Genomic DNA, 56,581 nt, shown 5'->3' with positions numbered 1-56,581 from the left:
GAGCATACTTTGACCGATAGCGACGGAAGCACATACCTTGAGAGTCCCTTGTGGTCGTTCAAGCATGGTTTCGACAGCGAGTTGTGAGGCCGAGACTTCTTCTTGGATACGGCGACAATACGCATAATATTGCCCACCAATTTCAGTCAAATGCTGGGTACGAGTCGAACGCTCCAGTAATCGAACTCCAAGCTTTTCCTCTAAGCGGGTGACTTTGCGGCTAATGTTGGATTTGGGTAGCCCCATTGACTCTGCGGCCGCCGTAAAGCTTCCTGCTTCAACGACGGTAGCAAAAACCAGCATATCGTTAATGTCTTGCATCCTTTCTGCCCTCTCCATTTTATTATTACCTAATATAGAACAATGTTATATCAATCTGCTCATATATCAATTAATCGCAACATTCTATTATCAATCCATCGCTAACGACTCACACGATGAGCCAAGAAAGAAGGAATAGATTATGGATATGCTGACACTCTCTCAACTGCCTCAAGGTGGATTCGCAGGGCTTAAAGAAAAGCAGCTAGTAAAAGATGAACGCGTTTTTGGTTCACGAAAATCAGCGCAAGCATTTAACGGTATCGGCAGTTTTGTTTACTTGGCGGATGCAAATTTTCAGCCTTACGGCGAAACGGGGATGCACCCACATCATGAAATTGATGTCATTAGTGTCATGGCCAAAGGGCGAATTGAACATGCAGGTTCTTTAGAGCATGGACAGGGCTTAACAGCGGGTACCGTTCAAGTACAACGAGCAGGCGGTGAAGGGTTTTCACACAATGAGATTAACCCAGATGGTGTGCCAAATCAGATGATTCAGTTATGGGTCTTGCCTGAAACACCGGGGCAAGCGGCAGGTTATAAGGTCTACCAGCCACAAAAAGGTAACCGAACACGCGTTTACGGTGGTAACACCGATGATCAAGAAACATTTGCTAGCCGCACCGTCATTGATGTTTTTCAAGCTGGAAGAGGCGAAGCGACATCACACCAAGGTGAAGTTCTGGCTTACCTAAGTGTGGGTAGCGCAACCATGAATGGCACGACTGTTGAGGCTGGCACGTTAGTTCGTACCAACAAGCTGGAGTTTATCGCCAGCAGTGACAGCCAACTCATTCTTATTTACACCGAATAATATATTTCAACATTTTTACTAAACCAAGGTCGCAGTTGCGATGACATCTATTAAGTGAGGGATACACCATGGCAACGAACAAATTTTCTGAATTCTTAACGCCTGAAAACTCAGTGCTGGCGATGATCGACCACCAAACAGGTCTTATGGTGGGGCTAGGTGACGAGCACCCAACTGTGTTGAAGAACAATATTTTGGCATTGACGAGAACAGCGAAAGCGATCAATTTGCCGTCGGTTGTGACAGCTAGCCTACCAGAGGGGCCAAACGGACCAGTAATTCCAGAAATTCCAGAAATACTGGGCGTTGAAGTTATCGAACGTGAAGGGCAGATTAATGCGTGGGACAGTCAAGCGTTCAAGCAAGCGATAGAAAAGACCGGGCGCAAGAAAATCATTATGGCGGGAATTGTTACTGATGTTTGCCTATTGTTCCCTGCGTTATCTGCGGTGCAAGAGGGTTATGATGTGTATGCCGTTATCGATGCTTCGGGGACTTGGAACAAAACGGTTCAAGAGGTCACCATTCAACGCTTAACTCAAGCAGGCGTTAAAGTGACAACTTGGGCCTCAGTACTGGCTGAGTTAATGAACGATTGGCGCAGTGATTACGGTGACGTGTTAGGCCGTGTACTAGCGGACCACACAACCAAATATGGTTATGTGATGAACAGTTATTTTGCTAAAGGCTAATCTGACTTTTATTCAAAGAAAATCACTACTGAGAGAGGGTATAGATATGAGTGGCGGACAAAACAGTTCGCCACCCAATAAACATTGGGTGGCGTTATATACTTTTTTAATATTGCTGCCGTTGGTGTATTGGATTCCACCACTAGTGAGCAGTTATTTCACTGAACAACCGCTTACCGTTACTGTGTTGTCAGTCGCAGCTATTGTTCCTGTAGTCTCGTATGTGGGACTACCATTAGCCATTAAATGTCACATACGTTTCAAGCCGCAGTGGCTGGCTAAATGACTAGAAAGCCAATTACAAGTCATGGCTAGGAGAGAAACGAGAAGCTAGAGAATTGAGACACCTTCTTTTTCTACAACTGATGTGGCATTAGCGCGTTCAATTATTTTAAGTAGTACCGTTTGAATCACTTCGCTCTCTCTTGCGTCGGTATCGCTGTTAAAGCGCTCCTCTTGAACTTCGCCACCTTCTTCGAGGGTAAATTGAACAGAAACTCCAGTCGCACAGTCTGCATTGATGCCAAAATACTCGATGCAGATTTGTGGGTAGCCTTTAAAGCCTTTGTTAACTTGTTTTGCGATTCGCTTTTTTGCCTTGTCTACATTCATATTTCACCCTTGTTATCTTTAAAACTGGAAAAGAGAAAGCACGGTTTACATTGTAAAGTGACTGTCTAGTTAATCAGAGAATAACACGTGATCAACGAATAATCAGTGATAGAAGAAGGAGATATTAATCGAGTAAATAGAAAGCCTACTAGCAACGCTAGCCACTAGTAGGAAGACTATTTTTGAACTAGAGCTTCACAATCAACTTACCTTGATTTTCACCGGTCAGTAGAAGGTTTAAACCTGACATTGCACTCTCTAACCCATCCAGAACATGACTGCGATATTGAACCTTACCTTGCATCACATATGGGGTTAGTTTGCTCAATAACGCGGGAACATCGCCAAAGTGATCGGGCATTGCAAAACCTTGAACGGTGATACGTTTTTTAATGAGATTAATCCAGTTTGGGCCGAGAGCCGGGGTTTCGCTCGTGTAATCAGCGATCATGCCACACACGACGATTCGACCATGGGTATTCATTCGATTGTAAATAGAGTGCTGAATAGGCCCTCCAGTGTTTTCAAAAAACAGGTCAACGCCATCAGGAGTTAACTCAATCAGCTGTTTATCAAGGTCATTTGATTTGTAATTGATTGCACCATCAAAACCTAGCGTATTCACAATCCAATCGGCTTTTTCATCACTGCCTACCACGCCAATAACACGCATTCCATCGGATTTAGCCAGTTGTCCAACGATTGAACCTACAGATCCAGCTGCGCCCGTGACCACCAAAGTTTCTCCGGCTTTAGGCTTACCTATATTAAAAAGACCCTGAGTTGCCGTTAATCCAGGAAGGGCAAATACAGACAATGCCATTTCCGGGTCAATTTCAGATTGTACTTTGTTGATGCCTTGTCCATTAGTCACGGCGTATTCTGTCCAGCCAATCATACCCATAACATTATCGCCAACAGCAAAGTCCGGGTGGTTAGACTCAACAATTTCTCCATAGCCACTTGAGCGCATCACAGAACCAAGATCAACAGGTGGGATGTAGCTATTTGTATCAGGGCTCATCCAACCAAGCATTGCAGGATCCAGTGACATGTGCGTCTGTTTAATCAGAACTTGCCCCGGGCCAGCCGTTGGGATCTCTTTGGTTTGAACCTCAAATAGGTGCGGGCCAATTGGATTGTTGTCAGGACGTTTAGCAAGCAAAATTTCGGTGTAGTGGCTCATGGGTGTTCCTTATTGTTTTCTATTATTGGTACAAAGTTGATGAAACGATTATTACCCATTATTTAAGTGGTATATAGTAGGCGAAAAGCTAATCTCTATTGTCTTTATAACAACAATTGGTGCGTGAAACCCTCACCCAAGAAAAGGAATCGCTGACTGATGGATCAAATTAGAGCATTAAAGTATTTCTCCGCGACGGTGGAGGCGGGGAACTTCACCGTGGCTGCTAAGCGCTTTGATGTGCCTGCGTCATCGGTCTCTAGGCGTATTGCCGATCTGGAAGAGAGTTTGGGCGCTCAACTTCTCACTCGGACGACTCGCTCGGTGGTGTTAACGGAAGTAGGCCAGCAATATCTACAGCAAATAAATGGCATTTTGACTCAGTTAGAACAGTGTGACCAAGCTGTTCGGGATTATCAAACGATACCCACTGGTACATTAAAAATAAGTGCAATGGTTGGGTTTGGAGAGCAGGTATTAACTCCCATCTTGGATGAGTTTTCGACACTCTATCCGGATGTGCTATTAGATGTAGTGTTAAGTGATGAGCTTTCGAAGCTAAACCGTGACGATGTCGACATAGCTATTCGGGGAGGCTTTGCTCCTGACGAGAGAGTGGTTGCTATTCATTTAATGGATAATGGGTTTGTTGCGGCGGCATCGAGAAAATACTTGGAGTTCGCAGGCGTACCTAGCAGCACTCGTGATTTAAAAAATCACAAGGGATTATATTTTAAAACTCCGGCTGGACCCACGCCATGGTTAAGTGAGGTGGAGGGGCAGTGGCAGGATGTATCTGCTCCAAGTGTATTAACAACAAATAATGGCAAGTGGCTGGCGAGAAAAGCGATTGAGGGAGCTGGTATTGTGATGATGCCGCGTTGGGCGTTGCAGCCTTACTTTGACAGAGGTGAACTGGTTGAATTGACATTCCATGAGCCACTAAGTATTACTCAGAATCAAAGCCTTGGAGTCTACATGCTGTACCAGAAACTAAGCTATGCGACACCAAAAGTAAAAGCGGCGGTGGATTTTATAACCGCGAGGGTGAAGGGCTGAAAAATATCACGACATGATCTAAAGGTATCCAATGCGAAATTTCCAGTGTGTCGAAATCGTATCATTATACTGATTTGCAATAAGGCTAATAAGCTTTAGTTCTAAATACGAGTTGGATTGCTGGGTATGATTTGCTTACTCTTAGTATTTATCTACCGATAATAAGCGCTCTCTGTTAGAGTCGCCCTCAACTATACTTATCCCCTGACCCTTTTTTAGGACATCCTGTGACTAACAACGAACTTTTTCGCCGTATCCAACATGCATTAAACCTTAAGAACTCTCAAATTATCAAAGCTTTTGAGCAAGCAGATGTCACTGTGGCTCACGATAAAGTAGCTGACTTTTTGAAAGAAGAGAGTGATAAATCGTTTACTAAAATGAAAGACAAAGATCTCGCTGTATTTTTAAATGGTTTTATCAATCTTAAACGTGGAAAAAAGGACGGTGATCAGCCCAAGCCTGAAGTCGAACTTACAAACAATATGATTTTCATGAAACTGCGTATTGCATTGAACATGAAAGCGGAAGACGTACTTGATGTTTTGGAAGTGGTCGGCATTAGTTTAAGTAAGTATGAGATTGGAGCTTATTTCCGCAAGCCAAATAACAAGAACTACAAAGTGTGTGAAGATCAGTTGCTGTGTTCGTTCTTAAATGGTGTGCAGTTTACTCATCGACCAGATTCTGAAGAGTTTGCGGGTTAAGTAATTGTAACCTTCAAGAACAATAAAACGAGAGCTCACTGTAGCTCTCGTTTTTGTATTAACGTTTAGGCTCTGACTGAATACTGAAACAAGCCAATAGTTGGCACTACTGGCTTAACAAAAACCGTCACCGTATTTTGGGACGAGACATTTCCGCATTAGGCCTGCACGTTATGCGAAACGCTCACCAGTACTTTGGTCATCTTCATCGTACGTGAATCCACCACCGGTTTTCTCGCTTGGATCAAGGTATGCGAAACGCTCGCCTGTACGTTGCTCGTCTTCATCGTAAGTAAAGCCACCGCCAGTTTTCTCACTAGGGTCTGAATACGCCAGAGGCTCTGCTAATACGTGTTTCGCCTCGATGATGTGATTCTGAGTACTTGGTGGTAGGTTCGAATTATTCGCAGGACCAGCCATAGCTGTTGGAATTGAGATTAGCGCTGCGATAAGAGTAAGTCCGATAGTTTTCATAATGATACCTGCTAGAGTTGGTGTACCGTGAGTGAACTTCGGGTCTGAATCACTCTTCGTTGAAAACAATATTACTCGCACGGCTAGGATTCAAAAATAGACAGTGTTGAATCTTAATCATTCAAAAATGAACGATTAAGGGTTTAGCAATAAATTTAACCTTTTGGTTGAGAAAGAGAAGATAAAAACTCTTCAGGATCGTTAAACCGATCGAGAATCATCTCTTTAAATGCGGTAACGCGTGCAGAGGCTAGTTTTCGGTCTGCCCATACCAGATAGGAACTGCCAATAGGGCATTCGACGTCTGGGAGTAACGCAATAAGTTCTCCATTTGCTTTAAATTTATTGAAAGACTCAATCGGAATGAGACAAATGCCGATTCCTGCAAGTGCTGCTTGAATAATCAATCGAACACTAATTACTGAATACCGAGGAGAGGGAGGGATTTTTAACCACTGACCTTCCTGTTTGAACTCCCACTGAGTCATTTTATTGCTAGAAAGCAATTTATGTTCAAGGAGGTGTTCAATGCGTGTTGGTTCACCGTATTGCTCGATATATTTAGGGGAAGCTGCAAGAACCAATTGGCTCTTGAGTAAATTACGTTGAACTAGGTGTTCAGCGCGTGTTGGTGTAGTCACAATTGCAAGGTCAATCTGCTTATCAAAAAAGTGCTCGGTATCTGGAAGAAATTGAATTGATATATTCACATCGGGGTGCAATGACATGAACTCTATCGCAAGCTCTTGCACAAAAAAATCAGCGAAGGGCTCAGGGCAGGAGATACGTATGTCGCCTGTGAGAGTCGGTTGAGTATTGGAAAGCTCTAACCATTGCTCGTCAAGTTGACCAAAAATAGGCGCAAAACGCTGATAGTATTCTTCGCCAGAGGTGGTTAACTGAAACTGTTTGGCGTTCCGGTGAACCAACTTTTCACCAACTTGGTCTTCTAAGTAAGAGACAGCTCTAGACAGTGTCGGAGCTGATACGTTGGTGACAAGGCTCGCCGCTGAAAATCCACCTGACTCAACGGCTTGGCAAAACAGGTACAAGTTAGAGATATCTTTAGATTTCATATTTGTAAGCTTTAAGTTACTAGCAGGTCGAATCTGCAGGGTTACTTGGAGGTTAGGGGATACATGATGGAGAGTCAATTGAGGAAAAACACCTGAATTTATTGTTTAAAAACTCAGGTGTTTTCCATAAGTACTATTTAAAGTGCATTTTCAACGTTAGATGCCACGTCATCTGAAACCCATGTCTTCCATGTGTCAGCGTAGTTTTCTAAGAAGTAGTACATCGCTTCTTCCGCATCCGCTTGGTTGTCTTCCATCCATGCTAATAATTGGCTCATTTGCTTATTGGTGAACCCGCGATTAGCAAAGTACTCGTAAGCAAGTGGCTCATTTTTAGCGAACGCCTCTGTTGTTACCGTATGAACAGGAGCGGGTGGGAACATGGTCACGTTTGGAGATTCACACTCTGGCTGAGTGGTGCAATTTTGGAACTCTTCGAGATCAATACCTGAACCAAAATCGACTTGGACCATGTCGTACTTACCAAGAACAGGAGTAGGCGACCAGTAATAACCAAACCAAGGTTTTTCACGCTCGTACGCTTTTGCGATGGTGGCCGCCAGTGAAGCGCCTGTTCCCGGGTCAACCATGTCAAAGCCATGATCCTCTAGGTTCATTGCATCGAAAAGGTGCCCAGACGTAATCTGGCAAGTCCAACCGGCCGGGCAGCTATAGAAGGCATTCATTTCTTTGTCTTCAGGGTGCTCAAACAGATTTGCATGCTTGATGACACCTTCAATGGTTGCCATTTCAGGGTATTGTTCAACAAGATAAGAAGGAACCCAAAATCCTTCTTGCCCGCCATCGACGAGAGATTTTCCTGCGTAGCGTAGGCGTTTGTCAGCAACCCCTTTATCTAACGCCTCTTTAATGCCGTTAGTCCAAAGTTCAGGCGCAACATCGGGTTGCCCCTTTTCGATCATGGAGGTGCCCGTTGGCACACTGTCGCCCGGTATTAATTCGGCATCACACATATAACCATTGTTGAGAATAAACTGATCAATATGGGCCATTAAGCTTGCGGAGTTCCAGTTCATGTCGGCAATTGTAATATCACCACATTCATCGGCACTCGCATGAGCAGAAAATTGAGACAGCATAAGCGTTGCAAGTATTGAGACTTTTATCTTCATTCGACTGATCTTCTTAGTATTATTCGATATATAAGTCTATATAAAAGAAGTGGAGTATTTCCGTCAATAGTCTTTATCTTCGACGTGTGATTTTAGTCAACTTGCGGTGTCGAAATTTTTAATTGGTGAAGGATTTTTAGATAATCTAGAGATAGTACATAGTCTTGAAATATCGATAACTCTTGAATTTGTTACTTACATATTTGTATGAGGAAAATTTACTTTTGTTTGTTTGTTTGTTTGTTTTTTGTCCTTAAGATTGGGAGTAAAATAGCCATCTTTGATGGAGTCTATTGAGAATAGCGTTGAGTGTTATTTACCGGAGTTTAAAGGCGAGTGATTGTAGGTGTTAATTAACTAAGAGGAAGAGGCATGGCGTCTGTTGGTATTAAGAATGTGGTTTTTGATGTGGGAAATGTCATTGTCAGGTGGTCACCACTTGAAATTATTAGACTAACGTTTGGTACGATTGAACAGCCTGAGCAGTTGGCTATTTCATTATTTCAAAGTGAGACTTGGCTTGATTTGAACAAAGGCTTCATCACCGAATCGGATGCTAAAACTCAGTATCAAATTCAGTATGATTTATCTGTTGAAGATTGTGAGCGGCTTTTCTATTACGTGAAACAATCTCAGATTCTGATTTACGGTAGCGTTGAGTTAATTAAGCGCTTAAAAAGTTCGGGATACCATATTTATGCACTCACGGATAATGTGGTGGAGATTGTTTCTCATTTGCAGGCAACGTATGACTTTTGGGCGTTGTTTGAAGGTGCGATGGTTTCGGCTGAAGTGGGTCTATTAAAGCCTCAACCAGAAATATATGACTCGTTATTATCACAGCACGATATTCTCGCCTCAGAGACAGTCTTTATCGATGACATGCCAAATAATGTGAAAGGCGCGAAGGCGGTCGGTATTTCTGCAATCCAGTTTGAAAACGCGGCACAATGTGAACAAGAACTGAAAGCGTTGGGTGTTTATTTTTAAGCCTTAGATTTGTTTTTCATAATGCTATAAAGGGAGGCGAATACGCTTCCCTTTTTAATTGTTCTCAAGAAACCAAAGCTAAATTAATTCGACTTTTCCGTTTAGGCGTCGATCTCTTTTACTCGGTTTTTCCAATTATCAGCGAGATATAGCACGGCGCTGAATAGTAGAAAAATGACGGACAGAACAAGTAAGGTTGGCATTTTCAATACCCAAGCAAAGGTAGCGCCAACGAAAGCGACGAAGCAGCTTAAACGACTGGATGTCATGATTTGACCGAGTTTAATATTCATAGAGCCTCTACTAAATAGGTATCGAATTTCATCGCGCTGATTATGTCACCAACGACCAAAAAGAAAGCTAAATTAAAATGAATAAAAAGATGAATAAGTGACAAAACCAGGCAAGTGATTGATAAGTTCATATAAATGTAAAGGAACTATCCCATTCACATCCTATGTGGTTTCTCATTTAAAGCTTTGTTGTGCTTAACTGCGTTGCTCTTGTTCATTAGGTGATAATTAAAAAGAGACTTTTTAAATTGAGACAAGTGTAATCTCGTAGAGTTTTCTGTTTGATATACTCTGGGTTCAATCGATACAGAGAGTGATGATATGTCGAAAACCGCAAAGATAATGAATGAAGATAAGTTAGTTAAAAAGGCATTGGAAGTCGGCTCTAAGATGGCAAAACTGCAAGGGTTTGATTTACCAGAGTCATCCGCACCTATTAAAGTGAAAGGGGTCTATTTATTTTTAGTTGGCGTAAATCAAATAACGCCATTGCCTGAGAGTAAGCTAGACGGTGCAAATATTAAAAAACGATTGGCACTGTGGATTCATAACGCGTTACCCGATAACGACCCTCTAAAATAGAACAATTATAGCGGCCACTTTAAACCTAAGGTGGCCTTGCTTTACGTCGACAACCTTTCAAGGCAATTTCAATAAGATGGACTTAGAACTAAGAGAAATCACCCGAGAAAACTTCTATCAAATCTGCCTACTTCAAGTAGCACCAGAGCAAGTTAATCATGTGGATAGCAATTCTATCTCTTTAGCTGAAGCTAACTTTATGGCGTTTCCTTGGTATAGGGGCATATATGTTAATGATGCGCCTGTTGGTTTTATTCTTGTGGATGCAAATACTAAAACTGGCAAGTTTGCGTTGTGGAGATTGATGCTCGATGAGTCACACCAGTCCATGGGATTTGGTCGTAAAGCAATTCAAGTATTAGGTTCTGAACTGAAACAGGAGTTTCGCATTACTACGCTATTTACCAGTGTTGTTCCTGGCAAAGGTAGCCCTCAAAGCTTCTATGAAAACTGTGGTTTTAAAGTAACAGGTGATCTGATTGAAGGGCGAGAAATTGAGCTGTGTCTACATATTGATTGTTAAAAGCAGTGAACTTTAACAACCTAGAACGATAGAACCTGAGTGATTCACTTCTTTGGATGCTTCGTTAATATAAAATGCATAGCATCCATTTGAATTTAAAGTGTAGCCTTTTGGCCAAATGTAAGAGGCTCGGTCTAAGCCGCCGTTGGAGCCTAACGGATAACCTGGCACTTCAACATAACCCGATTTTCCAACGAACATATTGCCTAATATACAAAATTCAGGTTCATCGCAGGGAATCGTTTCCCAATCTCTAGTCCATGATTCAGGAACGGTTATTTGCAATAATGCTCTTAGTGTTCCGGCGCTCGCTGCTGGCATTCTCTCAGTTAAAGAAATGGTTTGGCCAGAGTAGTCGATGCTGGTGTCGGCATTATCTATTTCGATGCGTGCGTTTGCTAGGTCTAGTGCTGACTTTAAAGCGCCTCCCACACCAAGTACAGTCGAAGCGACAGCGTCGCTCTTTAGGTTTAAAAATCTAGGGGCAGCAACAACAGCAAGAATACCTATAATCACGATAGAGACCACTAACTCAATGAGCGTAAAGCCTCTAATAACTCGTCTTCTATCCATGTTTAGATTATAGCCTATTGATTCCACAGTTCTGGTGTGGAAAGTTAACATAAAGTGACCAGACGTACACTTAACATGTGGCATTTTGTAATTGGACCATTTGAGTTAACGTTAAGTGCAAGTAAATTTTAATCGATTATAGGAGGCCGAATGTTTGAAAAGTCTATTGCTATTCGACCAGCAACTCCTGAAGAACTTGAGCAAATATATTCCCTAGTTACCACAAACGGTGAGTGGACTAAGTTTAATGGCCCATACTTTTCTTATTCTCATCCAACCCTAGACGAATTCGCTAAGAGCACATTTAAAAAGCTAGTATTAGGTCTAGATATGCAGCTATTAACGGTAAATCAGATTCCAGTCGGTACGGTCAACTGCTATTGGGAGTGTGAAGAGACTCGTTGGCTAGAAGCGGGTATCGTCCTCTACGATTCTGATTACTGGGGGCAAGGTATTGCTGCTTTGGCTGTACCGCTTTGGGTAACAAACTTATTTATCACTCGAAATATTGAACGAGTAGGTATGACGACTTGGTCGGGAAATCCAAGAATGATGGCGCTGGCAATAAAACTGGGGTTTAAGCAGGAAGCGAGATTACGTAAAGTTCGTTATTACCAAGGCGAGTACTTTGATTCGATAAAGTACGGCGTGCTTCGTAGTGAGTGGGAAGCTGGCTACTAATGCTTAGCCAGCGAAATAGTGGTTTGTAGGTTTGTAGTTAGTACATTAGCTGTTTAGTACTTGAGTAAAGTGGGAAGAGCTCTAAAGTAGAACACTTTTCGTCATCCCTGCTTCATGGTGACCCGCAATATTACAAGAGAACTCAACGTTGTTATCCCCGTGGAAGTGCCATAAAAGCTGCTTTGCTTTACCTGGCTGTACCATCACAGTACTGACGTCGCTATGATCGTGATGCTCGGTCATCATCTTCATCATTTCTCGGTGTTTGATTTGTTCATCCATCGAGCCAATAGAAAACTCGTGCTCGATTTTACCGGTATTCATCACAACAAACTGAACCACATCGTTAGGCTCAATTGTCACATCACTCTTAAAGGTGATTTTCATGTCATCACTTAAAATAACGTGCACTACTTTGTCAGGCTGAGCGCCGGTTGCTGGCATGCCTACGGCTGACATTCCTTCCATATCCATCATTGAACTATTCATATTAGAGTGGTCCATTTTTCCATGGTCCATCGACCCGTGATCCATGTTGCCGTGGTCCATCTTCATTGCAAAAGCAGAGGTTGAGAGTATTGCGATGCTCAGTGCGATCAGTGATTTTTTCATTGTTGTTTCCTTATGTTTATTCTTTAATGTTTGGTTTCTGATTTTTAGCAAGTAATGCGATCCGCTTGCGCACGGCCCGCGTGAATTTGGTTGCTTTTTATTGGCTGCTTGTTGGTGGTAATGGGTTGTTCGTGATTTCTCTGCGTTTCCATAGTTGGAATACGGCAGGAAGTACCAGTAATGTGAGAAGTAACGCCGAGGCCATACCGCCAATCATTGGGGCCGCGATACGCTGCATCACTTCAGAGCCAGTGCCGTCGCCATACATAATTGGGATTAAGCCAATGATGACCGTAAGAACCGTCATCATGACCGGGCGCACACGCAAGCCTGCCCCTTCACCGATGGCGTCGGTAAGGTCTTGTGAAGTCAGTGGTTTACGTTCTTCTTGGGCATCAAGCTTTTTGTAGTGCCACGCTTGGTTGAGGTACACCAACATGATGACGCCTATCTCTACCGCAACACCGGAAAGGGCGATAAAACCAACCCCAACAGCTATTGAGAAGTTGAAGCCAAGGATGTGCATCAACCAAAGTCCGCCAACCATCGCAAGTGGTAAGGTCCCCATGATGATCAGTACCTCACCAACACGTCTGAAACTCAGGTAAAGCAGCAACATGATGATGGCAATCGTGACAGGTACCACCATGGTTAATCGCTCTTTCGCGCGCTCCATGTATTCGTATTGACCAGACCATGCAATGGAGTAGCCTGCCGGAAGATCTAACTGTTCGCTAACCGCTTGTTGAGCTTCTACGACGTAAGAACCAAGATCTCGACCATCGATATCCACAAAGACCCAGCCGTTCGGGCGGGCGTTCTCGGTTTTAATCATTGGAGGACCGTCTTCATAGCGAATATCGGCAACATCGGCGAGTGCGATACGCGCCCCATTTGCTGTCACAAGAGGTAGGTTTTGTAGCTTCACAACAGAGTTACGATAATCTTGCGGGTAGCGGACATTGATAGGGTAGCGCTCTAGCCCTTCAACCGTTTCACCTACTTTCATACCGCCAACTGCCGTTGATACCACTTGCTGAACTTCTTTGATGCTCAAACCATATCGTGCAGCAGCGAGCCGTTTAATGTCGATAGTGACATAGCGGCCACCTGCGACACGTTCGGCGTAGACAGAAGCGGTGCCCGGTAATGCATTTAGAATGGGCTCCAATTCAGCACCAATACCTTCAATTACTTTAAGGTCAGGCCCCGCGATTTTGATACCAATTGGCGTTTTAATCCCCGTTGCCAGCATATCGATGCGAGTTTTTATCGGCATAACCCATGCGTTGGTTAACCCTGGGAACTTCACTAGATTGTCGAACTCAGCGCGCAGTGAGTCGGTGGTGACTCCTTCTCGCCACTCGCTACGCGGTTTTAGCTGAATAACACTCTCAATCATGGTCAGTGGCGCTGGGTCAGTCGCTGTATCTGCACGGCCAATTTTTCCCCAAACGGTTTCCACTTCTGGAACGGTTTTAATCAGCTTATTGGTTTGTTGCAGTAACTCACGCGCTTTACCGATGGAAATGCCTGGATAAGTCGTTGGCATGTACATCAGATCGCCTTCATCCAATGGTGGAATGAACTCACTACCAAGCTGACTGGTTGGGTAATAGGCCGACGCCATTAGACCTAGAGCGGCAACAATGATGAGTTTTGGGTACTTAAGGCTTAGATTCAGTATTGGGCGATAGAGCGCCACAAGCCCCTTGTTCACTGGGTTTTTGTTTTCTGGAAGAATATTACCGCGAACAAAGTAACCCATAAGAACTGGTACTAAAGTGATTGCCAGCCCCGCCGATGCCGCCATTGCATAGGTTTTAGTGAAGGCGAGTGGCGAGAACATCTTGCCCTCTTGTCCTTCTAGTGCGAATACCGGAACAAAACTGAGCGTGATGATAATCAGCGAGAAGAACAACGGCGCTCCGACCTCTTCGGCCGCTTTGCTGATAACCTGCCAACGGTTTTTATCCGTCAGTGGGGTGCGTTCAATGTGCTTATGTACGTTCTCTATCATGACTATCGCCCCATCCACCATGGCACCAATCGCGATGGCGATACCACCGAGTGACATGATGTTGGCGTTGATACCTTGCCAATGCATAACGATGAAGGCGCTAAGGATACCGACAGGCAAGCTGATCGCAATGACCAGTGATGAGCGGATATGGAATAAGAACAGAGCACAGACAACAGCAACAACAATGAACTCTTCAATGAGTTTCTGCCATAGGTTTTCGACAGCAGCATCGATGAGCGTAGATCGGTCATAGGTCGCGACTATTTCTACACCTTCTGGCAAGCCTTGTTGAAGCTCGTTCAATTTACTCTTAACGTTGTCGATGACTTCACTGGCGTTCTCACCAAAGCGCATCACGATGACGCCGCCTACGGCTTCACCTTCACCATTAAGCTCAGATATGCCGCGACGCATCTGTGGGCCTGTATTGATTTCGGCAATGTCACCTAACAACAGAGGTGTGCCTTTGTCGGTGACCTTAAGCGGTAGCGATTTAATATCTTCAATACTGCTTAAATAGCCAGTCGTGCGAACCATATGTTCGGCTTCGGCCACTTCAACAACCGATGCGCCAGTCTCTTGGTTTCCGTCTTGGATAGCCATGTTGACTTGCTGCAAGGTAAGGTCGTAAGCACGGAGCTTGGCTGGATCAATTTGCACTTGGTACTGTTTGACCATGCCTCCTACCGTGGCAACTTCTGATACGCCCTCTACGGTTTGCAGTTCGTATTTTAAGAACCAATCTTGCAGGCTACGAAGCTCTGCCAAGTCGTGTTGACCTGTTTTGTCTTGTAATACGTAACTGTATACCCAGCCTACACCGGTAGCATCTGGCCCTAGTGTTGGCTTGGCGTTAGCTGGAAGGTTAGGGGCTACTTGGCTTAGGTACTCCAATACCCTAGAGCGAGCCCAGTACATGTCGGTATCGTCGTTAAAAATGATGTAAACATAAGAGTCGCCAAAGAAGGAGTAACCGCGAACGGTTTCTGCGCCCGGCACTGCAAGCATGGCAGTGGTCAGTGGATAGGTGACTTGGTCTTCCACCACTTGAGGTGCTTGCCCTGGGTAGCTGGTTTTAATGATGACCTGCACATCAGAGAGATCAGGCAGCGCGTCAACCGGTGTGTTTTTAACGCTATAAAGCCCTGCCAATGTGAGGAAAATACTGGCAATTAAAACCAAGAATCGATTATTGATCGACCATCGAATAATGGCGGTAATCATTGGTTATCCCCTATGTCGTGAGTATCAATTTCGATTAAAGAGACATCAGCGCCGTCTTTGCTTACTAGAAATCGCACCGACTGGCCTTCAACCAAACCAGATAAATCGACATCGTCCCCAACCGAAAAGTTCATTTCGCCAGCTGTCCAGCTCCACTCAGGCGCCTCGGCGTGTTTGAGAGTGATCATGCCAAAGTCAGCCATCAGCATAGAGATCTCACCATCTACCCATAACTCACTGGCAATAACCGTGTCGTCGACGTTAAGGGTGACAACATCGTACTGCCCTGATTCGCTTTTTTGCATTTCAAATGCGATTATCTGGCCTTTGCTCAGTTGAGACATGTCAACGCCTTCGGCAATGTTAAAATTCATCACCATTCCCGGCCAATTCCACTCAGGTACTGGCTGGTGGTTGATGGTCAGCATGCGATGGCCTTCCATCACATCGGTGATTTCACCCTTCGCCCATGCGGTCTCAGCCGCTGGCTCTACACCATTGATGCGAGAAAGATCGGCCGATTGGCTCGACTCTGAATCAATCATGAAGTGAGCGGAAGTCACTATGCGATCGCTCTCGTTGAGACCTTGAATGACTTCGACTTTTTCACCGGCTTCGCGTCCAACTTCAATTCGAGCTGAGCGGTATTTACCGTCGCCTTGAGCGAGCACCACTCGTGTCATCCCACCCGAGCGAATAACCGATGATCTTGGAATCGTTAGAACACTCTCACTGGACTCAGGTTGAAGGGCGATATTGGCAAACATGTTTGGTTTTAGCTCACCTTCTGGGTTAGAAAATTTCAGTCGCACTCGAAGAGTACGAGTTTTCGGGTCTAGGATTGGGTAAACGTAATCCACGACGCCTTGCCACTCTTGCCCCGGTATCGCATCAAGTGTCATGCTGGCTTGGCTGCCTGTGGTGATCCAATGCGATTGACGTTCAAAGACCTCTGCATCTACCCAGACTTCATTAAGTGGGCCTGCACTGATTACGGTTTGAGCAGGAGAGAGGTAGCCCCCTTCGCGAATATTCAAACTGGCAATGACGCCATCAGCTATCGCTTTGATATCGATTGTTTGAGAAGCTCGGTTCGCTTTGACGATTCGTTTGATTTGCTCTTTATCAACGCCTAATGAAGTTAAACGATCGGTGGCACCGCGAATCAGACCTTTGTGACCGGCACGGTAGGCGTTCAGTAGTTCTTCTTGTGCTTTCACTAACTCAGGGGAGTAAAGCGTAAACAGTACGTCACCCTTACTTACCTGCTCACCGATAGCATTGACGTTGAGCTTTTCAACCCAACCTGCGATACGAACGTTGGTTTGCCAAACTAGGCTGTCATCAAACGCCACGTAGCCGACGGTTTCAATACGAGGCGATAGCTTTTCCTGCGTCACTGAGGCCGTCTTGACCCCAAGGTTATTTTCTACAGCAGGGTTGATAGTGACCGTGCCTGCTTCTTCATTTTCTCCTGCAAGATCTGTCGCGTAGACAGGGACAAGGTCCATCCCCATTGGTGATTTACCAGGTTGATCACGGCGATAGTTCGCATCCATTGGAGCAACCCAATAGAGAGGCTCGTCTGCCCCTTTTGCGTCAGAAGAGGCCATAGCACTCATATCGTGGCCTGTTGGCATGATGAAGTGGCCAGTACCTAAACTAATAGCTCCGCCAAAACCGATAGCTCCGCCAATAAGAAGAGCAAGCGTTGCAATTTGCATTGTTTTCATAATCTATTCCTAATTCTTACGTCTTACTGCTGAGTGTCTGTGAGTGAACTCTCTGCACCAGATTGGTTTTGATGAGCACCTTGTTCGTTACTGTTTAAATTTGGCAGTTCAACATTGAAATCGAACCCACCGAGCAGCGAAGCTAGGTTGCTGTTGACGAGGTTTAAATCGGTGAGAAGACGTTGCTGCTCAAGCTGCAGTGCCAGTTCGTCTCGGCTGGCAGTAATGACAGTATTAAATTGTGCCGTATTGTTTTGATAGCCTCTTTCCACGGCTTCAGAGCGAGATTTTGCTTGGGGAAGTAGCGAAGATTGATAGCGATCCAGACGCTGTTCAAGGTTACTCTTGTCGATAAGTAGCGTATTTACCTTGGCGTTCATTTGGCTAAGTAGGGTGTCTTTTTGAGACTTAGCAGCCCCAACTTGGTATTGCGCCGCCGAATGCTGTCTGTCTTGGCGGTTACCAGTAAACAGAGGCACATCCATTGTGACGTAAGCACTGACGAGATCAGAAGCAGGGTCACCCATCATTCCATTGGCCTGTCTATAGGCGTACATGACCTCGACACCGAACTGAGGAGTATAAGATTGCTCAGCAATCTCGACTTGAGTTTGATTGGTAGAAATAGCGACATCGGCCATTTGAACCATTGGGTGCTGGTTAAGCTGCTGGTAGTGTTTGGTCGAGTCTGTAGAGTTAGCTAAACGCTGCTCAAGTAACCCCCAATCTAGTTGATTACTGGCTTGTAATGAGTCGGTGCGATATAGCCAATCCGATCCTAGCCACTCAGACAGTTGAGAAATCAAACGATGCTGCATTTGCGTGTTCGCTTGTAGCTTTTCTTCAATCTGGCTGACTTGCAGTTGTGCATTCAACAGATCTTGCGCTTCGCTTTTACCAATGGAGTAGTTGGTTTGAATAAAGCTTTCCATCTCTTGCATGAGTCGATGGTTCTCAAGCAGCACTTTATGCGCCTGTTGCTGGTAGCCAAGCTCTAGCCACAGTTGAGTCATGCTGTTGGCGACGTCGAGTTCTCGAGCGGCTATTTGCAGTGTCATGCCATCGGCCTGTTGATTGGCTTGGCGCTGTTGAAGATCAAGTGTAGAGCCACGGCTAAATTGCTGCATCAACCCAACCGAGATGTTGGTCATCGGATCTTCGTCGAACTTAAAGCTATCGACAGGTAGGCCACCAAACCCCACTTTGAGTTTTGGGTCAGCGAGAGTGGCACTGGCAATGCCCGTTTCACGTATCGCATGCGATTGAGCTTGAAATTGCTTGCGGCCGTTATCAGTATTAAGCGCAATATCGATTAATTGAGCTAATGATATCTGAGTGCTAGTGGTTTTATTGTTAGCGGTAGTCATGGTATTAGCATTAGCCTGCTCTGATGTTACTGCAGAGGCATATACAGGCGCAGCAATACCAACTACAGCACTGATTGTCAGTACTAAAAATGTAGGTTTGATATTCACTTTGGTATCCATATCCATGCGCAGATCCTGCGCGTGAAAAACTCTTTACGCTCTTAGGTCAGTGAGACTAAGAGATCGTAATACGAATAAATAAGAGTTGGATTAAGCGATTGGGGGGCGATAGAGCGACTGAGGTCGCAACACTCGATTCCCTTGTGAGAGTGAGGAAAAGAGTGATTTTTTATGATCAAACAGAAGTGGCGTTGTGACGTTCGGAGTAAATACTACAACGGTTGCGCAAGTGGCACTACAGCAGGTGTGTGCTGATTCATTGTTACTTTCACAATGGGGGGATGAACTCATCGTGTCAGACAGTGTCTGCATTGAGTTGCGCTTGGAAAGTGAGTGCTGCTGGTGCCGTGAGTCATCGGCAGATATTTGGCTGTGACACGGTGAAATATTACTTTGTAGCTGCTGGTCGTGATCGAGCATTTTGAAGGTCATCATCGGTGCGCTCGAGGCAACACTCGTCGTCAGCATTACAATAATGCTAACAAACGTGATCCAAATTATGCGTATAGAAGATAACCGCATGACAAGCCTTCAAAAGTAAATTCAATGCGATGATAGAGGTTGCCCCTAGGGTAAGGTCAAGACTCTTTTGCTAACCTTCTACTTTGTAATAGGTTTCTTTAATAAGTATCACTCAGTGTTAAATGTCACATCAGCTTTAAGGGTGAGATACTCCATCATCTTAGATTGGCTTACGGGTTTGGCTTTTAAAAAACCTTGAATGTAGTTACAGCCAAATTTTTGAAGTGAGGCCAACTGCATCTCAGTTTCCACGCCCTCCGCCACGACACCCAATGAAATAGTATGACACATGGAAATGATAGCTTGGCACAGCTTTGCTGACTTATGATTTGGGTTCCCGATATATTGAACAAAGCTTCGGTCAATTTTTATAATATCGACTGGGTACTCGCTAAGAACTGAAAGGGATGAATAACCCGTACCAAAATCATCGAGATAAATAGTGGCCCCGAGTCGCTTTATCTCATTAAGTGCGTCGACGGTACATGATGAATTACTCAACAATAGAGACTCTGTTATTTCAACACCTAGCAAGTTCGTTGGAAACTTATACCTGCTTAACGCGTGCTGCAGCGTATGAACGATATGATCGGACTCAAACTGTTTAGCGGAAACGTTGATGTTGATTCTTGGCAGTTTAGCGTATGCGTTACCTATATAGAGCTGCTCTAATAGTTGGCACACTTGCTTAACTATCCAATCGCCTATTTTTATGATTAGCCCAGTCTCTTCAGCAATTGGGATAAATTCCGCTGGGGATATAGAGCCTTTTTCTGGGTGATCCCAGCGAAGCAGTGCTTCAAAGCCGGAAACTTGATCGGTCTGCTGACAATAAATAGGTTGATAGGCCAAAGAGAGCTGCTCTTCCTTTACTGCGGTAGTAAGCTCTTGCTCCAGCACAAAACGATGCTTAACTTGAGTGAACATCTTCTCATCAAAAAATATCACCTTTTCAGTACCAGAATTTTTGGCCTTGTACATCGCTGTGTCGGCCTCACGTAAAATACTGGCTATGGGCTGAGATGCCGAAGTGACAACAGAAACACCTATACTTGCGCCAATATGGCAAGTTTGTCCTTTGATGATATAAGGCTTCGCAATCAGCTTTGAAAAACGTGAGCAGAGATCTTGTAAAATCCGTTCATCAACCTGATTGGGTAGACATACGACAAATTCATCCCCGCCAAAGCGGAAGCAACTGTCATCTCGGCGTGCGTTTTTTTTCAGGCGCGTGGCAACTTGCTGTAATAATAGATCGCCAATGATATGCCCCATTGAATCGTTGATGATCTTAAATCGATCCAAATCGATAAACAGAATTGAAAAGCCATCACTCGCTTGTTTTTTAATTTGTGTGAGCTGATTTTCAAGCGTTTCACTGAGTGCCTGACGATTAAATAAGCCAGTTAACTCATCTTGCGTGGCTTGAATCTCAAGGCTTCGGGTTTTTTCTTTTACGAGTTGATCAGAAATTTTGAGTCGATGAGCGTAGAAGCCAAAGCCCCATGATACTGATGCTGTCAGAAGCAGTATTAATACGACAGCGGTTGAACCATAGATCAGCATGCCAATGCCGTCATCAATGGTAGAGATTGATATTTTCCATTGCTGGTTGATGCTAAGCAGCCTCACTTTCTGTGAGTAGGTGATCTCTCGTTGGTAGTATCGGGTTTTGCTTAACTCAAGATTAAGATGGGATTGGAAGAGAATAGTGTGAAATTGCTGGTTCGGGTTTAGGTTAACCACTGAGATATTAAGCTCGTTCGAATTGATTTCGCCTTGCCATGTTACACCCAGAAATTCATGAAATAGAATACTGACGACGACAAACCCTTGCAGTGTACCCTTATCACTTACTACGGGTAGAAACAGTTTGATACCGTGATTGCCACCTTCATTAAAAGGGCTGGTCGCAATAGTCTGTTGAGAGAGTGCCTGTTTCATTGCGGCCGCATCATCACAATGAGTATCAAGCCTCTCGCCCAAATAATCACTTGCTTCAAATTGGGGTGAGATGTAGTAAACCGGTAGCGTTGCATTATCTAACCATTTTGCACACGACGATACTCGTTCCACATTAGGCAAGAGTTGAAAGCCGAGCAACCCATTGCTCTGAGCGCTCTGTTCGAACGGTTTTACATCATCAAGGGCGATCAGTGGTAGCCAAAATAGAGAATGGATTCCAGAGCCAATTCCTGTTCGATCTTTAAGAAAGTGCTGAAACTGAGCCTGTGTAGGGTTATTCCCATTTTGAATGAACTTTTGGCTTGAGTAGATAAGCTCAGACAGAGAGTTCATTGATTGCTCTAGTGACTTAACCTTGCTGTTAAATCGTATTTCAAGCTGATCGTTTAACCGCCTAGACTCATAAAACTCAACGACTAGAAAACTTGAAATTGCAATGGCGATGCCTATCGTCCAGATCGTGAGAAAGGATTTGTGGGTAAACGAGAACGTCAATGTAGGGGCTCTAACAGCGAATATTATCAATAGAGATTATCATATTCAAACCATGAATGGTAATAAGTCTTATTTAGATTTATTGTGCCGATCAGCATTAAAACTAATCAGGGTATATTAATAATGACAACTAAAACGATTGTGTTAGCAGTGGCGCGGCGGCTGGCGCAGCATTGAGGAGTCAAGTTGGTGGAGGACCTGCTAAAACAGCCGTGACAGCTACTGTCGCTAGTGTGATGACGGGGTAATAGCTAGATATAGAGCGAGCAGAGAGCCAGATAGAGTTTAAAAATAGGTAGTGGTTAGGGGGAGGAATTGGTGAACTTAATTACACATCCCTGTGTAATGTATTCTGAATATCAGTTGGCTTTAAAGCGCTTCATAAATTGACCAAAGCGTGGAATCAGGCTTTGTATAGTTGGCGCATCGGGGATGTCATTTACAAAACTAATAAAGCGTAGCGCCTTATTTTTATCTCCTTGAGCAGTCCCTGCTAATATCGCTTGAGCTAAAACCACATGCTCAGCGGTAACGTCCTTATTCGAAAATTCGTGAATCAACATAGAAAATCCTAATAAGTATAAATACGGGTGTGATAATACAATATTTTGATGGTTGTATCGATAGCTTATGGCATTCATCAATGTCAGATTCTTGTGAAATCAAGACGCTACTGGTAGCAAAATATTCAGCTTCATCTTAGTTGTTATTAAATAGTTCAGATTTACTTCCTATCAGCACACAATTGGTTCAACTCCGACTCTCCTAAAAACAGTAATATATTACAGTGGCTTAACTTCTTTTTGTTGACCACAACACTCCTCGCGAAGGAGTTGTTATATCAACTGGCCGATTAGCCACTATTTAGTGGTAAAGTCGAATCTAAAATCTACTATTAAATATATTTCATATCAACAGGTTAACTGATAACCCACTAGGGTAAGGTGTACTGGTTGCCCCGTTGTCGAAATCGGTAAGAAAAAACGGCGCTTAGTTGTTTGGGTCGTTGAGAGTTTTGCTTTCTGGACGGCGAGGTGTATGAATGTTTGCCAGTAGTGGCTATCAACTAAAAACAAACTCAGATGGCGCGCCTATAAAAATCATGTCAGATATTCCAAGCGTTTTATCAAATTTAATACCAACTCTAAAGTTACGTTTCCCCAGTTCCTGCCTTAAATATGAAACGGTACCCTGTAGCTTTCTAGGCCCTAGCTTGATTTCAATTTTTTCTCCCATCTCAAACTTACTGCGGCACTCGATTCCTAACCCACCTTTAGAGAGATCGATGATTTCCATCGGTGTATAAGTTGAAAGTAGTGTTCGCCGTCTAATGTAGGCTTTAGTCCCTTTCATGTGCATTCTAGGGTAAGCGCGAAGCTCTTGTTTAGATCTGTTTTTTAGATCGTCAGGCGTTTTTTGTACTTGCTTTTTTGGCGTGAAAATAGTCATTTATAATTCTAATAATGGTGAAACGTGCACCAAAAGTCGTACACATTGAGTGAGTAATGATTTAACAAGTAACCGAGATATTTGCATACCGAACGCATGACGAAATCGTTATAAATTAGATCTTGGTATGGCGTATTGATTATATGGAAGCGGTTAATATGAGGTCAAATAACAATTAAGTATGTATATCTTGTTGTTATTTATGTCACTAATTCAATTACACTGTTCACAGTAGCCTTGTCGTTCATTCTTAACGTTAACTATTTGAAATTTATTAACCATTTCAATGGAATATGAGAACGGCTCGAAATAGGGTTTTGTTGTCGGAATTCTAAATGCGAATAAAAAGCAGCAAATATTGATTACAGTAATCATTGATCTACTTCACAGAGCATAAATGCGCTAAAATGCACGCCACTATTTTAGCCTAGAGCCCTATTACCGAATGACTACAGCTTCTACTCCGACCAATAAGCCAAACAGCTTTACTGAACTTGCCCTTATTCAACCTTTGTTAGCCCGTCTAACTGAGCTTGAATATCAACAACCTACACCAATTCAAGCGCAAGTTATTCCAAGTGTGTTAGCTGGCCGCGACTTAATTGCTGGGGCGAATACGGGATCGGGTAAAACTGCGGCATTCGCATTGCCTCTGTTACAAGACATTTTTGGTCAAAAAGAATCTGGTAAAAATCATAGTGGTAAAGGTAACTATGTTTCAGGGCTAATTTTGGTACCCACACGTGAGTTGGCGAAACAAGTTGCTGACAGCATTAAGTCGTATGCCGTGCATTTTAACGGTGCGATTAAAACCGTTTCTGTGTTTGGTGGTGTTTCAGCCAATACGCAAATGCTTGCGCTACGTGGTGGTACAGACATTCTTGTTGCAACACCGGGTCGATTACTTGACCTAATTTCAAGCAATGCCATTAAGCTAGATCGTGTGAAGACCTTAGTACTTGATGAAGCAGACCGAATGTTAAGCCTTGGCTTTACTGAAGAGCTATCTGAGTTGCTGGCTCTACTGCCAAAGCAAAAACAGACACTCTTGTTCTCAGCTACTTTCCCTGAGCAAGTACAGACTCTTACTCAAGAACTGCTTAATGACCCTGTTGAAATTCAATTGCAAAGCGAGGATGCGAGCACATTAGTACAGCGCGCGTTTACCGTGAATAAAGGTGAAAAAACAGCGGTGTTAGCACACTTAATTAAGCAGAATGATTGGCGACAAGCTCTCGTGTTCGTTAACGCCAAAAATAGTTGTGAGCATTTGGCCGATAAACTGTATAAACGTGGCATTGAAGCTGAAGTGTTCCACGGTGATAAAGGTCAGGGTTCTCGTACTCGTATATTAGAAGCGTTTAAATCGGGTGAAATCGAAGTATTAATCGCAACCGATATTGCGGCTCGTGGTCTCGATATTGAAAAGCTTCCAGTGGTTATTAACTTTGATTTGCCGAGAAGCCCATCAGATTATATGCACCGTATTGGTCGAAGTGGTCGTGCTGGTGAAGTGGGGTTAGCTCTGTCTCTGCTTGATTATGAAGATTATCATCACTTCAAAGTTATCGAGAAGAAAAACAAAATCCGCCTTGAACGTGAAGAAGTTGCTGGATTTGAAGTGGATGATGTTGTTACTGAAGAAATGTTAGCAGCGAATAAACCGACTGCGAAACCTGCCGGTTTAGGTAAGAAAAAACGTAAGAAAAAAGACAATGGCAATTCTGACATTTGGTTAAGAAATTCGTAATTCGTTTGCTCTGATTGATGAGTGCTCGTCGATATTGACTGGCGCTCATTGTCGTAATCGAAATGACAGTAATAGTAGAAAAATATTAAGGTAAAGAGAATGAGCGGAACTCAAAGAACAAATATTCGTCCGGGATTGGCAGTGCAGATTGTGCTTAAAAAAGATCAGCGTAGTGGTGTACTCACATCAGGCATAGTGAAAGATCTTTTAACTAAGTCACCAAACCACCCTCATGGCATTAAGGTACGACTAGAGAGTGGCGACGTCGGCCGTGTCAAAGTGATTGGTTAGTCTTTTTTCTCGATCGTGACTTCAATATTTTTACTATCGCCAGCAAACCACTTCTGAACATACAATGAGCCAACAATAGGTGCGGTTCCTTCTTCTGGAACTTCTTTATAGCGCACACTGTTTTTGGTCTCTTTTTCGTATTCAAACTGAACGACTTTCTTCGACATTTCTTACTCCATTGAACATGACTTTTCGATTGATTTTGGCATATTGGCTTACAAACCAGCTTCATTTCAACCGTTTTGTTGTCAGTTTTTGGATGGGGTAGGTCTTATAATACTCAGCAGTTTAAAATCAGCGATGAAAAAGGGCTGGCAACAGTGTTGTTATACACTTTACCAACCCTTCGTTAAGATTCGTTATGTTTGACTATTACTCATAATCTGAAGCGTAAGTCTCTTCATAAGTATGTGAGTAAAGCTCGAATAGGTTACCAAATGGGTCTTCTAGGTAAACCATTTTCGCCTGTTTACTGTCGTCCTCAGGGTGGTAGCGCATCACATCCATACGTACTTTACCGCCGAGCTGTTTTACCTTTTCCATTACGCCTTCAAAGTCGTCCGTTTGCAGACAGAAGTGGAAGATACCTAGGCGAGAAAAGTCGACTTCGTGGCGTTCTTGGCGCTCCTTCATTTCAAATAGCTCAACGCCAATGCCATCAGTTGTTACAAGGTGTGCAATGTTGAATCCTTTAAAGCCTTCACCAAATACGGCAATACACATACGGCCGATTGCTGACTCACGTTCTTCGATGACTTTTGTATTGTTCATTACGATACTTAGACCTAGTGCTTGAGTGTAGAACTCAACCGCTTTATCCATATTGCCAACCATAATTCCTACGTGATTCATTTTCATAACTTTCCCCAAACCCAGATGATTAATTCGTATCGTGTTTCGATGTAGTCACTATAGAGTTCTGTTTTAATTTCGTAAAATTATCAAAAATTATCAATTTGATAATTTAGTGTTATTTAAAGCAGGGGTAGGGTATGAGGGCTACTAGCATGAAAAGAATGGTTAGGCATGTTGCAATCTCTTATGTTCGAGATCTCGTGATGTAGTATCTCTATGGTGGGAATAGCATTTATCACAATGTAATTATGTTTATTTTCAGCAACAATAGGGCGTATTTAGGGATAAAGTTAATGCTGAATGATCAACGAGCGCGTAAACTAGAGAGATTAAACGGTGTTGAATATTGATATTATTCAATAACCCAGAGAATAAACCCCAATAAGGGCAGGAGAAATAGAAATGAGCCATGAAACAAAAACAATGGAAGTGCCTGTAGCAATCGCCGAGCGAGTGCAAACGCTGATTGACGCTTATGAAGTTCAAGAGAAGTTCAAAGCAGCGCAAAAGGAGGTGGTGAATAACTTCCTTGCTATGGATGGCCTGAGTTGTGAAATGGCTGTATACAGTTTGGCTCAGGAAGACTTATTGGATACCCTAAGATTTGTGTATGAGCTTTCTGGCACAAACAGTAAGTTCGTTAAAAACATCCTGACTCAGTCGAGAGAGAACCCGAAGAAAGTTCTGTCTGATGCTCAAAGATCATCGGCAAAAAGTCTGTTGTTTAACCTAATTAATGATCCTTCAGTTGTTTCGGCAATGAAAGAGTTATAGAAATCATTCAGCCGTTTCTGAAGATAGGTTCGAATTGAAAAATTACGCGTTCATCTGTACTTATTCATGATAACTATAGAGCATTCATGATAGCTCTAAAGCATTCATGCTAGATGTAACGCGTATTTTTTAGATTTCAGGAAACTCTTCATAACCGGTATACATGGCATAACCTTTAAAGTCGCTACATGCCTTGATGGCAGCCTGATCGCTATAGGGCTTAAAAGGCGCGCCTCGAAGTTCTCTCTTTCTTTGGCAGAAGATTAACCGTTCGCCATCCATGATCTCTCCTAGATAAACACCTGTTGGGCTGTATATATCGCCGTCAAACATTTTACCGACGTGTTTTCCTTCATTGGTCCAAAGATCTTCGCGGTCGAAATAGCCGAGTGACTTTCCACCCCAAGTCCAAACTGACCTCATCTGTCTCTCCTCTGTAAGCAACTTCAATTTCGTTATTCGTCATTTTATCCTCTGACAATGACACGGAGTGAAATTAATCCTTTTAGTTATTAATTGGTTACAATTTATTTAGAGGCAGGTTTGCTATGTCGTCAAATCATCGATAGATAAATGCAAAATGAGGGGGGGATTAATAGAAATATTAATCGTAAGTTGCCGATTTCTCGGCCAATTGTTCAATATGACGTACGATCCATAATGGACCGATGAGTTATTTGGTGATAATGTTACTAGTAACATTATAATTATAAATTAATAGATTATGAGCATAGATCAATCGTCAAGACCCACCCTTCAAGATATTGCTGACAAGATTGGCATCACTAAAATGACCGTCTCTCGTTACATGAGAAACCCCGAGTCAGTTGCAGAAAAAACGCGTGAGAAGATCGCTAAGGTAATCGAAGAGGTCGGCTATATCCAAAACCGTGCCCCTGCGATGTTGTCGAAATCATCTAGCAAAGCGATTGGTATACTTCTGCCTTCTTTATCCAACCAAGTTTTTGCTTCCTTTGCAGAAGGGATTGAAGAGGTCACCAAGGCAAATGGTTATGAAACGCTTATAGCTCATATTGGTTATAGCCCAGAAGAGGAGGAGAGTAAGGTCGCGTCGCTACTCTCTTATCAGGTCGATGGCCTTATTTTTACTGAAACGCAGCATACCAAGCGAACGTTACAGATGATTAAAACAGCAGGCGTTCCAGTTGTTGAAACCATGGAGCTGCCTGAAAACCCGGTGGATATGGTTGTCGGATTGGATCACAAGCAGGCATCTTATACTGTGGTAAAACAGATGATTGAAGCAGGTAAGAGAAGTGTGGCGTATTTTGGTGCGCGATTAGATAGCCGTACGCAGCTTCGTATGGATGGCTATAAACAGGCGATAGAAGAAGCAGGGTTAACACCTAAATGCATTCTTACTGAAGCGCATTCAAATTATACCCTCGGTGGTGAGTTGTTAGAAAAGGCGCTCGTTCAGTATCCAGACCTTGATGGCATTTTTTGTACCAATGATGATATTGCCATTGGCGCAATGATGTACGCACAAGCGAACAATATTAGTGTGCCAAAACAGCTTAGTGTCGTGGGGTATAACGCATTAGATATTGGACAGGCCATATCGCCAAAGCTAACCAGTGTTGATTCGCCACGATATGAGATTGGTAAGAAAAGTGCAGAGCTGCTTATTGATGCTTTAGCAGGGAATAGCTCTGAGCAAAAGGTGTTTGATCTTGGGTTCACTATCTCTACTGGTGAAAGCTTAAATTGACTCTTTATTTAGAATTAACTGGTGCATTAATAAGGTGGCGCTATCAATGCTGCCTGACTTATTGCGTGACCGTTATTTGATTGAATTGTATCGTAAATTATACGCATGCTTGCCGTTTATTAATCTAGATATACTCACAGTTTTTCGTTGGTAATTACCGAATATCTTATTTTGCTGTTGCTCTCGCAGCGTGCCATCTACGTTGTTCGTTTATCCGAACTTTATGGGTAATATAAAGATGAACTAAGTCAGTGGTTAGAGCGTTTAAATGACGAAAATTTTCCGAGACTATTTCCTTAGCTGTTTGACGTCAGACTGATATTTTCAATTTTCACCACGTTCTCTTTTGTCATTCTCAGTACCATAGCAGCGTTAAAAAACGTAGGGCTAGTCATTGAACAGTTCATTCCAGTGCTATTCGTAGTTTCGATAAAGCTTTGCCCTTAATACTTTTACTGGGTGTGGCTTTTAGTAGGTGATCTGTCATAGAGACAATTCGTTAGCTGCTGTCAGTATTCACGTTTTATCTACATGACGTAAATGTACGACACGAGGAGAGGCAACATGGAACTATTCAAACTAAAGATAAGCAAGTTGAGACTCAGTAAATTAAAGCTGTGTAAATTGAGGCTCTGTAAGTTGAAGCTCAGCAAATTGACGTTATGCAAAAAAATGAACCATAGTAAGGCAGTACTGAGCTAAACAGATTGAACAAAGCTTTTGCACCCAAACACTCTTCCTTTGATGAATAGTTTGAGTGAAAAGCTCAGTATTTTCTACTATGGTGAGCACCTAGAATAAGAAGCTTGCACCGTGCTCTGCGCTTGATACGTTTTCACGCATCACTTTAAAGATATCTCGTCCCCACGTTTGCTGGGAAACTTCAGTATCAATATGGTTCAGGCTTCTTGCGCAAGTATCTGCTAGGTTTTCAAGCGAGCCCGTTTGGCAATCTAAGCGGATAATATCGCCATCGTTAACTAGGCCAATAGTGCCACCTTGTAATGCTTCCGGAGAGACGTGAATAGCGGCAGGGATCTTTCCTGACGCACCTGAAAGTCGTCCATCTGTCACAAGGGCAATCTTAAAGCCTGCTTTTTGAACGTTACCAAGAATCGGCATGAGCTTATGTAGCTCTGGCATGCCATTCGCTGCGGGTCCGTTGTAATTTACAACGACAATGCAGTCACAATTTAGCTCGCCATTTTGATAAGCCGTTTCAACGTCGTGCTGAGAAGTAAAGACTTTAGCCGGTGCTTCAATTACCTGATACTCCTTCGCGACAGCCGATACTTTGATCACCGCTTTGCCTAAGTTTCCGTTCAGAACTTTAGTTCCGCCCGTCGCTTGGAAGCTCACTTCTGGCATTGCAATAACATCAGGATTTGTGCTCTCACCGCATGCGCTCCAAACCAATTCGTCATTGATCATCTTTGGCGTTGTCATCTGATCTTCAAAGCTGCCAAAGACAGGGGTGACGTCGCTATTGAGCAGTCCACTTTGATGTAGACGTTTAAGTAATACTGGTACACCACCGGCTTGTTCGAAAGCGTTGATATCAGCAGGGCCATTCGGGTAAACCTGAATCATGAGTGGAACAATATCAGACAAATCGCTGATGTCTTGCCACGTTACGATGATGCCTGCCGCACGCGCAATAGCGACCATATGAATGGTGTGGTTAGTACTGCCACCTGACGCCAGCAGTGCCACAAGTCCATTGACCATGTTCTTTTCATCAACCACTTTGTGAAGGGGTTGATAGCTTGGTGATGCACTGTTCATTGCCGCTATACGTGCTGACGCGTTATCGGTTAGCGCTTGGCGAAGCTTTGTATTTGGCGGTACAAATGCTGATCCTGGAAGCATTAATCCCATCGCTTCAAAAACCAATTGGTTGGTATTTGCTGTGCCGTAGAATGTGCATGTGCCAGGGCTGTGGTAAGCGTTACACTCCATATCTAGAAGGGCTTCGGTTCCGACTTCGCCTGCTACATATTTTTGTCTGACACTGACTTTTTCTTCATTGGTGATACCTGTAGGCATTGGGCCAGCAGGTATAAATGCCGTTGGAAGATGGCCAAAGGTTAAAGCACCCATCAATTGTCCCGGTGCAATCTTGTCACAGATACTGAGCAGCAATGTGCCATCAAACAAATTATGACTAAGTGAGAAGGCGGTTGATTGAGCGATCAAATCACGAGAAAACAGTGACATATCCATGCCTGCTTGGCCTTGAGTCACGCCATCACACATTGCAGGAACGCAACCGGCTACTTGGGCGGTATTCCCTGATTTTCTTAGCGTCGCTTTGATTTGATCTGGGTAATCTTTGTAAGGCTGATGAGCACTGAGCATGTCATTGTATGCGCTAACAATAGCAAGGTTACTACGCGTTAAATCAAGGATTTGGCTCTTTTCGGTTGCACATGAAGCCGCGACACCATGGGCTAGATTACCGCAAGAGAGTTGACCTCGACCTTTACCTTGATTGGCTTGCTCTGTGACTTTAGCTAAGTATTGCTGACGTAGTGTTTTACTGCGTTCAATGATGCGTGTAGTCACATCTAGAATAACCTTATGTGTCATTACACGCCCTCTGTTTGGTTAGATTCAAGTTGGTGAAGCTCGAAAATAGCACGATCGAGTACTTGCTCCATGGTTCCGTTGATGCTGACACTTGCAACCCCTTTTTCGTCACTCGGGTCTTCTAAAATTGCGAATTGGCCTTTCACCATGTTCTCTTTCATGAAGTGACCTTTACGAGCACGCATTCTCTCCATGATTAATTCAAAATCACCGTCCAAATAGAGGAATTTAACGTTTTGGTTTCCTTCACGAATTTGATCTCTATAGATTTTTTTAAGTGCAGAGCAGACGATGATGCCTGTTTCATTCTTGCTCTCTAGGCTATAGGCCGCATCACGAATACGCTCTAACCAAGGGGATCGGTCATCATCATTTAAAGGTTCACCACGAGCCATCTTTTGAATGTTTGCTTTAGGGTGTAGGTCATCACCATCAATAAACTTTGCTTTTAATCGTGCAGCAAGTTGCTCGCCGACCGTGCTCTTACCACAGGCACAAACACCCATCACAATAATACTTTTACCAGTCATTACGCTCCCTCATGATTACTCTGAGCTAGATCTCATTTTTAGAATTCAACCGAAAATATGGCTTTATCTTATCGGTGTTATCGGTAACATGTTACCCGTAACTTTGAGATTTGTGAACTAAAACACAAACTCAAACAGTGATAAACTCAAATTAACGTGAATTAAAGGTGTCTTAATGGACCAATTAGCCCAAGCCGCGGATCCTACATTTCTGCTCGGTGTTGCAGTGCTCGCGATCATCGCGTTGCTAATATTGATTATAAAATTGAAAGTACATGCTTTTGCCTCACTAACGCTTGTCAGCTTAGGTACGGCGATTGTGACTGGCGTACCTTCTGAGCAGGTTGTACCTACAATGATGGGTGGCTTTGGCGGCACCTTAGCGTCGGTTGCATTACTGGTTGGTTTAGGGGCAATGATTGGTAAGATTCTTGAAGTAACGGGCGGTGCTAAGGTATTGGCTGATACTTTGATTGGCCGCTTTGGTGAAGAGAAAGCACCGTTAGCCTTGGGTATTGCTTCACTGTTGTTTGGTTTCCCAATCTTCTTTGATGCTGGCCTCATCGTCATGATGCCAATCATCTTTAGCGTAGCAAAACGCTTTGGTGGCTCACCGATTAAGTACGCATTGCCTGCTGCCGGTGCCTTTGCGGTAATGCACGCCTTTGTTCCGCCACACCCAGGGCCTGTTGCTGCAGCTGAACTGCTAGGCGCTAACATTGGCCTTCTGTTATTTGTTGGTATTTTGGTTGCTATTCCGACTTGGTATTTAGGTGCTTACCTATTTGGTCTTTATGCTGGTAAGAAATTTGATATTCCACTGTCTAAAGCCTTTTTCAATGCAGATGCGATTGTTGATGAATCAAAGCTGCCAAAATTTGCAACGGTAATGACAATCCTAGTGTTACCTGTACTGCTTATTTTCATGGACACAGGTCTTAATACGCTTGCTGTCGCGGGTGTTATTGATGGTTCGTCTCCGTTAGTTGAATTTTTACGTATGATGGGTAAAACACCTGTCGCTCTTTTGATTACCCTGCTTGTGTGTCTACTTATCTTTGGTAAAGACTACGGTATGGCGAAACTTGAAAAGCTGTGTGGTGACTCACTTGCCCCAATCTGTGCCGTTATTCTTGTAACCGGTGCTGGTGGTATGTTTGGCGGTGTACTACGTGCCAGTGGTATTGGTGAAGCGTTAGCGGGCGTACTTTCTGATACGGGTATGCCAGTCATTGTCGCTGCGTTTGTTATCTCTACTTGTCTACGTGTTGCGCAAGGTTCTGCAACGGTAGCACTAACAACAACGGCTGCGCTTATCGCTCCAACAGTAGCTGCAACGGTTGGTCTTTCTGAGCTAGATTTATGCTTCATTGTTATCGCCATTGCGGGTGGTGCGACAGTGTTGTCTCACTTTAACGATTCGGGCTTCTGGTTAGTTTCTCGCTTGATGGAAATGGACGAAAAGACAACACTAAAAACATGGACGGTAATGGAAACGCTACTTGGTAGCATCGCGTTTATTATCGTTGGTGTACTGAGCTTCCTTCTTTAGATTGATAAAGCTGAAAGTTTATAGGTAACGAAATTTTCAAAGCTAAGCGAATAGTCGCTTAGCTTTTTAGTAGATGCAGCCTTGGTGCATCTATGAATTTTTAAGATTAATTGGTAAGGATATTAGAAAATGAAAACGATTGAACAGCGCTTAAAAGAGATCAAAATTGTTCCTGTTATTGCAATCAACGATGCAGATAAAGCAGTACCACTTGCGAAAGTGTTGGTTGAAAATGGTTTACCTTGCGCGGAAGTAACCTTTAGAACAGACGCTGCCGCTGAGTCAATTCGCCTGATGCGCGATGCTTACCCTGAGATGCTGATTGGTGCTGGTACAGTACTTAACGCCAAACAAGTTGATGCTGCAATTGAAGCGGGTGTTGATTTTGTTGTTAGCCCAGGCTTAAACCCGACAACAGTAAAGTACTGCCAAGAAAAGAACATGCCAATCGTACCGGGTGTGAATAATCCAAGTTTGGTAGAGCAAGCGATGGAACTTGGTCTAAAAACATTGAAGTTTTTCCCTGCTGAGCCATCAGGTGGCATTCCTATGCTGAAAGCACTGTCAGCGGTCTACCCAGTTGAATTTATGCCTACAGGTGGCGTGAGCCCAAGTAACGCAGCCGATTACCTAGCATTACCATCAGTACTAGCTTGTGGCGGTACTTGGATGGTACCTAATGCACTAATTGATGCGGGTGATTGGGAAGCGTTGGCAAAATTAGTAAGCGATATTTAATTGGTGCTTAACTAGGTAGCTGTCTATTTATTAATTGATAATTTAGCCACTAACATCTGATCAGTCATTATTGGCTATGTTATAAACTACTAGGTTTTAAATAACTATCTGGTAAATAAAGAGTTACTGAATCTGATAAGACTTAAGGTATGAAAATGCTTTAAGTCTTTTTTGTTTCTGCAGAGAAAGACAAAAGGATAAGTGGTTGAAAAGTGGGCAATAGTGAGACTTCGACATTCTAAATGGTGAGAAAAGTGTCTTATTTCAAGGGGGGAGGGTAAGAATAATTAATAACACTGAAGTAAATCACACAAGTGCAAAATTAGACTTGGTCAGAGTGCCTGTAGTTTGCTACGTTTAAATGACATAGTGACTGGAAAGGTAGAATTATATGAAAGTAAATGTTCAAACACATCATGTATCAATCAGTGACGATTCTCGTAAAGAAATTGAAAGTAAATTTGAGAAAGTATCCGCCCATTTTCCTCAACTAATCAGCAGTGACATCATCATCACAAAAGAGCACGGCCAACACCAAGTGGAAATATTCACTAACTACGAAGGCGCACGTGTATCGGCAAAATCAACGAATGATGTAATGTATCCTGCTATTTCTGGCGCATTGAAAAAACTAGAAGCAGGGCTTCGTAACCGTAAGGGACAGCTGAAATCAGACCTACACGAAAAGCCAACTAGTACTAAACCAGAAATCGCGTCAGACATTATCCAAGAGATGAAATTAGTTTAATTCGCTCTTAGCGTAAAAATGGAGAAGCCAGCATTGATTGCTGGCTTTTGTGATCTTGGCGTTTGAATAACAAGGTTCCGATTGATTGCTAGGGCTTACACTGTGCAGCGATTAAGCGTTGATGACGCAGATTAATGTGAGAGATAAGTTTTTGCCACTTCTCTGCTAAGTAATACTGCCCAGATTGAAGGAGTTGCCCTTGAGCACTTTCAATCATTGCGAGTGGCATGCTTTGATAGATGTACTCGAAGGTATTACTATCGAGCTCAGAGGGGTCTTTTGCCCAGTTTATTTCAGAAGATAATCCAGAAGCATAAATACGCGCCGCCTGTGTTTCTGGTGATGAGACTTCGGTTTCGGTTAACTGATTGAGCAGTATCTTGAGTCGTTCGAATTTCATTTTCATAGGTAAGAGTCCTTTTAGATAGCATAAAACGTTATCGGTCTATGCTTCTTATGCCCTATCTATCAAAGAGTAGAATTGTTTTAGCTCAAATAACAACCAAAAGAACTGTTTTAACAATGCGAAACCAAGTACATATCAAAAGTACTATTAAAAGATGAAACGGTTTCTTCTGTTTCATCTTATTGAAATAACAGCGAAGTCTGCCAGAAACACTAGCCTATATGCCTTAGTAACTCGCCTTGTAACAGACTTGAATAAAATCGTTTGGAAATGCCTGAGCACTCGCTTGTTCTAGCTTAATTGGGTTGTTTGTTGGCCCAAATAGGGGAATACCTTGACCAAGAATGATAGGCGCGCGAGTGATGGTCAGTTCGTTGATAAGCTCTAGCTGTAAGAAGGCTTGAATAGTGGTTCCACCGTCGATATAAGCGTGAGCATAGCCTTCAGACTCTAGTTTACTCACCAATATATTGAGATCGCCTTGATACATCTCGACTCGGGTTTTCATGTTGTCAGGCGCGTCAGAGAGCGTGTTACTGAGGACGATAATGCGCGTATCACCATATGGCCATTGCTCATCGGTAAGGTTCATGCTGGCGATTTTTTCCATACACTTACGGCCCATGATCATGCAGTCAACCGATGCGATATATTTTACGAATCCCATGTCGGCTTGATCGCCCATCTCTGCTGCTTGGTTGCCGGATGTGTGTAACCAATCGACACCTCCATCTTGTGTGGCGATAAACCCATCAAAGCTTGTTGCGATAAACACAGAACATTTCATATATTGATCCTTTTACACAGTTGTCGCTAGACGATACGTGATCTGAAGTGTATTGGAAATGAATTTGAGGGAGGATTAGATTGAAATGGAAGCGCAAATTTAAGCTCACCCGTGATGAGTGAGCTTATTCTTAGAAGCCTTTCAATTTTTAGTTGGTCGTGCCTAGTCTCTGATTTTTTTGTTGTTAAAGATTAATAGTTAGTGAATCTCTTTTCTTAGGTTAGACAGTTTCTGGTGTTAGTGCCCAAAACATCATAGTGGTCACACTGGGTATGTTCAGGTGTGAGAAATCGAATTGGTCATAGAGGTAAGTTGGTGGGATATCTGTCGCTAGGTTGGTTTGACCATCAATAAAGATAATTTCACTATCGATTTTCTCTGCGTAAATGTAATGGCTGTTATCCCTGATAAGCTCGGCCTCTAGACCTACGGCGACAACAAAACGAGTCCCGCTTGGGTATTCGTTCATTTCCTGCCAAGACTCAGACGCTTTTACATTAGATTGATCTAGCTTACGCCAATTGCTGCCAGTTGGTGTCGAAAGCTCAAAACCCATTTTCGATACTTTGTGGGTGAGATAATTTGAGATCCCAACCAGTTGCTGCTCTACAGTGGGGCTGTGTTTGCCCCAAAAGTGGTCACTGGTGTTAGTCAGTAACGCTTCCGCCTCGTCAGAAACCGATGCTGTTGTTTGTCTTGTTGCAATGCCTGTTGCATTTAAAGAGCAATTAGACAGCACGCGAGATTCATTACCTGTAATCAAAGCAACGTTTAGCAACTCACCAATTTCGTTGGTGATAGCCTCACCGTATAGCCGAAGATTCGGTGCTATGGCTTTATTTTGCTTCGCGACAGCGGTTTGGATAGCCGGAATGCGCGCATCATTGATTTCGTTTGATGTCATTGAGAATGCCGATGGAATCGCCCCTAAAGTAAATAGGATGGTAGCAAGTTTTGATTGTTTCATGAGTATATCCTTTGTGGTTATATAACGGATAAGGCATGAACTGCGCCACATTAGGCTGTGATCGCATTTTGAGTTGTTAGAGAATGTTTCATTGGTGAGTTTTACAAGAGTTGGCTGTTATTAATTCACGCGTACTAACCCTTGCTCTATTGCTTGAACCAAATCTATTTTTTTGGAGACAAGCGAATAAAGCGTCGCTTGTGTTAGCGCTATAATTGGCTCGTTATTTTTTGGTCTAGGTGTGTCTATCTCTGCCATTCTCGAACGGCCTTTCTGGTAGTCACTCCAGAGTGGCACATCGATAATCACAACCTGACTTGTGGGTAATTCTTTAAGCGACAGCTCTTGAGCGAGAAGATGCAGCCACCAAGAGATTTGTCGAAATCCTGCTTCGCCACTGAGTGGCTTTTCGAGTGGTTCTATTGTTCCGTTCTTTAAGGCGAGATTTGTTTCGATGGTTAAGGCTAATGTATGTTGATAATTGGCCGTTTGAAATGACATCAAGCTGTCTTGCTCGGCCATATGGAACGCACAAGCCTGTGCGGTTGAAATAGGGAGTAGCACGAAGGCTGATAGTGAAACACAGAGTCGCCAAATTGATGTGATCATAGTGTTATCTCTTAATTTTAATCCGAGATAAAGGAGTACATGGTGTACTCCTTTCAATCTAAATTAGTGTTGGGTTAAGTTACTGCACTGCAATCGAGATTGGGTAGACATTGAAATCGAAAGCTTTACCAAATTTTTGGATATCTGATTTATTCCCTTTCACTTTAGCTACGTTGCTTAGCTCGGTTTCTGCACCGGTGAACAACTGATCGAATTGAGGGCGCGTTGTTGTTACTGTGACATCGTTACCTTGTTCGCCATCCACTATCTCAACAATACCGTTTCGTAGAATGACGGTAAAAGTCTCGCCCGTATCCGTGAAGTTAATTTGATATTTCGTTTCTACTCCTCCAACGGCTTCAGGTAATACTTTGTAACGTAGACCTTCAAGCAGAGTAGGGGTAGAGAAGCCCGCTATCATATTCGGATTAGCTAACATGCCTTTTGCCAGTTGATTCACAAGCTGCATATTGAGCACGCCATCAAGTTCGTCAGCACCGGCTAGGTAGAACCCACGGTTTGATGAATTAATGCTGGCATATCCAAGGTTGCGAAGGCCCGCTGCCTTTAACTGACGAGCTTGAACATCACTTTGATCGACTCGAACCAGTTTGTCAGAAAGAGTGACTGACCACTTTATTTCACCGTTCTCTAGTGCTTGCTCTGCTAGTGCAACAACGCGCTCTCGACCGCCCATTGCTTCAATTAATTTCTGCGCTTCATCCACTTTTGGTAATGGATCGAGGTTTGCTGGATTACCATCCCACCAAGAGACATAACCAGTGTAGTAAGAACGTACGTTGGTTTTAACATTTCCATAAGTTTGAATGGTGAATGGGTCAAGTGTTAGGTAGTCAGGAATCTCAATCTCATTGGCAAGATCATCAGGCCCTTTGCCTTGGTTAATCAGCCGGATTGCTTGATCGTGTTGATATTGCATTGCATCGCGATAGGTCACCAAGATGTTGTCTACCTTGTCTTTACCATATTCAGGTACACCGTGACCTGGCAGCATGTGCTCTGGCTCATAAGCTCGAATCGTATCAATGGCATTGATCCATGCGTCAGTATCTCGGAACTTAGTGCCCCGTGGAGAGTGCAATTGAGGAGCTGCTGGCCCTTGAAGTTCATCACCAGTGAAAATGGTTTTGTATTGAGGTACATAGGCAATCATGTGACCTGAATTTTCACCGCCAGAGTATGAGAAAGTCATCTCTAAACCTGCCACTGTAATTGTTTCTTCACCCTCGATTGTACGTGTCGGTGCAATGAATGATGTAGGTCCAGTCGTAAGGTGACCACAACAGCCGGTTGTGAATTGATCACGGTCTTCAGGTTGCAATACCGCGCCATACATCATCATTGCGCGTTGGAACATGAGTGGTCCTGTTGCTGAGTTCTCAGAAACAAAGGCGTCTAAAAATGTACTGTCTGCAATTACTTCGACATCGCCGTTTTCGACTTGTTCTGGGGTAATAAATGCACCTACACCACCTGTATGGTCAGCGTGCGCATGCGTGTAAACCACGGCTTTGATTGGTTTGTCGCTTAGCTGTTTGATTTTTTCAGCGACGGGCTTCATTTGTGATTCGTTTAAGCCGGTATCAATGATGATTAGGCCTTCAGGCGCATCAATAACGTGGATTGAGGCAAAGGCATTCTCAGCAACGATCGTCCAAATAGGTGCGCTTGGGTGTTGATATAACGCTTCTTCAAAATGATCGGCGTGATTTACAAAATACTCGGGAGCATAACGTTTTACTTGGTAAGGATTATTCCCTGCAGAAAGCTCGACATCATGATAGGTGCGAGTTTCCAGATCTGGTATTGCACTGGCGGTAACGGACAAAGGAAAGAGAACAATAGCAGCGGTTATTACGGATTTTCTAAACATAATAAGACCTATAGAGGTGTCGTTAATCAAAGGTGTTTCTCATTTGTGTTTAGGTTACTGAATTTGTTAATAACAAACTAATTACCCTTGTCTATTTTGATTATAACGAATGAGTTATAATCGGGGTGTGTTGTGGCATCATAGCCAGTACGTAATAAAAGGTAGAGAACAGTGCGTCCATTCCATCAGCTTGATTTGAATTTATTGAAGGTATTTAAAGTGCTCTCTGAAGAGTTACATACGGGGAGAGCAGCAGAGCGATTACATATCGCCCAACCATCAGTTAGCCGATCTTTAGCAAGGCTAAGAGATCATTTTGAAGACCCATTGTTTGTAAAAACTCGCGATGGTTTAACCCCCACATCGATGGCCGCTCGGCTCGCTTTGGTGATTCCCAATACCTTAAATCAATTGTCAGACAGCATTGATTCCCTTGAAACGTTCGACATCACCCAGAAGTCTGGGCAGTTACGCATTGCCGTGAATTCGTTTTTGGCTTTGACACTGCCTGCGAAATTGCATTTGAAGCTGCAAAGCGTTGCGCCTGATATTCAACTTGAAGTCGAGAATTGGGGCTCTTCGACGGTTAACAAGCTGATCAAAGGTGAGTTGGATTTCGCGATTAACTACTACCCCTTAGATGTACCCAAAGAGATCATAAGCCATCCATTAACGGTGGATAGGTTTCAGTTATTAGTGAGAAATGACCACCCGTTGATCGGTAAAAAAAGCACGATAGATGAGTTAGCGATTTACCCTTGGGTGACGGCCATAGTGAAAGGGTGGAATGAACAAACTACATTAGTGAGCCGCTTGTTGGCGGATAAAAATGTACCCATACAGATGAACTATCGCTCCGAGGTATTTAGCTCAGTAGTGCAAGTGACCGCGGAAAGTGATGCCATATTGCCGTGCTCCGCGCTGTTATCTGAGAATCTGTTTCCCCAATTAACGTCAATTGACGTTCCAGACAGTATTGAGTCGCCAAGCGAAGAGGTTCGAATTTATGCGCATCAGCGGTTAAGGCATGACCCGTATCATGAGTTTTTGTTTTTAGTGATCAAGGATATTGTAGGTAGGTTATGAAAATAATCTTACATAGAGTCCTCAATCTTCTTGCCCATATCGAGTAATCCATTGTGCTTGAAATAACAGTCAACGAGCATCTCTAGGGTTTTTCTTTCGTTAAGACCTTTGGCCACCCAAACAGATAAAAAGCTATTGCAAGTCATAATGCATCTCTTTGAGTATATATGGCGGTTGTCTTGGCTGAGAGAGCCATGGTCTCGCTTTGGTATTCTTTTTGGGATTTCGATATGCCCTAAAAAAAGTTCATCCTTTGTGATTTCAATTTTTTGTCCGTTTAGCTCACCACCAAAGAGTTGAATTATCATTGTGTTGTTCCCCATTTATTTAAGACCGGTTTACTTTCCGCGAGCCATGAAGCTGCAAGAAACAGCCTCATGTTTATTTAATTGTGCGTGGTATTACTCAACTAGTTGGCGGACTAATAGCTAGCGGTTTGAATATTAAAGTTAAATGGTCGGGACATATTTGACTCTTCGTGAGCACCGTAGTATCGCACTATGTAGTAGTACTCTTTACCATCGTGAACAGGCATCCAGTACGACCCATCTTCTACTTGTTCACTGGCGAAAGTAATGGTGATGTTGCCGTTCTCATCCGGTAGAGTGTTGTATGCGTTGAAGACGTCGTTTTGTCTAGCGTAGGTGTTACGAGTTTTTCCGTCGTAACGAGTTACGGACCAGAAGTGATCGACATTAGCGTCATAAGGAAGAGTAATAACATGCGGGGTCGACCCATTTAATGTGTCGCCTTTATTATTTGCTCTCCAAGGCTGATAGATAGCGTGGCCGGTTTGGAAACCTAAGTGCCCAATAACACCAATTGCGCGACGTTCATGATTTTCAGATGCGTAATCAATGTGGTCAAAAAGCCCTGTATTATCTAAAACTTCAACTGCGCCACTGAGGTAACGGACTCCTACTTTTAAGTGGGTGACTTTGTAGTCAAACTGTGAGAAATCAGACACTTTGGTCAATTGAGTGATATTTTTTTCTGGTACATCGTGTGTCTCTAGAACCCACTGAACAGGTGCTGTTTTTACATATTCCATACTCTCTTTTGAGGTCGGTGCGTCGATTTTTAGAGCATCTTGAATTGGGTATACTTCAGCCGTTGCATCTGGTGTATATACTTGCACACGAATGAATAAGTGTGGGTAATCAGATGGACTAACGATGACATTTTCTGCACCTACACGTTCTATCGCTGCACTGTAATCTGTTCCCGCTCTCACTACGGCAAATTCCCCTTCTGGGTGGTACTTATCCATAATGGTGTAGTGCTCTTGATCCGTTAATTGAAACGAGAAGTAACGATCATTTGCCACGTTGGGTGTGGTGAAAAATACAGGGCCATCCGTTAATTGCAGTACCGCTTTTGAGTAAATATGGTCAAGCGCAGGTGTCACTACATTGTCAGTTCCTTCCGTTGGAAGTTCACGAGTATGGATGAACTTGTTAGTACCGCCAGCCTGATTGACGACATCAACCATGAAGTTTGCATGATGAGTGATGACGTAGCCTTGGTACATCTCTTGTGTTGCAGGTTTTATAAGGTGCTGCACGGAAAGTGCACCGATTACTGCTACTAATGCGGTAGCGCCAAGTAGTATTTTGGTTGTCTTTTTCATGGTATTCCCCAATTGTTGCAGTAGATTAGAATTTGCAGTCTTAAAAGAGTGCGGCATTGCAATGGCTTTTGTTTACTAGCTCTATGTCGTCGCTACTGCTGTGCTTTGTTAGAGGAACATTAAGGTTTTTAGTTATGCGTATCTAATGACTAGTTTGTATTTTGATTATACTATTGAAGGTATAACGTATGCGTGGTGAGGACTAATGAGACAATGCGTCCATTTCAACAACTTGATCTCAATTTATTACGAGTTTTTAAAGTTCTATCAGAAGAGCTGCATACTGGTCGCGCAGCGGAGCGGTTATGTACGACTCAACCTGGTGTTAGCCGCTCACTATCTCGATTACGAGATCACTTCGAAGATAGGCTCTTTATTAAAACCCGAGATGGATTGGCTCCAACCCCTATGGCAGCGCGTTTAGCTTTAGTCATTCCTAATACTCTTGATAGCCTTTCAGACACGATTGAGTCCCTAGAAGTTTTTGATATAGAGAAAAAGTCAGGGGTTTTGAAAATTGCAGTGAGTGCATTTTTAGCGGTTTCTCTACCAGCGAAACTGCATTTAAAGCTGCGAGAAGTTGCCCCAAATCTTCGCCTTGAGGTTGAAAACTGGGGAGCTGCTACTGCTAATAGTCTGGCAAAAGGGGAGCTAGACTTTGCTCTTAATTACTATCCAGTCGAGTTGCCTAAAGAGGTTATCAGTCGCCCATTAACGGAAGATACTTTTCAGCTTCTAGCCAGAAAAGACCACCCCTTAGTGGGAAGTACGGTTCCAATAAAGGAGTATGAAAATTATCCTTTTGTCTCAACGATTGTTAAAGGCTGGAATGATAGAGCAACGATCGTAAGCCGCATTATCGCCAATAAAAACTTATCGATTGATATGTGTTATCGTTCGGAGGCATTTAGCTCTGTTGTACAAGTTGTCGCTGAAACAGACTCTATTTTACCTTGTACTGCTCTATTAGATGAGAAGCAATTTCCACAGCTATCACGTGTTCCAGTGCCAGAAGGAGTAGAAGTCCCTGTTGAAGAAGTCCGTTTCTATTCACACCAGCGTCTAAGACATGACCCTTACCATGAATACCTGTTTACTCTGATTAAAACGATAATTGACGAGCTATAAATTGGGACGCTGTACTCTAGCCTAGACAAATAAAAGCCCTAAGACTTAAACGAATTAGGGCTTTTTTCGTATTCAAAGTGGACACTTAATTAGCTAGAAAACTGAACCACCCCCAAATCTACCGCGGTTTGTAAATCCACCTTGTCTTGCACTAACGCTTGCAGCGCTGCTTCGCTGAGCAGCATCACAGAGGAAGGCGTTGCAGATGAAGGAGTAGCGTGAACTTCAACGCGGTTTCCATTGGTAACTTTCGTCCACAGGTGGCTATCTACGAGATAAATATACGTGACTGATTTAAGGTCAACCTTTTGATCTTTTGCCATCAAGGTTAACCACCAACTGGCTCGTTTTAGCCCTTGTTTTCCCTCTAGTGCTTCAATGCGTTGTAAGTAATTGTGTTCAAGTGCTTCTTGGGTTGCTATCGCAATATCCAGTGAACCTGGGAAGCTTTCAGTAAATGGGTTATTAAATTGCCCATCATAGGAGCAAGCGTTAGTCGCAAAGCTTGCCCCTGATGTGGCGAAGCCTAATAACAGCAATGAAAATAGTGGCTTCATATTCGCTTCCTATGGTGTGACGATGTTGAACCAGAAATTAAAGGTATCAAGCATGCCGACAAAGTCCTTAAAGACCTTCTTATCACCCTTCAGTTTAATGTCACCATTTGCGATGGCTTTCTCTAGGGTTGTTAAACCAAGCTGTACATCATCCAATGCAGCCTTGGTCAGTGTAATGGATACATCTGGGTCATCATCCAACTTCGTAGTGTGGTTAAGTACTGAATTCTCGATGTAAAGGGTGTACTCCTCATTGAGGTCGGTAAAGTTGATATTCAGTGTGTAATCTTTACCTGCCGCTTTTTCTGGCAACAATCTGACGGCTAGGTAGTCAAAGAGCATCTCTGGTGGCATGTTTTTAATGATGTCAGGTGACGCGGTATTCGTGCCACCCGAAGATGGCGTGCCATTTCGAAGCTCATACGCACCTTGTAGGTAGACGGAACGCCATGGGCCTGATTCTGCTTGATACCCTAGCTGTTCATAGGCATCAGCCAGTAGAGACTTACCTTTCTTACTTTGCGGATTGGCAAACACGACGTGTTTAAGCACTTCTGCTACCCAACGATATTTCCCATCATCAAAATCTTGCTTAGCTTTAGTAATTACCGCTCTTTCGCCGCCCATGTATTCCACGTATTTCACTGCGGCATTGGTTGGTGGTAGGTTATTAAGATCCGACGGGTTACCGCTATACCAACCCATGTAACGCTGATAAACCGCGCGGCTGTTGTGTCGAAGGGTTCCGTAGTATCCGCGAGTGCTCCAGTTATTCTCAATTTCTTCTGGGAATTGAATGATCTCTGAAATCTCAGAGCCAATGTAGCCCTGGTTCATTAGGCGAACCGTTTGGTCATGGGTGTATTTATACATGTCACGTTGAAGTTTGAAGTAGTCAACGATCTCTTCTTGTCCCCACATTGGCCAGTGGTGACTTTGGAATTTAACATCGACTTCATCCCCCCACATTTCGATCGTTTCATTAAGATAGAAAGACCACTTCAACGCATCACGAACTTGCGCGCCACGAAGGGTTAAAATGTTGTGCATCGTGTTGGTGCTGTTCTCAGCCATCCATAGTGCTTTTTTCTCTGGGAACCAGGTGTTGATTTCCGTTGGTGCTTCAGAGCCAGGCGTATATTGGAACACCATTTTTATTCCGTCAATCGTATGCTCTTCACCGGTTTTCTCGATAATGAGAGTCGGGCGAATGAGTGTCGCTAGGCCTGTAGAAGTGGTTTGCCCTAAGCCGCCATTGACACTGCCTTGAGCGTTTTTAGGAAGCAGCGCACCGTACATATAGATCGCACGACGACCCATCGCATTGCCTGCGATGACGTTTTCAGAGACCGCATGCTCAGTAAAGCCGTGAGAGGCAATGATTTGGACGTTACCAGCTTTCACATCTTCTTCGTCAACGATGCCACGTACACCGCCAAAGTGGTCGATATGACTGTGGCTATAGATGACCGCTGTGACAGGGCGTTCGCCTAATTCCGAATTAATAAACTCTAATGCGGCTTTTGCTGTTTCTTGAGAAATCAGTGGGTCAAAGACGATCCAACCTTTGTCGCCTTCAACAAAAGTAATGTTGGTCAAATCGTAACCGCGAACCTGATAAATACCATCGGTAACTTTAAACAGGCCGTTAATGACATTGAGCTGTGCGTTTCGCCATAAACTCGGGTTAACGCTATCGGGAGATTTCGCATCAAGTGTGATGAATTTTTTGTACTCTTCGAGATCCCAAACAACATTTCCTTGGTCGTTGGTGATCGTGACGACATCTTGTTTGGCGATAAAGCCTTTCTGAGCACGTTCAAAATCTTTGGTGTCTTTGAAGGGTAGTGTTTTATAGAGTGCTTGGTTAGTATCGATAGTGGACTGGCTCGCAGGCTTGGGCTCAGTTGCGATGACTCCCGTCGATATCACTATCGATGCCAACGATATAGCAAAACGGTTCATAGTTAGTTCCTTCTTTATGTGCGCTGTTGCGTAAATAAAGCGTAGAAGATAACTCGTTAATTTTCTGAGAATTATTAAGACATTTTTGGTTTTATGTCACGGCTCACAATGACGCGTGAGGTTACTGGAGTAACCGTTAATATTGGAAGGTAGAGTTAAGAAGGCCGAATGACGAGCCTTCCTATATTGGCGCTAATGTTGGTTGCTATATTGCTAAAAATGGTTATGTCATCTGTGAAGGAGATAGCTGAAAGTGGCGTTTAAATTCTCTAAAAAACTGCGATTGGCTGCTGTAACCGACAAGGTTGGCCGCTTCGCTGGCTCGTTTCCCCTCGACAGTGATGAGCTCTTTGGCTTTATCTAAGCGTACCTTTTTGACGTATTGCATTGGCGATTCACAGGTCACTTCTTTAAAAGCACGATGGAAAGCAGACACACTCATGTTGGCGTCTTGAGCTAATTCATCGACATTAACGGGTGATGAAAAGTTACCGTGTAATCTATTCAGGACTTTGGCTATTCTCGAGTAGTGACTGTCTTGTGCTACTAGCCCCATTAAAGTATTCCCTTGTGGGCCAATCAATACTCGGTAGACGATCTCTTTAACCAAATCTGTTCCTAGAATCTTGGTTTCTGCATCATCTTGTAGGCACTTTAGCAACCTAATACAAGCATCTGAAAGGTCGTCAGTGACTTGCGCTTTTTGCAAGCCTCGAGTTGAGGTCTTCGGTACGGAAACATCGAGTTGATCGACTAATTTGTTGAGAAGAGGAAGATCAACATCGACACATAAGCTCAGAAGTGGTTCGTCATTATCATTGAACGCCTCGCATTCTAAAGGCAGTGGAACACCAATGACCAAGTAATCACCCACACCATAACTCACTGCATTTTCAGCTAAATGAATACGTTTGCTGCCTTGTCCCATAATGATGATGCCTGACTGATACAGCAAGGGCCGACGAGGGCTTGATGTTGGAGCATAATAGAAACTGACCCCATCCAATTTGGTTTGGAATATACCTTCAGTAGCCGTTAACCCGTTTGAATGGGCGTAGGCTTGCATTGCACTTGTCAGTGTTTCCATCATTACTCTCCGTTCTTTAGCTAATCGCTAATCTATATGTGAAAGCAGGAATAGGCAACGAAATTCGATTTTTTAACCTTTTTATAAGTTACCTCGATAGTATTATGCACCCAGACAATAAGAAAGACTAATAACAACGGAGTAATGGCGCATGAAGTTTAATTATGTAAACCCAACAAAGATCTTATTTGGACAGAATCAAATTGAGTCGATAGCGGATGAGATTAGCAGTGATCAGAAAGTACTGGTTATTTATGGTGGAGGCTCGATTAAAATCAATGGCGTTTACAATCAGGTTGTATCGGCGTTAAAAAATCATAATTGGGTTGAGTTTTCAGGCGTTGAGCCGAACCCAACGAGAGAAACGCTGGATAAAGCGGTTGAGCTTGTTCGCCGCGAAAAGATTGACTACATATTAGCGGTTGGTGGTGGAAGTGTAATAGATGGCTCAAAATACGTTGCTTCTTCAGCGTTATACGAAGGCGATGGTTGGGATATTGCTTCAAGCAAACATGAAGTGGTCAAGGCACTTCCTCTAGGCGCGATCCTGACACTGCCAGCAACGGGCTCTGAGTCTAATGGTGGTGCTGTGATTTCGAGCCTTACTACTCAAGAGAAGCTCGTGTTTTTCTCTCCACTTGTTCAGCCATTGTTTGCAGTGATGGACCCTGATGTGATGAAAACTTTACCAGAGCGCCAACTTATTAACGGAGTGGTCGATGCGTGGGTTCACGTGTGTGAGCAGTACCTAACAACGGTAAATCAAGCCTATGTACAAGATGGATATGCAGAAGCGCTATTACGCAGTTTGCGAAAGTTAGGCAATGATTTTAATCAACGTGATAGTGACGATTGGCGTGCGAACCTAATGTGGTCTGCAAACCAAGCACTTAATGGGCTTATCGGTGTCGGTGTAGAACAAGACTGGGCGACCCACCAAATGGGCCATGAATTAACGGCGATGTTCGGTGTTGATCATGCTCGTTCTTTGGCGATTGTTCAGCCTGCCATGTTACGTAACCAAATTGCGACAAAACGAGAGAAGCTAGAACAAATGGGTGTGAACGTGTTTGGATTAGAATTGAGCGAAGATTTAGCCGAACGCACCATTGCAACGATAGAAGATTTCTACCAGAGTTTGAATGTTGAAACACAACTAACCAACTACGTGGGAGAAAAATCTCAAGTAATTGAAAATCTCTGCCATCAAATTGAGAGTCATAATCCACAAGGCTTAGGTGAGCATCAAGCAATTAAGGTGACGGATAGCAAAGCAATACTAGAGGCGGCAATTAAGTAACGATTTAGAATCTACCCCTTCTAGAATAGCGCCACAATCTGAATTGTGGCGTTTTGTTTTCTAGTGGAATCGATTTCGCTCATTGCGCTAGTCCATAGAGTTCATATAGCCACGTTCCCGATTACACACTGTGGGATAAATCTCGCAGGTAAAGTAGGATTAGGCATTAAATTAGGACTTTTATCTATTTTTAATATTATCCTTCGGAGTATTATGCACTAGTGGCAATGATAAAGACTTATAACAATTAAGGAACAACACATGAAATTCAATTACGTGAACCCAACTCAAATCCTGTTTGGACAAAACCAAATTTCCGCAATCAGCGAGCAAATAGCTCCTGAGAGTAAAGTGCTGGTGATTTATGGTGGCGGTTCTATCAAAAGTAATGGTGTTTATGACCAAGTGACATCTGCTCTGAAGAATCATAACTGGGTTGAATTTTCAGGTGTTGAGCCAAACCCAACAAGAGAAACGCTAGACAAAGCGGTAGCACTAGTTCGCAGCGAAGATGTTGACTACATCTTAGCGGTTGGTGGCGGAAGCGTTATTGATGGATCTAAATATGTGGCAGCAGCGGCTATGTACGATGGTGAAGGTTGGGATATTCCGGCTGGAAAACACCAAGTGACTCAAGCTGTACCACTAGGTTCTATCTTAACCTTGCCAGCAACGGGTTCAGAGTCAAACGGTGGCTCTGTTATTTCAAATGCAGCAACTAAAGAAAAACTGGCGTTCATGTCCCCACTTGTTCAACCTCGATTTGCAGTGATGGACCCGGATGTAATGAAAACACTGCCAGATCGTCAGCTAGTTAATGGTGTTGTTGATGCTTGGGTACACGTTTGTGAGCAATACCTGACCACGGTTAATAAAGCGTACGTTCAAGATGGCTATGCAGAAGTATTGCTTCGTAGCTTGCTCAAACTAGGCGGCGACTTTGATAAGCGTGACAGCGATGAATGGCGTGCAAACCTAATGTGGTCTGCAAACCAAGCACTTAATGGTTTGATTGGTGTTGGCGTGGCTCAAGACTGGGCAACACACATGATCGGCCATGAACTAACGGCAGCATTCGGTGTTGACCACGCTCGTTCGCTAGCCATTGTTCAGCCTTCATTAATGCGCAATCAATTAGCAACTAAACGTGGAAAGCTTGAGCAAATGGGTGTGAACGTATTTGGTTTAGCGCAAAGTGAAGATCTCGCTGAACGCACGATTGAAGCGATTGAAAGCTTTTACCAAGGCCTAGGTGTGGCGACGCAATTAACCGATTACGGGTTAACGGCAGAGCAAGCGGTCGATAAAATCACGGCTCAAATTGAGAGCCACGGTTTATTGGCACTGGGTGAGCATCAAGCGATCACATTAACTGAAAGCCGTAAGATCTTAGAAGCTGCAATTCAGTAACTTAAAGCGACTTACTATTCCTGTAATTGAATAGTAAGTATTAGAAAAGCGCCACGATAAACTCATACAGAGATATCGTGGCGTTTTTGTTTTGGGATGACCTTTGTATGTACTTATCTTTGTTATGACCTAGAGCTTCGGAATAACGATGGTGAACCTAGCGCCTCCTAGGTGACTGTCATCAACGGAGAGAGTCCAACCTAGATTTTTAGCCGCCTGATTGGCAATCGCCAACCCTAAGCCGAACCCGCCATTGTTGAGGTTTCGACTTTCATCTAATCGAGAGAAGGCTAGGAAGATCTCTTGGCGTTTACCCAACGGTATCCCTTGTCCGTTGTCTTCTACGTCTATCGTCCAACTACATTCAAATTCATTAATAGAAACGTCGACGGTGCCGTTCCCATAGTTGATGGCATTTTTTATTAGGTTATCGATAGTGAGTTTAGCAAAACATTTAGCGCCAAACGGATGTTGTTGCGATAGGGCTGGGTCTATACGTAGCGTCGTGTTTCTGTCGCCAAACATTGCAATTCGGTGGTTACATATTTCAGCCAAGTGCAATTTCTCTGAGTGCGGAACCGTGCTGGTGCAGCGCTTATTAGTCAGCCGAGATAACTGTAAAATATCAGAGGTGAGTAGCGAAATATCTTCGATATATTGGTCGATATTGTCATGAAGCTGCTCTCTGTTAATGGTATCTTCGCGACGCAATAGATCACTTGCCATTTGAATTCGGCTAAGGGGTGTTCGCACTTCGTGTGGTATCGCGTGGGAGAAGATTTGAGACTCTTTTACTCGAGTTTCGATATCGTCAGCCATGACATTAAAACTCTCAGCAATCTCCTTTATTGGTGAGATATGATAAGCGTCAGCTCGGACACTCAAATCCCCTTTACCAAACGCTTCTTGAACCGCTAGTAATTTATTGATTCGTTTATTTACGCGGTGAAGGGGAAGGTAGAGGAGTGCAGCAAGAGCAAGGCTCATGGTGATGAATAGCATCAAGAAAAAATGGTTATCTCTGTCTTCATACCAAGGCGTTTTTGCACTGATGGGGTCTTCAGTCTCGGTAAATAGCAGGAAATCGGATGAATGTGGAATAGGAAGCGCGACAGCAAATAAGTCGATGTCGTTGATGTGTATTTCAACGCCGTTTTTGTTTGAAAAAGGTTCGCAATCTATGCAGAATCGCGTGATCTGCTCTGAGCCACTGATAACTTGCAATTTATAGTCGTAGAACGAGTGCTCTTTTTTGTCACTTAAGTGTTGATACAGCCCATCGGTTTCAAAGCGGCTATTGACATAATGTTGTAGGTGAGAGGATGCCGTATCAAGAAAGGTCTCTCTATCGCCTTGGCGGACATAGTCATCGCCTAGCTGAATAAAAATGACAAATGTGATGATCATGCCTATTAAACTTTCTAGATATAAGCACTTAAACATAGATCTTGGTTTGGTTGTGATCTTCACTAGCTGCAACCTACTAACTTGTAGCCTTGGTTTCTGACGGTTTTGATGGCAGCACCAAATACTTCAGCTTGAATCAGTTTTTTACGTAAGCTAGAAACGCGCATGTCGATTGAGCGATTATTTGAACTGTATTCAATCCCTCTCACTGCTTGACAGCAATGCTCTCTTGAGACAGCGGTACCGGCATGTTCAATTAACACTTGGAGAATTTCAAACTCAGACTGAGTGAGGGCGATTGGCTTTTGTTGATAGTACGCCGCTTGATTATCACTGCTAATGACAATGCCGTAGGCATCGGTGATGTAACTGGGCTTTTGAGCCAGTTTTGCTTGGTTATAACGACGCATCAAAGCTTCAATTCTAGCCACGAGAATATGGCCCCTGATGGGTTTTGTCATATAGTCATCGGCACCAAGCTTGAGCAATGACACTTCACTCATCTCATCTTCTGATGCGGTCAGAATAATGATCATGCCTTGATAGAACTCTCTTGCTTCACGGCAAATATCAACCCCCGATTTCCCAGGAAGCATGAGGTCTAAAATAACCAGATCAGGCTGAGCGAGTTTGATCTTATCTAATGCTTGTAGCCCATCGCTAATAACACTGACTTGATAGCCTTCCGCTTCAAGATACATTTTTGTTAGTTGGGCAATAGCAGCGTCATCTTCGACCAATAAAACGTTACAACTCATATCTATTCACTCTGCTTATGTATTTGCGTCGCATTATATTGAAATCGATTGCGCCGACAATAACGGTGAGAAATTTATCCTGAAAATGGAGTATTTAATTCATTACAGTCAATGCTTACATCTGCTTACAAAGCGAATTTTAATGGACTGGCGTTCTGTTTAATGACCTGATGCATAGGAGAAAAACGTAAATTGTGAGCAGTTAATATTCACATAAGACTATTTGTGAAGAAATGTGATGAGTTACTTCACTCTGTGCACCTTACGAATTATTGACACAGTCAATGTATTGTCTTTTGTACACCTAGACATTTCCCTCTTCGCTATTACTATTCGCCTCGAAAAAGCCCCCAAGCACTATTAATTTATTTGAAGTATCTAGCAGGAAAAAGCATGTTCAAGACGAAATATATTTGCACAACATTATTGGCAGTAGCACTCACTGGCTGTGGTTCCGATGATGGTAAAAGCACTTCCCTAGGTGGCGGAACCAATGGTGGCACTTCTACTGGGAATACCGGAACAACAAGCAGCCAAGTTGTCACTATCGGATCTATTTCGAGAACTCTTCCCCGGACTCTGGATATAGCAACAAGCTCGGGGTTTAACATGTACATCCCTGTCTCGGTTAATCAAACCAAGTCGCGATCTGGTGGTCAGTTAAACATCAAAGAGACGATTCACATCATTGCGTATTTTGATGAAACGAAATACGTAACGGATGAAGAGCGGGCAAAGCAGCACAACATTACACAACGTAAAACTGAGCGCGCGGCAAATATTATTCAGCACTTCTTATCTAACCTGCCAGAGTCTACCTACGGGGTCGATAAATCTTCAATTGCTCAACTCATGGCAAACCGTCAAGCGACCTTGATCCTTACTGCAAACGATGATGAAAATGATCAAATGCTGACTAAGCTCTTTGTCGAAGAAGCGTTTCGACAGGGCAAATTGCAGCAGTGGGTTGACGATGCCAAACAAGCCAATTCTAATGAACTTGATACCTCAAGCATTGAAAATTTCAGCAATACATTGGCCCAGTTTGATGCTGACTACCCTGATCAGTTTGAAGCGGTGATCGAAGAAATCTTAGTGGGCGTTCAAACCAGTGCGAACAGTCAAAATTGGCTTGTTCATAGCCAGTCGTTAATGTTTAGAGAGTTAACGGTTGAGGGCGATTGTCACTATATGAGTAACTTTGCGAACTACTGTGAAGACTTAGGAAAGCATGCGGATCGTGATGCCGGTTTTGAAGAGATCCTTCACTTAGTTCAAGCGCAAGGTATAGCCCCTAACCCAAAATTTAAAACATTTCAGGATCAATTTCAGCAACGTGCTCTTGATCTTTATAACCGACATGCAGCAGGGCAAGACTCTGTCTGGAAACCCACGCAACCAAGCTGGAACGATTGGCTTTCAGATGATATCGATCCAGAGATTGGCCCGAGTTATTCTCATGAATATTTAGCGGCTGCGTTTGAAGCGTACATGGGAATGTGGGAACACATGTCATCGGGCTTAGATAGCTATCAGGCCTTAACTCGCAGTGATATGCGTAATGACGATTTTGAAGCGGCATTTTGGATTGAAAACATGTTCCATGGTTATCTTCAATATACTGCTCATATCGATTCAGCTGGCGTTGAAACCTATTACAACAACCGTTTTCCTCAAGGTGGTTTAGCTCCAACGTTCCACATGTCGAAGAGTACTCATCCACCGATGGAACCGTATACCTTTAAGTCTCGTTGGTTGGTGAATGCGAAGATAGTAGGCGATGTAGCTATGAATTTAACCGCTAATGACCAAGACAATACCATTGAGGGAAATAGTCAGAGAAATGTTGTGGACGGTAAAGATGGCGTTGATACATACATCGTTTCAGAAGACTTCTCTAAATGTACGATTCTTCATCAAAAGTATACGGACTCAGTGAACTGCCCAAGCACGGGTATTGATGAGCTGATGAACTTCGAGAAAATTCAGTTTAACGACCAAGTCATTAGCCTGACAAAGTAGCACTGTTGGTTGTCATTATTACAGGCCTATCTATTAAGTTGATCGGTTAGGCCTGTATCTACATGAGATTATGTTTGGAAGGATTATGAAGCGACTACAAGGATTCTCACTGTTTGAGATGGTGATCGTGATTGCAGTTGTTGGGCTTTTGTCTGCCGCTGCAATTCCGAGTTACTTTAATGTAAGGGACGGAGCGAAAGAGGCCATCATTCTAAATACTGGGCAAGCTGTTCTTAGCGCCAATGCTTCTGTACTGGGTGAGGCAATTCTTGAAGGTAAGGATGATGGGCGAACTAAAATCGGTGAGGTAAAGGTTTGGAACGGTAATATTGTATTGAGAGCCAATAACTTAGAGCGAGCATTAAAGACGAACTTACAGATCGTTAATTACAAGCTCTTTAATCAAATTGGCAATGAAGATACGGCTATTCTTCACGGCGTTTACGTTATGCACAGTGAAGATTACCAATCGTATAAAAGTTCAGGGACATTACCGTCGTGCTTTGTTCGAGCCGTTCAACGTAAACACGAAGAGGGTAAGCTCGTTATTGATACCAATACTCAGACGTGTTAACCGCTTAAGCCTTTGTTGGCGTCTCACTGATTAACGAGCCCCACGTTTAACAAGAAAGAGTTAAAAGTGGGGCTTTTTGCTTTCAACAGTTGCAGTATTCTGATCGTAGACAGTATTGAAGTGACTGATTTGAACGAGAGTTAAGCCTTATTTGGTATGTGGCGCGTCATCCAAAGCCCTACGATGGATAACAAAATGATCATATATAAAGCAGTACGAAACGACTCTAGCCTTGCTTGAGCATAGATACCTGAAAGCGAGTGTATTTCCTCACCAGAGATATTAGCTTGTTTCATCATTTCAATACTTTGGGCGTTACTAACAAAAGGAATGGAAATCTGTTCAATGATCAAAGCTTGTGTGGCATTTGTCATTTGAGATTGATGTTCAACTTCAGATTGTACGTTACCCGTTAAAGAAAAAAGAAGCACCGAGCCTGAGATGGCAATGCCTAACGCGCCACCTAGATTCTTTGCGGTCGCTTGAGCGCCACCCGATTGTTGGGCTTCACTCTCGCTTAATGAACCCGTAACGATGACGGGTGCAAAACTCATTAAGAAGCCAGCGGTCAGGCCTATACAAAGTAAGCCAAAGTAAGCGATAAATGAAAATGAATTGACACTTGCTCCCGTGCTTAAAGCGACAATCCCCACCGCTAATAAAATGTAGATGAGTTGACTAAAGCGCTTTTGGGACAGTAGAGCCATAAATTTAGGTGTGATGATAGAGCCAATGATAAGGCCTATGGCAATCACGGAGAAAACCATTCCAGATTGAGCAGCACTCAGGCCCAATGCCAATTGCAGATAGATTATAACTAAAAAAGCGACAGACCCAGTAAGTAGGTTTGATGCCAGCATCATGTAAAAACCGGATAACACGGTTTTGTTTTTAATGAAGCTCTTAGGCACTAAGGCTGAGCCGTGTTTGCGCTCAAAGTTCGCTTCCCATGAAAAGAACAACTTGAGCAGTAATAGACCAATAGTAATGAGGGGAATAACTGGTGAGTAGCCAAATACCTGAACGTCACTTAAAGGTTGAACAATACCCCAAGTCGATATCATGAGTAGGCTGATGATAATGCTCAGTAGAGCTGTGCAGCTGAGTAAGATGCCAACTGTGTCAACTTTCACCTTATGTTTGGATAAAGGCAGCGGATCGAGAAAACGCGTTGATACAAGAACTAAGGCAAAGTAGCTCGCAACAATGAGGTAAGCCGCAGATAACCCGACAACATCAACAATAACGCCTTGAACAATAGGCGCAACAGCGGCTAAGACCCCCAAACATGCTGCTATTACAGCAAACGCTAAACCTCGATCTTTTCCTTGGTATAGAGCCGGAATGTGCGCGAGTACCGATGGAATAAGTAGGCAGGCACCGATCGCCGTTATTCCTCTACCAGCAAGGATGAATACTGTAATATTAGGTGAAAATGCCGCGAAAATTGACCCCGTAACCGCTAAAATAAGACCTAGTTTGAACTGTTTTCGCCATCCGATAATAAGCCCTGTAAACCCACCCACAATCATGAGAGAGGCGGCAAGCATAGCGTAGGTCGCGTTAGCGAATTGGATCTCAGGCATGCTGGCTCCGAGGTTAGTGGTCAATGCATCCACCGAAACTTGCATAGTTGATAGGTCTAGAAGTGTGCCAAGCTGCGCTAAGATAAGTACGATAAGACTTGTCCATTTGGAGAAGCCAGCGCGACTAGGGTTAATGGGATTGTTAACCTCGATCATAAATTCCACCTGTAGATGAGTTAATAGTTTAAAGTTGAAGTATTTAACTGAATTTACTGGGTAGAATAGGGACCGATACTATTCAATCAATAGCTATATTATTTAGCGGTTGCGCTAACTGTTTGTTTCTATGAGAGTAATAAAGTGGATGTCATAAATTTTTATAAAATCTATCGCGTATCAATGGAGTTTAAAAAGTTGATACAAGATGCCTACCCAAAAAAGATGTCGACGTTAGAGTTCTTTATTCTTTTGCATGTAGGCAGAGAAAAAGACGGGTGCTCGCAGTATGACCTAGCCAAAGCGATGTCTTTACAATCAAGTCGAGTGAATCCGTTAGTTCGAAAACTGGTGGAAGAAGAGCTTCTGGTTGAACATAGCATCGAGTCGAATCGCAACAAAATGACTATATCGACGACGGATAAAGCCGATGCGATTGTTGCTGAGGTTATTGATACTTCTCA

The 56,581-nt window shown here is 43.3% G+C and carries 56 protein-coding genes (2 of these 56 only partly in view); 22 read left to right on the top strand and 34 right to left on the bottom strand.

Going from position 1 to position 56,581, the window contains the following annotated elements; all coding sequences use genetic code 11:
- On the bottom strand, positions 1-321 hold the start of the coding sequence (locus L4C54_RS08700; RefSeq protein WP_428807863.1) for a LysR family transcriptional regulator. The gene continues 573 nt to the left of window position 1, outside the view; the window shows 321 of its 894 coding nt (coding positions 1-321); it begins with the start codon at positions 319-321; its stop codon lies beyond the left edge, outside the window.
- A gap of 142 nt (positions 322-463) precedes the next feature.
- Between L4C54_RS08700 and L4C54_RS08695 the strand changes: the two genes are divergently transcribed.
- Both L4C54_RS08695 and L4C54_RS08690 read left to right on the top strand, forming a co-directional pair.
- A complete protein-coding gene (locus L4C54_RS08695) occupies positions 464-1,138 on the top strand; it encodes a pirin family protein (RefSeq protein ID WP_428807862.1) in 675 nt (224 codons plus the stop codon).
- A 68-nt stretch (positions 1,139-1,206) separates the two neighbouring features.
- Positions 1,207-1,830, top strand: coding sequence for an isochorismatase family protein (locus L4C54_RS08690; protein WP_428807861.1), 624 nt, complete (start codon positions 1,207-1,209; stop codon positions 1,828-1,830).
- Between the two features lie 330 nt (positions 1,831-2,160).
- Here L4C54_RS08690 and L4C54_RS08685 read toward each other — a convergent pair whose 3' ends face one another.
- Both L4C54_RS08685 and L4C54_RS08680 read right to left on the bottom strand, forming a co-directional pair.
- Complete coding sequence (locus tag L4C54_RS08685) at positions 2,161-2,442, bottom strand: hypothetical protein (RefSeq protein WP_428807860.1); 282 nt, start codon at positions 2,440-2,442, stop codon at positions 2,161-2,163.
- A gap of 187 nt (positions 2,443-2,629) precedes the next feature.
- Positions 2,630-3,628 carry an NADP-dependent oxidoreductase gene (locus L4C54_RS08680; protein WP_428807859.1) on the bottom strand — a complete coding sequence of 333 codons (999 nt, stop codon included), beginning with the start codon at positions 3,626-3,628 and terminating at the stop codon, positions 2,630-2,632.
- Positions 3,629-3,787: 159 nt separating this feature from the next.
- On the opposite strand from L4C54_RS08680, the gene L4C54_RS08675 reads away from it, so the two are divergent.
- On the top strand, positions 3,788-4,687 hold the full coding sequence (locus L4C54_RS08675) for a LysR family transcriptional regulator (RefSeq protein WP_428807858.1): 900 nt from the start codon (positions 3,788-3,790) through the stop codon (positions 4,685-4,687).
- Positions 4,688-4,914: 227 nt separating this feature from the next.
- Positions 4,915-5,394, top strand: coding sequence for a YehS family protein (locus L4C54_RS08670; protein ID WP_428799598.1), 480 nt, complete (start codon positions 4,915-4,917; stop codon positions 5,392-5,394).
- 171 nt (positions 5,395-5,565) lie between these two features.
- On the opposite strand, the gene L4C54_RS08665 is transcribed toward L4C54_RS08670, so the two are convergent.
- From L4C54_RS08665 to L4C54_RS08655, 3 genes are all read right to left on the bottom strand, one after another.
- The gene (locus L4C54_RS08665) at positions 5,566-5,937 is read right to left on the bottom strand and encodes a hypothetical protein (RefSeq protein WP_428807857.1); all 372 of its coding nucleotides are present in this window, start codon (positions 5,935-5,937) and stop codon (positions 5,566-5,568) included.
- 86 nt (positions 5,938-6,023) lie between these two features.
- Positions 6,024-6,944 (bottom strand): LysR family transcriptional regulator, encoded by a 921-nt coding sequence (locus tag L4C54_RS08660; RefSeq protein WP_428807856.1) that lies wholly within the window; start codon positions 6,942-6,944, stop codon positions 6,024-6,026.
- A 137-nt stretch (positions 6,945-7,081) separates the two neighbouring features.
- Positions 7,082-8,077, bottom strand: a complete 996-nt coding sequence (locus L4C54_RS08655; RefSeq protein ID WP_428807855.1) for an ABC transporter substrate-binding protein — start codon at positions 8,075-8,077, stop codon at positions 7,082-7,084.
- 372 nt (positions 8,078-8,449) lie between these two features.
- Here L4C54_RS08655 and L4C54_RS08650 point away from each other — a divergent pair, with 372 nt between their 5' ends.
- A complete protein-coding gene (locus L4C54_RS08650) occupies positions 8,450-9,067 on the top strand; it encodes an HAD family hydrolase (protein ID WP_428807854.1) in 618 nt (205 codons plus the stop codon).
- 101 nt (positions 9,068-9,168) lie between these two features.
- Here the strand turns inward: L4C54_RS08650 and L4C54_RS08645 are convergent, their stop codons facing one another.
- Positions 9,169-9,360 (bottom strand): hypothetical protein, encoded by a 192-nt coding sequence (locus tag L4C54_RS08645; RefSeq protein WP_428807853.1) that lies wholly within the window; start codon positions 9,358-9,360, stop codon positions 9,169-9,171.
- A 321-nt stretch (positions 9,361-9,681) separates the two neighbouring features.
- Here L4C54_RS08645 and L4C54_RS08640 point away from each other — a divergent pair, with 321 nt between their 5' ends.
- Together L4C54_RS08640 and L4C54_RS08635 are read left to right on the top strand one after the other, a co-directional pair.
- Positions 9,682-9,942: a DUF5062 family protein gene (locus tag L4C54_RS08640; RefSeq protein WP_428799613.1), complete on the top strand. Its 261-nt coding sequence runs from the start codon at positions 9,682-9,684 to the stop codon at positions 9,940-9,942.
- A 76-nt stretch (positions 9,943-10,018) separates the two neighbouring features.
- Positions 10,019-10,465 carry a GNAT family N-acetyltransferase gene (locus L4C54_RS08635; protein WP_428807852.1) on the top strand — a complete coding sequence of 149 codons (447 nt, stop codon included), beginning with the start codon at positions 10,019-10,021 and terminating at the stop codon, positions 10,463-10,465.
- 12 nt (positions 10,466-10,477) lie between these two features.
- On the opposite strand, the gene L4C54_RS08630 is transcribed toward L4C54_RS08635, so the two are convergent.
- A complete protein-coding gene (locus tag L4C54_RS08630) occupies positions 10,478-11,038 on the bottom strand; it encodes a type II secretion system protein (protein WP_428807851.1) in 561 nt (186 codons plus the stop codon).
- Positions 11,039-11,188: 150 nt separating this feature from the next.
- Between L4C54_RS08630 and L4C54_RS08625 the strand changes: the two genes are divergently transcribed.
- The gene (locus tag L4C54_RS08625; RefSeq protein WP_428807850.1) at positions 11,189-11,719 is read left to right on the top strand and encodes a GNAT family N-acetyltransferase; all 531 of its coding nucleotides are present in this window, start codon (positions 11,189-11,191) and stop codon (positions 11,717-11,719) included.
- Between the two features lie 81 nt (positions 11,720-11,800).
- Here the strand turns inward: L4C54_RS08625 and copI are convergent, their stop codons facing one another.
- The 8 genes from copI to L4C54_RS08585 all read right to left on the bottom strand — a co-directional run bounded on the left by copI (position 11,801) and on the right by L4C54_RS08585 (position 23,229).
- Positions 11,801-12,331 carry a copper-resistant cuproprotein CopI gene (gene copI, locus L4C54_RS08620; protein ID WP_428807849.1) on the bottom strand — a complete coding sequence of 177 codons (531 nt, stop codon included), beginning with the start codon at positions 12,329-12,331 and terminating at the stop codon, positions 11,801-11,803.
- Positions 12,332-12,428: 97 nt separating this feature from the next.
- Positions 12,429-15,578 (bottom strand): efflux RND transporter permease subunit, encoded by a 3,150-nt coding sequence (locus L4C54_RS08615; RefSeq protein ID WP_428807848.1) that lies wholly within the window; start codon positions 15,576-15,578, stop codon positions 12,429-12,431.
- The gene (locus tag L4C54_RS08610; RefSeq protein ID WP_428807847.1) at positions 15,575-17,311 is read right to left on the bottom strand and encodes an efflux RND transporter periplasmic adaptor subunit; all 1,737 of its coding nucleotides are present in this window, start codon (positions 17,309-17,311) and stop codon (positions 15,575-15,577) included. Before L4C54_RS08610 ends, L4C54_RS08615 begins: the two co-directional genes overlap by 4 nt.
- Before the next feature lie 23 nt (positions 17,312-17,334).
- Complete coding sequence (locus L4C54_RS08605) at positions 17,335-18,798, bottom strand: TolC family protein (RefSeq protein WP_428807962.1); 1,464 nt, start codon at positions 18,796-18,798, stop codon at positions 17,335-17,337.
- A 90-nt stretch (positions 18,799-18,888) separates the two neighbouring features.
- Complete coding sequence (locus L4C54_RS08600) at positions 18,889-19,266, bottom strand: hypothetical protein (RefSeq protein ID WP_428807846.1); 378 nt, start codon at positions 19,264-19,266, stop codon at positions 18,889-18,891.
- 162 nt (positions 19,267-19,428) lie between these two features.
- Positions 19,429-21,618 carry a bifunctional diguanylate cyclase/phosphodiesterase gene (locus L4C54_RS08595; protein ID WP_428807845.1) on the bottom strand — a complete coding sequence of 730 codons (2,190 nt, stop codon included), beginning with the start codon at positions 21,616-21,618 and terminating at the stop codon, positions 19,429-19,431.
- Positions 21,619-22,139: 521 nt separating this feature from the next.
- Entirely contained in the window at positions 22,140-22,343 is a 204-nt protein-coding gene (locus tag L4C54_RS08590; protein WP_428807844.1) for a pyrophosphatase, read from the bottom strand.
- 499 nt (positions 22,344-22,842) lie between these two features.
- The gene (locus L4C54_RS08585) at positions 22,843-23,229 is read right to left on the bottom strand and encodes a PilZ domain-containing protein (RefSeq protein ID WP_428799623.1); all 387 of its coding nucleotides are present in this window, start codon (positions 23,227-23,229) and stop codon (positions 22,843-22,845) included.
- Positions 23,230-23,674: 445 nt separating this feature from the next.
- On the opposite strand from L4C54_RS08585, the gene L4C54_RS08580 reads away from it, so the two are divergent.
- Both L4C54_RS08580 and L4C54_RS08575 read left to right on the top strand, forming a co-directional pair.
- Complete coding sequence (locus tag L4C54_RS08580; protein ID WP_428807843.1) at positions 23,675-24,979, top strand: DEAD/DEAH box helicase; 1,305 nt, start codon at positions 23,675-23,677, stop codon at positions 24,977-24,979.
- A 99-nt stretch (positions 24,980-25,078) separates the two neighbouring features.
- Positions 25,079-25,270 (top strand): YwbE family protein, encoded by a 192-nt coding sequence (locus tag L4C54_RS08575; RefSeq protein ID WP_428799625.1) that lies wholly within the window; start codon positions 25,079-25,081, stop codon positions 25,268-25,270.
- On the opposite strand, the gene L4C54_RS08570 is transcribed toward L4C54_RS08575, so the two are convergent.
- Positions 25,267-25,437 (bottom strand): hypothetical protein, encoded by a 171-nt coding sequence (locus L4C54_RS08570; RefSeq protein ID WP_428807842.1) that lies wholly within the window; start codon positions 25,435-25,437, stop codon positions 25,267-25,269. The genes L4C54_RS08575 and L4C54_RS08570 overlap by 4 nt on opposite strands.
- A gap of 205 nt (positions 25,438-25,642) precedes the next feature.
- Positions 25,643-26,128, bottom strand: coding sequence for a VOC family protein (locus tag L4C54_RS08565; RefSeq protein WP_428807841.1), 486 nt, complete (start codon positions 26,126-26,128; stop codon positions 25,643-25,645).
- A 399-nt stretch (positions 26,129-26,527) separates the two neighbouring features.
- On the opposite strand from L4C54_RS08565, the gene L4C54_RS08560 reads away from it, so the two are divergent.
- A complete protein-coding gene (locus L4C54_RS08560) occupies positions 26,528-26,899 on the top strand; it encodes a hypothetical protein (RefSeq protein ID WP_428799628.1) in 372 nt (123 codons plus the stop codon).
- 129 nt (positions 26,900-27,028) lie between these two features.
- Here L4C54_RS08560 and L4C54_RS08555 read toward each other — a convergent pair whose 3' ends face one another.
- Entirely contained in the window at positions 27,029-27,322 is a 294-nt protein-coding gene (locus L4C54_RS08555; protein WP_428807840.1) for a 4-fold beta flower protein, read from the bottom strand.
- 298 nt (positions 27,323-27,620) lie between these two features.
- Here L4C54_RS08555 and L4C54_RS08550 point away from each other — a divergent pair, with 298 nt between their 5' ends.
- On the top strand, positions 27,621-28,631 hold the full coding sequence (locus tag L4C54_RS08550; protein WP_428807961.1) for a LacI family DNA-binding transcriptional regulator: 1,011 nt from the start codon (positions 27,621-27,623) through the stop codon (positions 28,629-28,631).
- Between the two features lie 792 nt (positions 28,632-29,423).
- Here the strand turns inward: L4C54_RS08550 and edd are convergent.
- On the bottom strand, positions 29,424-31,220 hold the full coding sequence (gene edd / locus L4C54_RS08545) for a phosphogluconate dehydratase (protein ID WP_428807839.1): 1,797 nt from the start codon (positions 31,218-31,220) through the stop codon (positions 29,424-29,426).
- On the bottom strand, positions 31,220-31,750 hold the full coding sequence (locus tag L4C54_RS08540; RefSeq protein ID WP_428807838.1) for a gluconokinase: 531 nt from the start codon (positions 31,748-31,750) through the stop codon (positions 31,220-31,222). The genes edd and L4C54_RS08540 overlap by 1 nt, the downstream gene beginning before the upstream one ends.
- A 175-nt stretch (positions 31,751-31,925) precedes the next feature.
- Between L4C54_RS08540 and L4C54_RS08535 the strand changes: the two genes are divergently transcribed.
- The 3 genes from L4C54_RS08535 to hpf all read left to right on the top strand — a co-directional run bounded on the left by L4C54_RS08535 (position 31,926) and on the right by hpf (position 34,788).
- Positions 31,926-33,302 carry a GntP family permease gene (locus L4C54_RS08535; protein WP_428799632.1) on the top strand — a complete coding sequence of 459 codons (1,377 nt, stop codon included), beginning with the start codon at positions 31,926-31,928 and terminating at the stop codon, positions 33,300-33,302.
- Positions 33,303-33,431: 129 nt separating this feature from the next.
- Positions 33,432-34,040 carry a bifunctional 4-hydroxy-2-oxoglutarate aldolase/2-dehydro-3-deoxy-phosphogluconate aldolase gene (locus tag L4C54_RS08530; protein WP_428807837.1) on the top strand — a complete coding sequence of 203 codons (609 nt, stop codon included), beginning with the start codon at positions 33,432-33,434 and terminating at the stop codon, positions 34,038-34,040.
- A 391-nt stretch (positions 34,041-34,431) separates the two neighbouring features.
- Positions 34,432-34,788: a ribosome hibernation-promoting factor, HPF/YfiA family gene (gene hpf / locus L4C54_RS08525; RefSeq protein ID WP_428799634.1), complete on the top strand. Its 357-nt coding sequence runs from the start codon at positions 34,432-34,434 to the stop codon at positions 34,786-34,788.
- A gap of 88 nt (positions 34,789-34,876) precedes the next feature.
- Here hpf and L4C54_RS08520 read toward each other — a convergent pair whose 3' ends face one another.
- The 5 genes from L4C54_RS08520 to L4C54_RS08500 form a co-directional block, all read right to left on the bottom strand.
- On the bottom strand, positions 34,877-35,194 hold the full coding sequence (locus tag L4C54_RS08520; protein ID WP_428807836.1) for a hypothetical protein: 318 nt from the start codon (positions 35,192-35,194) through the stop codon (positions 34,877-34,879).
- A gap of 226 nt (positions 35,195-35,420) precedes the next feature.
- A complete protein-coding gene (locus L4C54_RS08515) occupies positions 35,421-35,981 on the bottom strand; it encodes a dihydrofolate reductase family protein (RefSeq protein WP_428807835.1) in 561 nt (186 codons plus the stop codon).
- Between the two features lie 220 nt (positions 35,982-36,201).
- Complete coding sequence (locus L4C54_RS08510) at positions 36,202-36,948, bottom strand: hypothetical protein (RefSeq protein WP_428807834.1); 747 nt, start codon at positions 36,946-36,948, stop codon at positions 36,202-36,204.
- Between the two features lie 120 nt (positions 36,949-37,068).
- Entirely contained in the window at positions 37,069-37,557 is a 489-nt protein-coding gene (locus L4C54_RS08505) for a hypothetical protein (protein ID WP_428807833.1), read from the bottom strand.
- Positions 37,558-37,636: 79 nt separating this feature from the next.
- Complete coding sequence (locus tag L4C54_RS08500) at positions 37,637-39,451, bottom strand: alkyl sulfatase dimerization domain-containing protein (protein WP_428807832.1); 1,815 nt, start codon at positions 39,449-39,451, stop codon at positions 37,637-37,639.
- Positions 39,452-39,622: 171 nt separating this feature from the next.
- Here L4C54_RS08500 and L4C54_RS08495 point away from each other — a divergent pair, with 171 nt between their 5' ends.
- Complete coding sequence (locus L4C54_RS08495; RefSeq protein ID WP_428807831.1) at positions 39,623-40,537, top strand: LysR family transcriptional regulator; 915 nt, start codon at positions 39,623-39,625, stop codon at positions 40,535-40,537.
- 8 nt (positions 40,538-40,545) lie between these two features.
- Here L4C54_RS08495 and L4C54_RS08490 read toward each other — a convergent pair whose 3' ends face one another.
- Together L4C54_RS08490 and L4C54_RS08485 are read right to left on the bottom strand one after the other, a co-directional pair.
- Positions 40,546-40,845, bottom strand: a complete 300-nt coding sequence (locus L4C54_RS08490; RefSeq protein WP_428807830.1) for a hypothetical protein — start codon at positions 40,843-40,845, stop codon at positions 40,546-40,548.
- A 113-nt stretch (positions 40,846-40,958) separates the two neighbouring features.
- Entirely contained in the window at positions 40,959-42,167 is a 1,209-nt protein-coding gene (locus tag L4C54_RS08485) for a DUF1254 domain-containing protein (protein ID WP_428807829.1), read from the bottom strand.
- Positions 42,168-42,380: 213 nt separating this feature from the next.
- Between L4C54_RS08485 and L4C54_RS08480 the strand changes: the two genes are divergently transcribed.
- Positions 42,381-43,295: a LysR family transcriptional regulator gene (locus tag L4C54_RS08480; protein WP_428799643.1), complete on the top strand. Its 915-nt coding sequence runs from the start codon at positions 42,381-42,383 to the stop codon at positions 43,293-43,295.
- Positions 43,296-43,384: 89 nt separating this feature from the next.
- On the opposite strand, the gene L4C54_RS08475 is transcribed toward L4C54_RS08480, so the two are convergent.
- The 3 genes from L4C54_RS08475 to L4C54_RS08465 all read right to left on the bottom strand — a co-directional run bounded on the left by L4C54_RS08475 (position 43,385) and on the right by L4C54_RS08465 (position 46,904).
- Positions 43,385-43,852, bottom strand: a complete 468-nt coding sequence (locus tag L4C54_RS08475) for a hypothetical protein (protein WP_428807828.1) — start codon at positions 43,850-43,852, stop codon at positions 43,385-43,387.
- Between the two features lie 9 nt (positions 43,853-43,861).
- Positions 43,862-45,817: an alkyl/aryl-sulfatase gene (locus L4C54_RS08470; protein WP_428807827.1), complete on the bottom strand. Its 1,956-nt coding sequence runs from the start codon at positions 45,815-45,817 to the stop codon at positions 43,862-43,864.
- A gap of 223 nt (positions 45,818-46,040) precedes the next feature.
- Positions 46,041-46,904, bottom strand: coding sequence for an AraC family transcriptional regulator (locus L4C54_RS08465; RefSeq protein WP_428807960.1), 864 nt, complete (start codon positions 46,902-46,904; stop codon positions 46,041-46,043).
- A 151-nt stretch (positions 46,905-47,055) separates the two neighbouring features.
- Here L4C54_RS08465 and L4C54_RS08460 point away from each other — a divergent pair, with 151 nt between their 5' ends.
- Both L4C54_RS08460 and L4C54_RS08455 read left to right on the top strand, forming a co-directional pair.
- Complete coding sequence (locus L4C54_RS08460; protein ID WP_428807826.1) at positions 47,056-48,204, top strand: iron-containing alcohol dehydrogenase; 1,149 nt, start codon at positions 47,056-47,058, stop codon at positions 48,202-48,204.
- Positions 48,205-48,465: 261 nt separating this feature from the next.
- Positions 48,466-49,614, top strand: a complete 1,149-nt coding sequence (locus L4C54_RS08455; protein WP_428807825.1) for an iron-containing alcohol dehydrogenase — start codon at positions 48,466-48,468, stop codon at positions 49,612-49,614.
- A gap of 129 nt (positions 49,615-49,743) precedes the next feature.
- Here L4C54_RS08455 and L4C54_RS08450 read toward each other — a convergent pair whose 3' ends face one another.
- A complete protein-coding gene (locus L4C54_RS08450) occupies positions 49,744-51,021 on the bottom strand; it encodes a HAMP domain-containing sensor histidine kinase (RefSeq protein WP_428807824.1) in 1,278 nt (425 codons plus the stop codon).
- 62 nt (positions 51,022-51,083) lie between these two features.
- Positions 51,084-51,779: a response regulator transcription factor gene (locus L4C54_RS08445; protein ID WP_428807823.1), complete on the bottom strand. Its 696-nt coding sequence runs from the start codon at positions 51,777-51,779 to the stop codon at positions 51,084-51,086.
- Between the two features lie 393 nt (positions 51,780-52,172).
- On the opposite strand from L4C54_RS08445, the gene L4C54_RS08440 reads away from it, so the two are divergent.
- Positions 52,173-53,801 carry a hypothetical protein gene (locus tag L4C54_RS08440; RefSeq protein WP_428807822.1) on the top strand — a complete coding sequence of 543 codons (1,629 nt, stop codon included), beginning with the start codon at positions 52,173-52,175 and terminating at the stop codon, positions 53,799-53,801.
- A gap of 85 nt (positions 53,802-53,886) precedes the next feature.
- The gene (locus L4C54_RS08435) at positions 53,887-54,375 is read left to right on the top strand and encodes a type IV pilin protein (protein ID WP_428807821.1); all 489 of its coding nucleotides are present in this window, start codon (positions 53,887-53,889) and stop codon (positions 54,373-54,375) included.
- Positions 54,376-54,515: 140 nt separating this feature from the next.
- On the opposite strand, the gene L4C54_RS08430 is transcribed toward L4C54_RS08435, so the two are convergent.
- Positions 54,516-56,117, bottom strand: a complete 1,602-nt coding sequence (locus L4C54_RS08430) for an MFS transporter (RefSeq protein WP_428807820.1) — start codon at positions 56,115-56,117, stop codon at positions 54,516-54,518.
- Positions 56,118-56,300: 183 nt separating this feature from the next.
- Between L4C54_RS08430 and L4C54_RS08425 the strand changes: the two genes are divergently transcribed.
- A protein-coding gene (locus L4C54_RS08425) for a winged helix DNA-binding protein (RefSeq protein ID WP_428807819.1) crosses the window boundary here: on the top strand, positions 56,301-56,581 show its 5' portion. 82 nt of this gene lie beyond the right edge of the window; only the first 281 of its 363 coding nucleotides appear in the window; the start codon lies at positions 56,301-56,303; its stop codon lies off the right edge, out of view.

It is taken from the genome of Vibrio lamellibrachiae, from assembly GCF_050337265.1.
In the GTDB taxonomy this organism is placed as follows: Bacteria; Pseudomonadota; Gammaproteobacteria; order Enterobacterales; family Vibrionaceae; genus Vibrio; species Vibrio kyushuensis.
The sequence above is the reverse complement of the archived record's forward strand: the minus strand, read 5'-3'. Positions and strand labels throughout refer to the sequence as shown.

What these genes read in the sequence shown, in the direction of transcription:
- L4C54_RS08570 (WP_428807842.1), bottom strand. Translation starts at nt 25,437, where the DNA reads ATGTCGAAGAAAGTCGTTCAGTTTGAATACGAAAAAGAGACCAAAAAC.
- L4C54_RS08695 (WP_428807862.1), top strand. Translation starts at nt 464, where the DNA reads ATGGATATGCTGACACTCTCTCAACTGCCTCAAGGTGGATTCGCAGGG.
- L4C54_RS08605 (WP_428807962.1), bottom strand. Translation starts at nt 18,798, where the DNA reads ATGGATACCAAAGTGAATATCAAACCTACATTTTTAGTACTGACAATC.
- L4C54_RS08555 (WP_428807840.1), bottom strand. Translation starts at nt 27,322, where the DNA reads ATGAGGTCAGTTTGGACTTGGGGTGGAAAGTCACTCGGCTATTTCGAC.
- L4C54_RS08430 (WP_428807820.1), bottom strand. Translation starts at nt 56,117, where the DNA reads ATGATCGAGGTTAACAATCCCATTAACCCTAGTCGCGCTGGCTTCTCC.
- copI (WP_428807849.1), bottom strand. Translation starts at nt 12,331, where the DNA reads ATGAAAAAATCACTGATCGCACTGAGCATCGCAATACTCTCAACCTCT.
- L4C54_RS08630 (WP_428807851.1), bottom strand. Translation starts at nt 11,038, where the DNA reads ATGGATAGAAGACGAGTTATTAGAGGCTTTACGCTCATTGAGTTAGTG.
- L4C54_RS08640 (WP_428799613.1), top strand. Translation starts at nt 9,682, where the DNA reads ATGTCGAAAACCGCAAAGATAATGAATGAAGATAAGTTAGTTAAAAAG.
- L4C54_RS08465 (WP_428807960.1), bottom strand. Translation starts at nt 46,904, where the DNA reads ATGGAAACACTGACAAGTGCAATGCAAGCCTACGCCCATTCAAACGGG.
- L4C54_RS08595 (WP_428807845.1), bottom strand. Translation starts at nt 21,618, where the DNA reads ATGAACTCTCTGTCTGAGCTTATCTACTCAAGCCAAAAGTTCATTCAA.
- L4C54_RS08500 (WP_428807832.1), bottom strand. Translation starts at nt 39,451, where the DNA reads ATGTTTAGAAAATCCGTAATAACCGCTGCTATTGTTCTCTTTCCTTTG.
- L4C54_RS08590 (WP_428807844.1), bottom strand. Translation starts at nt 22,343, where the DNA reads ATGTTGATTCACGAATTTTCGAATAAGGACGTTACCGCTGAGCATGTG.
- L4C54_RS08480 (WP_428799643.1), top strand. Translation starts at nt 42,381, where the DNA reads ATGCGTCCATTTCAACAACTTGATCTCAATTTATTACGAGTTTTTAAA.
- L4C54_RS08435 (WP_428807821.1), top strand. Translation starts at nt 53,887, where the DNA reads ATGAAGCGACTACAAGGATTCTCACTGTTTGAGATGGTGATCGTGATT.
- edd (WP_428807839.1), bottom strand. Translation starts at nt 31,220, where the DNA reads ATGACACATAAGGTTATTCTAGATGTGACTACACGCATCATTGAACGC.
- L4C54_RS08535 (WP_428799632.1), top strand. Translation starts at nt 31,926, where the DNA reads ATGGACCAATTAGCCCAAGCCGCGGATCCTACATTTCTGCTCGGTGTT.
- L4C54_RS08600 (WP_428807846.1), bottom strand. Translation starts at nt 19,266, where the DNA reads ATGCTGACGACGAGTGTTGCCTCGAGCGCACCGATGATGACCTTCAAA.
- L4C54_RS08610 (WP_428807847.1), bottom strand. Translation starts at nt 17,311, where the DNA reads ATGAAAACAATGCAAATTGCAACGCTTGCTCTTCTTATTGGCGGAGCT.
- L4C54_RS08540 (WP_428807838.1), bottom strand. Translation starts at nt 31,750, where the DNA reads ATGACTGGTAAAAGTATTATTGTGATGGGTGTTTGTGCCTGTGGTAAG.
- L4C54_RS08675 (WP_428807858.1), top strand. Translation starts at nt 3,788, where the DNA reads ATGGATCAAATTAGAGCATTAAAGTATTTCTCCGCGACGGTGGAGGCG.
- L4C54_RS08645 (WP_428807853.1), bottom strand. Translation starts at nt 9,360, where the DNA reads ATGAATATTAAACTCGGTCAAATCATGACATCCAGTCGTTTAAGCTGC.
- L4C54_RS08515 (WP_428807835.1), bottom strand. Translation starts at nt 35,981, where the DNA reads ATGAAATGTTCTGTGTTTATCGCAACAAGCTTTGATGGGTTTATCGCC.
- L4C54_RS08585 (WP_428799623.1), bottom strand. Translation starts at nt 23,229, where the DNA reads ATGACTATTTTCACGCCAAAAAAGCAAGTACAAAAAACGCCTGACGAT.
- L4C54_RS08625 (WP_428807850.1), top strand. Translation starts at nt 11,189, where the DNA reads ATGTTTGAAAAGTCTATTGCTATTCGACCAGCAACTCCTGAAGAACTT.
- L4C54_RS08445 (WP_428807823.1), bottom strand. Translation starts at nt 51,779, where the DNA reads ATGAGTTGTAACGTTTTATTGGTCGAAGATGACGCTGCTATTGCCCAA.
- L4C54_RS08485 (WP_428807829.1), bottom strand. Translation starts at nt 42,167, where the DNA reads ATGAAAAAGACAACCAAAATACTACTTGGCGCTACCGCATTAGTAGCA.
- L4C54_RS08615 (WP_428807848.1), bottom strand. Translation starts at nt 15,578, where the DNA reads ATGATTACCGCCATTATTCGATGGTCGATCAATAATCGATTCTTGGTT.
- L4C54_RS08685 (WP_428807860.1), bottom strand. Translation starts at nt 2,442, where the DNA reads ATGAATGTAGACAAGGCAAAAAAGCGAATCGCAAAACAAGTTAACAAA.
- L4C54_RS08690 (WP_428807861.1), top strand. Translation starts at nt 1,207, where the DNA reads ATGGCAACGAACAAATTTTCTGAATTCTTAACGCCTGAAAACTCAGTG.
- L4C54_RS08520 (WP_428807836.1), bottom strand. Translation starts at nt 35,194, where the DNA reads ATGAAAATGAAATTCGAACGACTCAAGATACTGCTCAATCAGTTAACC.
- L4C54_RS08510 (WP_428807834.1), bottom strand. Translation starts at nt 36,948, where the DNA reads ATGAAACAATCAAAACTTGCTACCATCCTATTTACTTTAGGGGCGATT.
- L4C54_RS08650 (WP_428807854.1), top strand. Translation starts at nt 8,450, where the DNA reads ATGGCGTCTGTTGGTATTAAGAATGTGGTTTTTGATGTGGGAAATGTC.
- L4C54_RS08560 (WP_428799628.1), top strand. Translation starts at nt 26,528, where the DNA reads ATGAGCCATGAAACAAAAACAATGGAAGTGCCTGTAGCAATCGCCGAG.
- L4C54_RS08635 (WP_428807852.1), top strand. Translation starts at nt 10,019, where the DNA reads ATGGACTTAGAACTAAGAGAAATCACCCGAGAAAACTTCTATCAAATC.
- L4C54_RS08575 (WP_428799625.1), top strand. Translation starts at nt 25,079, where the DNA reads ATGAGCGGAACTCAAAGAACAAATATTCGTCCGGGATTGGCAGTGCAG.
- L4C54_RS08660 (WP_428807856.1), bottom strand. Translation starts at nt 6,944, where the DNA reads ATGAAATCTAAAGATATCTCTAACTTGTACCTGTTTTGCCAAGCCGTT.
- L4C54_RS08460 (WP_428807826.1), top strand. Translation starts at nt 47,056, where the DNA reads ATGAAGTTTAATTATGTAAACCCAACAAAGATCTTATTTGGACAGAAT.
- L4C54_RS08450 (WP_428807824.1), bottom strand. Translation starts at nt 51,021, where the DNA reads ATGATCATCACATTTGTCATTTTTATTCAGCTAGGCGATGACTATGTC.
- L4C54_RS08530 (WP_428807837.1), top strand. Translation starts at nt 33,432, where the DNA reads ATGAAAACGATTGAACAGCGCTTAAAAGAGATCAAAATTGTTCCTGTT.
- L4C54_RS08505 (WP_428807833.1), bottom strand. Translation starts at nt 37,557, where the DNA reads ATGATCACATCAATTTGGCGACTCTGTGTTTCACTATCAGCCTTCGTG.
- L4C54_RS08655 (WP_428807855.1), bottom strand. Translation starts at nt 8,077, where the DNA reads ATGAAGATAAAAGTCTCAATACTTGCAACGCTTATGCTGTCTCAATTT.
- L4C54_RS08475 (WP_428807828.1), bottom strand. Translation starts at nt 43,852, where the DNA reads ATGAAGCCACTATTTTCATTGCTGTTATTAGGCTTCGCCACATCAGGG.
- L4C54_RS08680 (WP_428807859.1), bottom strand. Translation starts at nt 3,628, where the DNA reads ATGAGCCACTACACCGAAATTTTGCTTGCTAAACGTCCTGACAACAAT.
- L4C54_RS08565 (WP_428807841.1), bottom strand. Translation starts at nt 26,128, where the DNA reads ATGAAAATGAATCACGTAGGAATTATGGTTGGCAATATGGATAAAGCG.
- L4C54_RS08580 (WP_428807843.1), top strand. Translation starts at nt 23,675, where the DNA reads ATGACTACAGCTTCTACTCCGACCAATAAGCCAAACAGCTTTACTGAA.
- L4C54_RS08440 (WP_428807822.1), top strand. Translation starts at nt 52,173, where the DNA reads ATGTTCAAGACGAAATATATTTGCACAACATTATTGGCAGTAGCACTC.
- L4C54_RS08470 (WP_428807827.1), bottom strand. Translation starts at nt 45,817, where the DNA reads ATGAACCGTTTTGCTATATCGTTGGCATCGATAGTGATATCGACGGGA.
- L4C54_RS08455 (WP_428807825.1), top strand. Translation starts at nt 48,466, where the DNA reads ATGAAATTCAATTACGTGAACCCAACTCAAATCCTGTTTGGACAAAAC.
- hpf (WP_428799634.1), top strand. Translation starts at nt 34,432, where the DNA reads ATGAAAGTAAATGTTCAAACACATCATGTATCAATCAGTGACGATTCT.
- L4C54_RS08490 (WP_428807830.1), bottom strand. Translation starts at nt 40,845, where the DNA reads ATGATAATTCAACTCTTTGGTGGTGAGCTAAACGGACAAAAAATTGAA.